This is a genomic window from Chryseobacterium sp. JM1, assembly GCF_000737715.1.
GTDB lineage: Bacteria > Bacteroidota > Bacteroidia > Flavobacteriales > Weeksellaceae > Chryseobacterium.
Map to the genome: position 1 here is coordinate 1 of NZ_JPRN01000024.1, position 57671 is coordinate 57671.

44 protein-coding genes and 1 tRNA gene (1 of these 45 running past the window's edge) are annotated in these 57671 nt (G+C 34.3%); 25 read left to right on the plus strand and 20 right to left on the minus strand.

Going from position 1 to position 57671, the window contains the following annotated elements:
* The 5 genes from IW22_RS22625 to IW22_RS23885 form a co-directional block, all read left to right on the plus strand.
* The coding region (locus IW22_RS22625; RefSeq protein WP_034731724.1) for a T9SS type A sorting domain-containing protein at positions 1–351 on the plus strand (351 nt) is incomplete at its 5' end.
* The gene (locus IW22_RS22630) at positions 348–3686 is read left to right on the plus strand and encodes a hypothetical protein (protein ID WP_034731726.1); all 3339 of its coding nucleotides are present in this window, start codon (positions 348–350) and stop codon (positions 3684–3686) included. The genes IW22_RS22625 and IW22_RS22630, both read left to right, overlap by 4 nt.
* Positions 3687–3694: 8 nt before the next feature.
* Positions 3695–4498: a DUF6443 domain-containing protein gene (locus tag IW22_RS23875; protein WP_051891362.1), complete on the plus strand. Its 804-nt coding sequence runs from the start codon at positions 3695–3697 to the stop codon at positions 4496–4498.
* Positions 4486–5661 carry a hypothetical protein gene (locus IW22_RS23880; protein WP_051891363.1) on the plus strand — a complete coding sequence of 392 codons (1176 nt, stop codon included), beginning with the start codon at positions 4486–4488 and terminating at the stop codon, positions 5659–5661. Before IW22_RS23875 ends, IW22_RS23880 begins: the two co-directional genes overlap by 13 nt.
* Entirely contained in the window at positions 5589–7022 is a 1434-nt protein-coding gene (locus tag IW22_RS23885; RefSeq protein WP_081874014.1) for an RHS repeat domain-containing protein, read from the plus strand. The genes IW22_RS23880 and IW22_RS23885 overlap by 73 nt, the downstream gene beginning before the upstream one ends.
* A 700-nt stretch (positions 7023–7722) precedes the next feature.
* Here the strand turns inward: IW22_RS23885 and IW22_RS22645 are convergent.
* From IW22_RS22645 to IW22_RS22655, 3 genes are all read right to left on the minus strand, one after another.
* Complete coding sequence (locus IW22_RS22645) at positions 7723–8757, minus strand: phytase (RefSeq protein WP_051891365.1); 1035 nt, start codon at positions 8755–8757, stop codon at positions 7723–7725.
* A gap of 4 nt (positions 8758–8761) precedes the next feature.
* A complete protein-coding gene (locus IW22_RS22650) occupies positions 8762–11572 on the minus strand; it encodes a TonB-dependent receptor (protein ID WP_051891366.1) in 2811 nt (936 codons plus the stop codon).
* Between the two features lie 402 nt (positions 11573–11974).
* On the minus strand, positions 11975–14575 hold the full coding sequence (locus IW22_RS22655) for a S8 family serine peptidase (RefSeq protein ID WP_034731730.1): 2601 nt from the start codon (positions 14573–14575) through the stop codon (positions 11975–11977).
* 421 nt (positions 14576–14996) lie between these two features.
* Here IW22_RS22655 and IW22_RS24750 point away from each other — a divergent pair, with 421 nt between their 5' ends.
* From IW22_RS24750 to IW22_RS22680, 6 genes are all read left to right on the plus strand, one after another.
* On the plus strand, positions 14997–15131 hold the full coding sequence (locus IW22_RS24750; protein WP_262483644.1) for a hypothetical protein: 135 nt from the start codon (positions 14997–14999) through the stop codon (positions 15129–15131).
* A 77-nt stretch (positions 15132–15208) separates the two neighbouring features.
* Positions 15209–15781, plus strand: a complete 573-nt coding sequence (locus IW22_RS22660; RefSeq protein ID WP_034731732.1) for a DUF6624 domain-containing protein — start codon at positions 15209–15211, stop codon at positions 15779–15781.
* An 81-nt stretch (positions 15782–15862) separates the two neighbouring features.
* Positions 15863–16219, plus strand: a complete 357-nt coding sequence (locus IW22_RS22665; RefSeq protein WP_034731733.1) for a DoxX family protein — start codon at positions 15863–15865, stop codon at positions 16217–16219.
* Positions 16216–16644 (plus strand): hypothetical protein, encoded by a 429-nt coding sequence (locus IW22_RS22670; RefSeq protein WP_051891367.1) that lies wholly within the window; start codon positions 16216–16218, stop codon positions 16642–16644. Before IW22_RS22665 ends, IW22_RS22670 begins: the two co-directional genes overlap by 4 nt.
* 189 nt (positions 16645–16833) lie before the next feature.
* Positions 16834–16921, plus strand: a tRNA-Ser gene (locus IW22_RS22675).
* Positions 16922–17172: 251 nt separating this feature from the next.
* Positions 17173–18390, plus strand: coding sequence for a site-specific integrase (locus IW22_RS22680; RefSeq protein WP_034731734.1), 1218 nt, complete (start codon positions 17173–17175; stop codon positions 18388–18390).
* A 124-nt stretch (positions 18391–18514) separates the two neighbouring features.
* On the opposite strand, the gene IW22_RS24520 is transcribed toward IW22_RS22680, so the two are convergent.
* From IW22_RS24520 to IW22_RS22745, 13 genes are all read right to left on the minus strand, one after another.
* A complete protein-coding gene (locus IW22_RS24520; RefSeq protein ID WP_165571919.1) occupies positions 18515–18664 on the minus strand; it encodes a hypothetical protein in 150 nt (49 codons plus the stop codon).
* Between the two features lie 129 nt (positions 18665–18793).
* Positions 18794–19054, minus strand: a complete 261-nt coding sequence (locus IW22_RS24565; RefSeq protein ID WP_185113588.1) for a hypothetical protein — start codon at positions 19052–19054, stop codon at positions 18794–18796.
* Between the two features lie 261 nt (positions 19055–19315).
* Complete coding sequence (gene hxsC / locus IW22_RS22690; RefSeq protein ID WP_034731736.1) at positions 19316–20458, minus strand: His-Xaa-Ser system radical SAM maturase HxsC; 1143 nt, start codon at positions 20456–20458, stop codon at positions 19316–19318.
* Positions 20455–21948: a His-Xaa-Ser system radical SAM maturase HxsB gene (hxsB, locus tag IW22_RS22695; RefSeq protein WP_051891368.1), complete on the minus strand. Its 1494-nt coding sequence runs from the start codon at positions 21946–21948 to the stop codon at positions 20455–20457. The genes hxsC and hxsB overlap by 4 nt, the downstream gene beginning before the upstream one ends.
* A 1-nt stretch (position 21949) precedes the next feature.
* A complete protein-coding gene (gene hxsD / locus IW22_RS23895; RefSeq protein ID WP_051891369.1) occupies positions 21950–22318 on the minus strand; it encodes a His-Xaa-Ser system protein HxsD in 369 nt (122 codons plus the stop codon).
* Positions 22315–23055: a peptidoglycan-binding domain-containing protein gene (locus IW22_RS24685; RefSeq protein WP_081874015.1), complete on the minus strand. Its 741-nt coding sequence runs from the start codon at positions 23053–23055 to the stop codon at positions 22315–22317. The genes hxsD and IW22_RS24685 overlap by 4 nt, the downstream gene beginning before the upstream one ends.
* A 157-nt stretch (positions 23056–23212) precedes the next feature.
* Entirely contained in the window at positions 23213–23446 is a 234-nt protein-coding gene (locus tag IW22_RS22715; protein WP_034731737.1) for a hypothetical protein, read from the minus strand.
* A gap of 119 nt (positions 23447–23565) precedes the next feature.
* Positions 23566–25908, minus strand: coding sequence for a DEAD/DEAH box helicase (locus tag IW22_RS22720; RefSeq protein WP_034731741.1), 2343 nt, complete (start codon positions 25906–25908; stop codon positions 23566–23568).
* Entirely contained in the window at positions 25902–26600 is a 699-nt protein-coding gene (locus IW22_RS22725; protein WP_051891370.1) for a hypothetical protein, read from the minus strand. Before IW22_RS22725 ends, IW22_RS22720 begins: the two co-directional genes overlap by 7 nt.
* A gap of 252 nt (positions 26601–26852) precedes the next feature.
* Positions 26853–27482, minus strand: a complete 630-nt coding sequence (locus IW22_RS22730) for a GIY-YIG nuclease family protein (RefSeq protein WP_034731744.1) — start codon at positions 27480–27482, stop codon at positions 26853–26855.
* A 295-nt stretch (positions 27483–27777) separates the two neighbouring features.
* Positions 27778–28617 carry a hypothetical protein gene (locus IW22_RS22735; RefSeq protein WP_034731746.1) on the minus strand — a complete coding sequence of 280 codons (840 nt, stop codon included), beginning with the start codon at positions 28615–28617 and terminating at the stop codon, positions 27778–27780.
* A 26-nt stretch (positions 28618–28643) separates the two neighbouring features.
* Entirely contained in the window at positions 28644–29846 is a 1203-nt protein-coding gene (locus IW22_RS22740; RefSeq protein WP_131401783.1) for a PIN domain-containing protein, read from the minus strand.
* A gap of 111 nt (positions 29847–29957) precedes the next feature.
* Positions 29958–30191 carry a helix-turn-helix domain-containing protein gene (locus IW22_RS22745; protein ID WP_034731752.1) on the minus strand — a complete coding sequence of 78 codons (234 nt, stop codon included), beginning with the start codon at positions 30189–30191 and terminating at the stop codon, positions 29958–29960.
* Between the two features lie 635 nt (positions 30192–30826).
* Between IW22_RS22745 and IW22_RS22750 the strand changes: the two genes are divergently transcribed.
* The 3 genes from IW22_RS22750 to IW22_RS22760 are packed head-to-tail and all read left to right on the plus strand — an operon-like array spanning position 30827 to position 36727.
* Positions 30827–32128 (plus strand): TlpA family protein disulfide reductase, encoded by a 1302-nt coding sequence (locus IW22_RS22750; protein ID WP_081874016.1) that lies wholly within the window; start codon positions 30827–30829, stop codon positions 32126–32128.
* A gap of 58 nt (positions 32129–32186) precedes the next feature.
* Positions 32187–35366 (plus strand): SusC/RagA family TonB-linked outer membrane protein, encoded by a 3180-nt coding sequence (locus tag IW22_RS22755; RefSeq protein ID WP_081874017.1) that lies wholly within the window; start codon positions 32187–32189, stop codon positions 35364–35366.
* A gap of 11 nt (positions 35367–35377) precedes the next feature.
* Positions 35378–36727: a RagB/SusD family nutrient uptake outer membrane protein gene (locus IW22_RS22760; protein WP_034731760.1), complete on the plus strand. Its 1350-nt coding sequence runs from the start codon at positions 35378–35380 to the stop codon at positions 36725–36727.
* A gap of 61 nt (positions 36728–36788) precedes the next feature.
* Here the strand turns inward: IW22_RS22760 and IW22_RS22765 are convergent, their stop codons facing one another.
* Together IW22_RS22765 and IW22_RS22770 are read right to left on the minus strand one after the other, a co-directional pair.
* Positions 36789–37103, minus strand: a complete 315-nt coding sequence (locus IW22_RS22765; RefSeq protein ID WP_131401784.1) for a hypothetical protein — start codon at positions 37101–37103, stop codon at positions 36789–36791.
* Between the two features lie 279 nt (positions 37104–37382).
* Positions 37383–37811 (minus strand): MauE/DoxX family redox-associated membrane protein, encoded by a 429-nt coding sequence (locus IW22_RS22770; RefSeq protein ID WP_051891372.1) that lies wholly within the window; start codon positions 37809–37811, stop codon positions 37383–37385.
* Between the two features lie 375 nt (positions 37812–38186).
* Between IW22_RS22770 and IW22_RS22775 the strand changes: the two genes are divergently transcribed.
* The 5 genes from IW22_RS22775 to IW22_RS24085 all read left to right on the plus strand — a co-directional run bounded on the left by IW22_RS22775 (position 38187) and on the right by IW22_RS24085 (position 44161).
* Positions 38187–39785, plus strand: coding sequence for a helix-turn-helix domain-containing protein (locus IW22_RS22775; protein WP_165571920.1), 1599 nt, complete (start codon positions 38187–38189; stop codon positions 39783–39785).
* Positions 39786–40599: 814 nt separating this feature from the next.
* Complete coding sequence (locus tag IW22_RS22785) at positions 40600–40860, plus strand: helix-turn-helix domain-containing protein (protein WP_034731777.1); 261 nt, start codon at positions 40600–40602, stop codon at positions 40858–40860.
* Between the two features lie 15 nt (positions 40861–40875).
* Positions 40876–41208 carry a hypothetical protein gene (locus IW22_RS22790; protein WP_228384094.1) on the plus strand — a complete coding sequence of 111 codons (333 nt, stop codon included), beginning with the start codon at positions 40876–40878 and terminating at the stop codon, positions 41206–41208.
* A gap of 174 nt (positions 41209–41382) precedes the next feature.
* Positions 41383–42951 carry a type I restriction-modification system subunit M gene (locus IW22_RS22795; RefSeq protein ID WP_034731780.1) on the plus strand — a complete coding sequence of 523 codons (1569 nt, stop codon included), beginning with the start codon at positions 41383–41385 and terminating at the stop codon, positions 42949–42951.
* 58 nt (positions 42952–43009) lie between these two features.
* Complete coding sequence (locus IW22_RS24085) at positions 43010–44161, plus strand: restriction endonuclease subunit S (protein ID WP_081874018.1); 1152 nt, start codon at positions 43010–43012, stop codon at positions 44159–44161.
* A 37-nt stretch (positions 44162–44198) separates the two neighbouring features.
* On the opposite strand, the gene IW22_RS22810 is transcribed toward IW22_RS24085, so the two are convergent.
* Positions 44199–45434 carry a restriction endonuclease subunit S gene (locus IW22_RS22810; RefSeq protein ID WP_034731782.1) on the minus strand — a complete coding sequence of 412 codons (1236 nt, stop codon included), beginning with the start codon at positions 45432–45434 and terminating at the stop codon, positions 44199–44201.
* Between the two features lie 118 nt (positions 45435–45552).
* On the opposite strand from IW22_RS22810, the gene IW22_RS22815 reads away from it, so the two are divergent.
* The 6 genes from IW22_RS22815 to IW22_RS22840 all read left to right on the plus strand — a co-directional run bounded on the left by IW22_RS22815 (position 45553) and on the right by IW22_RS22840 (position 55676).
* The gene (locus IW22_RS22815) at positions 45553–46479 is read left to right on the plus strand and encodes a tyrosine-type recombinase/integrase (RefSeq protein ID WP_034731785.1); all 927 of its coding nucleotides are present in this window, start codon (positions 45553–45555) and stop codon (positions 46477–46479) included.
* Positions 46480–46585: 106 nt separating this feature from the next.
* Entirely contained in the window at positions 46586–49444 is a 2859-nt protein-coding gene (locus IW22_RS22820; RefSeq protein ID WP_034731791.1) for a type I restriction endonuclease subunit R, read from the plus strand.
* A 75-nt stretch (positions 49445–49519) separates the two neighbouring features.
* Positions 49520–50575 (plus strand): hypothetical protein, encoded by a 1056-nt coding sequence (locus tag IW22_RS22825; protein ID WP_034731792.1) that lies wholly within the window; start codon positions 49520–49522, stop codon positions 50573–50575.
* A 144-nt stretch (positions 50576–50719) separates the two neighbouring features.
* Entirely contained in the window at positions 50720–52381 is a 1662-nt protein-coding gene (locus IW22_RS22830) for a DUF262 domain-containing protein (protein WP_034731796.1), read from the plus strand.
* A 32-nt stretch (positions 52382–52413) separates the two neighbouring features.
* Positions 52414–54435: an McrB family protein gene (locus IW22_RS23900; protein WP_051891373.1), complete on the plus strand. Its 2022-nt coding sequence runs from the start codon at positions 52414–52416 to the stop codon at positions 54433–54435.
* Positions 54436–54437: 2 nt separating this feature from the next.
* Positions 54438–55676, plus strand: a complete 1239-nt coding sequence (locus tag IW22_RS22840; protein ID WP_034731799.1) for an McrC family protein — start codon at positions 54438–54440, stop codon at positions 55674–55676.
* Between the two features lie 856 nt (positions 55677–56532).
* On the opposite strand, the gene IW22_RS22845 is transcribed toward IW22_RS22840, so the two are convergent.
* Positions 56533–57671 carry the 3' portion of a hypothetical protein gene (locus IW22_RS22845; protein ID WP_034731800.1) on the minus strand. It continues 571 nt past the right edge of the window, so 1139 of the gene's 1710 nt are visible here — the last part of the coding sequence; its start codon lies beyond the right edge, outside the window; its stop codon occupies positions 56533–56535.

Sequence of the window (57671 nt, forward strand, 5' to 3'; positions counted from 1 at the left end):
TTAAACAGAGATGGTTCAATTATCCTGGCAGGAACCAGTGCTGAAGAACTTGGAAAAGAGAACTGGAAGATCGTGAAGCTTGGAGATGGTCAGATCAACAAACTCATAGAAAAACAAGACATTAAGATCTATCCGAATCCGGTTTCAGATTATGCTTATGTAGAAATAGGTTTCGACTTTAATGAAGCAGATATTATCCTGTATGATATGGGTGGAAGACAGCTTCAGAGCTTGAAAACGAAGAATAAAGTAACGAAGATCAATACGCAGAATCTGATTCAGGGAGCTTATTTGGTGACGATTAAAACGGATACGAACAAAACAGCGAATGCTAAACTGATTAAGAAATGATAAAAATTACCCCCATTATATTCACTCTATTTATTTATCAGAGTGTAAATTCTCAGCGTCATTTAGGAAATGAAATGACCAACATTGTTCCGCCATCACCTCAGTCAGAACAAATGACGACTTACGGAAATCAACCGTTAAATGAGTACAAAGGAATGGCTCAGATCAGTATTCCGATTACAGGAATAAAGGAAAAAGACCTCTTCAACAATATTGAACTGAGATATTCAAAATTAGGAGTTAAAGTAAATGATGTCCCCAATAATGTGGGAGCCAGCTGGCTTCTTGATATGGGAGGAGTTATTACAAGGACAATATATGATTTCCCCGATGAGATGCGAATTCCTGCCAAAAGATTGATTTTTGAAAATTTATATGGAATCAATACCCTGACCCAATCACCCAACGGTTCGGCAAATGCAGCTTTGCTGAATTCATATGTTAAGGATGCCACTCTTGATAATGAAGTTGATGTATTTAATATTTCAGTTAATGGACTTACCGGCAGCTTTTATTTAGACAAAGATTTGAATCCCGTATTATTGGCAGATACTCATCAGTTCAAGATCCAGACGGTAGGAGATTTTAAAACTACCCATGCGTTTATACTGACGACAAACGAAGGAATAAAATATTATTTCGGGGGAAGTACTGCTATTGAAAGAACATTTGTAAGAGATTCTCCGGAACTTGGAGGATATACGAGTTTTTATCTGACAAAAATTCAAAATGTCCAGGGAAGTGAACTGAATTTTGAGTATAAAAATAACGGTCCGACGAGTACTCCTATATCAGAAACTGAATATAAGACGATCCGAACTCAGACTTTTCAGGATTGTGAAAATCCTACAAGATCGTTGGGATTTAACAAAACTTATTCCGGTTTTGTTTTAAAAGTAAATGATTCCAGAGTTTTAACTGCTATTAAAGGTGAGCAGTCCAGCATTAAAATCAATTATGATCCTGCGGATGTTGACAAAATATTATCAATAGAAGTTTTTAACAGAAATAAAAAAAATAAGGAATTTGAATTTATTTATATAGATTCAACACCTAAGAAAAGATTCTTTTTATCAAATATTAAGATATATGATGTTGTAAACGATGCCAGAATATATAATAATGAATATGCTTTTGAATATAATGATCCACTTCGGATACCGGCAAGAATGGCTCGTGCTACAGATCTGTACGGTTATTATAACGGAAATAGTGGGCCTACTTTAGTTCCCAATCTCAATTTACTGATTGGTGACGGAACTCAAACTGATTTTCCCGGGCTGGCAGGGCTGGCTGACAGAAGATCAAATTTTGAGTATGCTGTAAAAGGTACCCTGAAATCAATAACTTATCCTACCAAAGGAAAAACATTATATGAATATGAAGGATTAGGCCAGAAAAGTATTGTCTATGGCAGTCAGGGCGCAATGCTGGATGCCGACGAAATTCCTGCCAATATAGAGAATACTTCATTTCTTAATGGAAATGAGATCATGGATGATAAAATCAGTGTGACATTATATATCTCCCAACATATGGTAAGTGGTCCTCCGGCCAATTATACAGCCAACTTTAAAATACTGGATGCTGTTACCAATGAAGTCTTAAAAGATCAGAATTTGCTTTTACCTAAGCCTATTTTTGGACAGGAGGGACCGTCTCAAAAAACAGTTGTTTTTGATTTTGCCACTGTAAAAAACAGACAGTATAAATTTGTTATGAAACTGCTAAGAACCAACTATCATGATATAGGCGATTATCTGGTTGTTTATAAGAATAAATACAAAGAGGTAAACAATGTGGGGCTACGATTAAAAAGAATATCTGATTTTGATGGCGTTAATACGACGAATATTAAAAGATTGTATTACTCTTCATTTGATGATATTAATAAACCTGACCTTCTTCCTGACAATCTTTATCAGATAGGTGGATATACAACTTATATTTATGATATAGCCGGCTGTTCGAATGGGAATGGAACTCCTTTATTTTACCCTAAAGCTATTCAACAGTCTATTCTTTCATCACAAAACTCAAACGACTATTTTGATCAGTCACCTTCTTTTCCGGTAGTTACGATTAGTTATGGAGGAGATAATTTTGAAAAAGGCGGAGAAGAAAAAAGATTTATAAACGGAGTATTTGATGGGACGGATGGTTTTTATGCACCGCCACCTCCTGCTACGGGAACAACCTTCTTTGGAGATGCTTCTGATTTAAGTATAATTACGGGTTCTGCTGTAAAAGATTTTAATCGTAATGTTTTATACGAAGATTATAATGGTAAGCTAATAGAAAATAGGGTTTTTTCAAGTTTAAATAATGGAAAAGCCTATATGAAACAAAAAACTGTTTTTAACTATGATTTTATAGAGACTAAAACGGTTTACAATCTTATGGGGAAATCAGTGTATGAGCAGTTTTTCTTCGGAGCAGGAGAGGACCCGAATAACCTTGTGACCAATTTGGCTCTATTTTATCTTCCGAGAAAGTCTTATTCTGTTCCTCTGAATAATAAGACAGAAACCCTATATTTTGAAAATGTTCCGGTAGATACGGATGACGATTCTTCCTATAAAAAGTCTACCACGACTACGAATTATTTCTATAATAATCCGCTTCATTATCAGGTGACCCAGCAAAAAACAACCTATCCGGATAATACAGTGTCTACATCCGACTTTGCATACGCTCACGAAAAGGGAAATCAAAGACTAATCAATGCCAATATGATAGGTGTTCCATTGGAGACAGAGACTAAAGAAAACGGAAAATTAGTCAATAAATCAGAAACAAAATATGACAGCCCAATCCATTTACTGCCAACGTCTGCATTGTCATTTGATTTACAGAATCCAGCTACAGGTTCTACAGAACTTACTTATGACCAATATGATTCAAAAGGAAACCTGCAGCAGTATACGACAAAAAATGGTCTTTCCACAACCATCATTTGGGGCTACAACAAAACCCAGCCTATCGCTAAAATCGAAGGGGCAAAACTTTCAGATATCAGTCAATCGTTAATTGACAATGTAGTCAATGCCTCAGACAATGATGCTCAATTGGGTACAGATGCTTCCGAACTGTCACTGATAACAGCGTTAGATACGTTCAGAAATAATTCTGCATTATCGGGTTATCAGATAAGTACGTATACTTACAATCCACTAATTGGAGTTACCAGTATCACCTCTTCATCCGGCATCCGGGAAATTTATACTTATGACACTGCTAATCGACTGAAAGAAGTAAAACAACTGGATAAATATAATGATGGAGCACCTGTCTACAAAATCGTGAAAGAATACCAATACAATTATAAAAACTAAACACAGACATGAAAAAAATAATCATTCCCATCGGTTTTTTGTTGATGGCTCATTCGGCGCATGCTCAGCTTACCCAGGGAGAAAACTATGTGTATTCTAAATCTTATCTTGATTATAATGTGGGCGGACAACCGACAAAGACCTCAGAAACTGTACAGTATTTCGATGGTTTGGGAAGAGCCAAACAGGTGGTTAATGTAAAAGCTTCTCCCTTAGGAAGAGATGTCGTTACCCATATAGAATACGATGCATTTGGAAGACATGTTCTGGATTTTCTTCCTGTTCCTCAGGCTGGAACTCAAAACGGAGGAATTGTTCCTTCTTCATTAGCCAATGCGACCCAAGCCGATATTTACGGATCAGAAAAGATCTTTTCAGAGAAAATATTTGAAAACTCTCCATTAGACAGGATTTTAGCCCAGAAAAACCCAGGAACATCCTGGAATGATAAACCTGTCACATTCGGATATGATGCTGTTACAGTAGGAGATGGAGTAAGAAAATTCACCACCGTAACCACATGGGAAAATGGGGCGACTAAATCTGTTTTGGGAGAAAACTGGCTTTATACCGACAATCAGCTTTATAAAAATACCGTAACCGATGAAGATGGTAATAAAACCATAGAATTCAAAAACGGAAAAGGACAGACTATCCTGCTGAGAAAAGTTGTAAACAGTACCGACAATGCAGATACCTATTATGTGTATAACGAATATGATCAACTTGCATTTGTTCTCCCTCCAATCGCCTGCATGCGTGGCGATATTGTTTCTAATACAGTAAAGCATGACGAACTTTGTTATCAGTAAAAAAACGCTATGACGGGAGAGGCAGATTGGTTGAAAAGAAGCTTCCCGGAAAAGGCTGGGAGTTTATGGTGTATGATAAACAGGACAGATTAGTAGCTACTCAGGATGCGAATTTAAATGCAAAAGGGCATTGGCTGTACACCAAATATGACCAGTTCGGAAGAGTTGCCCTTACAGGAATAAGTACAGGCGGATCAAGATCTGCTGAACAGTCCCTGGCCAATCTTCAGAATTCAAATAATGTAGGCCGGATCAGTACAGTGCTATTTAACAGGCAGGGTATGGATGTCTATTATGACAATCCTGAAAACACATACCCCAAATCTCCGACCTGGGTTAAATTACTGTCTTTAAACTATTATGACAGCCTTCCGGGCTACAGTTTCAATCCTTCGGTTTCAGATGTTTTGGGAGAGCCTGTTCTTACAGGTACAGTATCTGCAGGCAGAAGCACCAAAGGCCTTCCGGTGATGAGTCTTGTCAAGAATATCGAAGATGATAACTGGACCAAGAATTATACCTATTACGACACCAAAGGCCGACCGGTTGGCACCCATTCCATCAACTACCTTGGAGGATATACTAAGACAGAATCCAAACTGGATTTTTCAGGCGTTCCCCAGACCGTTATTACAAGGCATAGAAGAGGAGCTAATGAAACAGAAAGAATCATCACTGAAAACTTCACTTATGACCATCAAAACAGAGTATTGGTTCACAAACATCAGGTAGACGGAAATCCTGAAGAAATTCTGTCTCAGAATAAATACAATGAGCTTTCCCAGCTCGAATCTAAAAAAATAGGGGGATCCGATGCCGTATCTCCACTTCAGACCGTAGATTACAAATACAATATCAGAGGCTGGATGACCCAGATCAATGATCCTGCGAGTTTAGGAAATGATTTGTTTGGATATAAAATCAAATACAATCAGGTAGAAGGTCTGGAAAGCCCCAATACAGATTATACAGATCTGAAAGTAAAACCCAGGTATAACGGGAATATTGCAGAAGTAGACTGGAGAACTTCCACAGCTCCCAACGATAAAAAAAACTTTGGGGAAATACCACAGCAGCTCTTATCAACAATATGGGGTATGCATATGAGGGTAACAGGCTTATTTCAGTTACGGATGCTATCCCCAATTTCGTTGGGTATGTAGGTGGTGAAATGAAGTATGACGAGAATGGGAATATGACAAAAAATCCGGACAAAGAGCAGGAGATTTCTTATAATTTTCTGAATCTGCCTTCTGTTATTTCTATAGGTACCGGAAGGAGAAGCTCTTTTGTAAATTATATGTATAGAGCAGATGGAGTTAAACTGCGAAAAGACCATAATACATCCATAGGTATAGTAACGACGGATTATCTGGATGGATTTCAGTATGCACCTGAACCGGCATGCTTATTATGTCCTCCTAATTTAGGTGTTCTTCAGTTTGTGCCCACTTCGGAAGGTTATTTTGATTTTATCAAAAATAAGTATATTTACAATTATGCGGATCATTTAGGAAATACAAGGGTAAGTTACATGAAAGGAAGTTCAGGAATAGAGGTCATTGCGGAGAATAACTACTATCCATTTGGATTACAGCATGAAGGGTACAATATTGTGGGTGCCAATCCTCAGTATCAGTATAAGTACAATGGAAAAGAGCTTCAAACCGAATCTGGTATGTATGATTATGGAGCGAGGTTCTATATGGCAGATTTGGGAAGATGGGGTGTTGTGGATCCGCTGGCGGAGAAGATGAGAAGATATAGCCCTTATAATTATGCGTTTAATAATCCTATTAGGTTTATTGATCCGGATGGAAGACAAGCAGATGATTTTGTTAAAAGAAAAGACGGATCTATCTATTGGGATAAAAATGCGAATAACCAAGCTACTACAAAATCAGAAGAAACTTACTTAGGGAAAGAATTAACATTCAAATTCAATAGTTATATTGATGCAAAAAGATGGGATGGTCCCAATAGTAAAGCTCCGGGAGATAAGCTTACAAGTACAGTTATTTTAACTGCTAGAGAAAATGATGCAGGGGAATTAACAAGGTTAGTTGGAGAAGCTTCTTATGAAGTTGGATCTACACCTATTGGAACTGCACGAGATTATTATCCTGGTGAAGGAGGAAATAATAATGTATTTAATTTAACAAGTACTTCAACTGGAATTAATGTTAATTATGAACAGCATGCAAGCGTTTCTTGGCAGGAAGAATCAGGAATGAACTTGATGGGGTTTAAAATTGTAGATGTTGCTCAAAAATTGGATATCAATTACAACAGTAGTAATGGTAATCTTTCCGTAGAAGCTTCAACAAATATATTTCCTTCCGCTAATTTAACTGTTTCTGGTAATGGAAATACTTCTACACTGATGCAATATAACCAACCTTCATTCCCAGGAACACATAGGGCGCCAGACTCAAAAACAGAAAGAAATTATGGAAGAGGCGGCGTATCTACTCCTAGAAAAGATTTTTCATACTACCCTTCAAGATTTTATAAGAGAAATTAATATGATAAAACCTGCTTTTTCAAATATTCTGTTTTATATATTCATAAAATATTTATTGTTTTATATTTTTATGATGTTTAAAAATAACGATTACTATCTTATAAATCCAGGGATTAGGGATAGTACTGATTTATTTTATTATTTATGGTCATTCTTGTCTTTTCCGGTCTTAATAAGTATTCTTTTTTCTATGCCTATTTATTTTTCGTTTAACATAAAAAGGTTAGTACATTTTATCCTCGTTAATATTTTGTTTTTAATAATAGAATATTTATTATACACTTATTTTATTTCCCAATTAGATTTAATGAATGGTATTTATAATGGTATAATCGGAATTATTTTATTTGGGGTATTTTTCTACAAAACAATCCGATCAAAATTTACAGAAGCATAATGAAATAGGAATCTCCATCAATAACAAAACCATTGTAAAAACAGTGGTTTTGTTATTTTAGCCTCAATTAAAGTAAGAAAAATCTTCGGTAGAGACACTCAGATTATTTAGAGGATTTCCAGTGTGAATTTGGGTTGAAAAAAATGGTATATGAGTTAATACAACTTTTGGAATTTGCATTAATCAATATGTTGGAACAAACGTTTTTTTAACAAATCCACTTAAAAACTTAATATTAAAAATGTTTAAAAATAATAATGTAAAACTCTTATTTTCTTTGATGGGGTTTATCATTTTATTTATCTATTTTAATTCAGAATTCTGTGCTGCCTGAATTCTCTCCTCAATAACTCTCCAGTCATAAAAATGGAAAACCCTTCCATTGCTCATCGCTACGAATACTCCTTTAGGAAATTTCGGTCCTAAATTCACATTCGTTACTTCTGAACCATCGCTTTCGCTGGTAGAAACCGGGATTTCTGCAATTTTTCCCTTTGCCGGATTTTCTCTCAGATATACGTTAAAAGTATCTTTCTGTTGGTTGGAGACCAGGATGTAGCCTGTTTTTACTGAAGTCGGGTAGATGGAAATGCCTTCCACATCAGATTTAAAATCACCCTTTCCGAAAACCAAAAGCTCCTTATTGCCTTTCGCCGGATCTGCGTAATACTGATGCACACCAAACTGCTCATCAGAATAATAAATGTAGCCCATTTCATCATCTACAGCGATGCTTTCGATCTCTTTTAGCCCGCTGTATTTTCCAAATTTACGGATTACTTCACCTGTTATTTTCCCCTCTTTTTCAGAAAGTTGATACTGCCACAGATAGCCGTCAGCCGGACCGGATTTTCTTCCTACTACAGTATAAATTTCTCCTGTTACCGGATTTTTGTACATCGAAATTCCCATCGGATCACGTTCTGTTTCACCATCAAATACGGTAAACTGACCAACTTCCTTCAGATCAGGAAGACTGTAGATTTTTACGGTATTCGTTTCCCTTTCGGTTACGGCGGCAATGTCTGTTTTTTTTCCGTTTAGCATGAATCCATATTCAAGATCTACGTTGTTCGGACGCTTTAATCCCGGAACCTTATGGATGATTTTTCCATTCAGATCGAAGGCATAAAGTCCGCCATCCGTATCTTTATCGGTCCCTATGACGATACTTTTTGTGGCATCTTCAGGATTGATCCAGATCGCCGGATCATCCGTATCATGCATAACGGTTTCTGTGATAACGGAAGGTTGTATTTTTTTTCCTAAATGTTGAGTGCTGCAGCTTACCACAAAAGGCAGAACTGAAACAGCGAATATAAATGGTATCTTTTTCATGCGTTTAAAAATCAAATTTCACCCCTAAAGTGAATCTAGGTCTGTAATATTCAACCTGTGCGGTTCTGCTCTGAATTCCCTGATAATAACGTAACGGCTGATTAGTCAGATTATTGGCTTCTGCGAAAACCCTCAACTGGCTTGTGATCTTGTAGGAAGCATTCGCATCAAGGAAAACCTGCTTATCATAATAACGGTCTTCAAATGATTTACCACCCAGTTCATCAATATAATGAGAAGCATAATTCATAGAAACCCTTGCTGAAAAACGCTTGTTTTCCCATGAAAGCGATCCGTTGAACATATGCGGCGCAGCGCCCGGAAGGCCTACATCTGTTCTCTCAACGCCATCTTCATTCGTAATCCCTTTGGCTTTGGATTTTGTATAGGTATAGTTCACATAGACTCCAAGACCTTTCCAGAAGGCTCCCGGAATAAAGTCCAGCTGTCTCTGAAGTGCCACCTCGAAACCATAAATATCTACATTGTCACCGTTACGCTGCTGGGTAAATCTCCAGTTATTTTCTCCCGAAGGAATAGGGTTGGACTGTCCTGCAAAATCATTCGCGAAATCTTCGGTTGTATAATTTCTTCTTGAATACGTGTAAATAAAGTCTTTAAGATTCTTGTAAAATAAACCTCCGGAAAGTATCCCCACCGATTTAAAGTATTTCTCCGCCATAAAATCAAAATTATAAGCATATGTTGCCTTTAAATCCGGATTTCCGGCTGCGATGGTTTCATCTGCGGAAATAACATTAAGGTAAGGAACCAGTGAGTAGTAATTCGGACGGGCCAAAGCCGTTGTAAATGCTGCACGAAGTACCAGATCCTGAACCGGAACATATTTAAATGACAAATTCGGAAGTACATTGGTGTACGTATTGGTCCGGTTAATTTTTCCTGCCAGATCCTCTTCATTCAACACATAATTTCCTGTATAGTCAATTTTCGTTGTTTCAAAACGCGCTCCCAAAATCATTGAGAATTTGTCGCTGAAATCCTGATCCCATCTGATGTATCCTGCATAAATATTCTCCTTTGCGGTATAATTACTGGAAAGGAATTCTTCAGGTTTTGATTCTCCTTTAAATAAATTAGGATTAAACAGATCCAAACCACCGATGTAAGAAGGGTTCACGAAAGTTCCCGGAACATAATTCCCCGGTTGGAAATTTTGCCCGTCAAAATGAACCGTTGGAACAGACAGCAGACTTCCCATAGTATCTAAAGGTTCAAAAGCATAATAATCATTGTTTCGCTCTTTTTCCTTTAAACGCAGACGTAAACCTGCACGTAGCCTGCCTTTCTGATTCTCAATGACAGAAAACGGAAAACGCACATTCACCTTGGCACCAAACTCTTTTTCCTGCGTAAAGCTATTCGAATCCGAAAGGTCACTTAGCTGGTAAACGCCCAGATTATCTACAGAAAGGGGCGTGATCATTGGTCTTCCCGGATCACTCAGGTCCGAAGAAAAATTCATCTTTCCATTTTCAAACTCTATATATAGTTCGTGAGGTTTCTTTTCACTTGCCATAGCATAGTTCATAGACCAGTCAAGATCAATTTTTGAACCCAGAAGATGCTCTCCTCGTAAAGCATAATTCTGTACTTTCTGCCTTTCAAGACGTGTATTGTCATTATCAGAATCTCCACCCTTATTTTGTCTGGTAATGCTGCCTTTCCAGCCTGTGATCTCTGTTTCGTCACTGTTATAGACAGGTTTTACTTTATACCCTAATGCAAACCTGTTTTCCTTATCCGTTCTGAAATTGTACATCGCCGAAGCGTAGATCTTGTTTTTGGAATTAAATTCATAATCCATATTCAGATCAAAACTATGCCTGATACGATGTTCATTATAATAACGGACTCCCATTTTGCTCACGTAAGCGGTTTGTGCAGCATCGTTGGCAAGGCTCCACGTCGGTTCAATATTGTCTGATCCGAAATTATTATTGTTATAGGAGAAACTGAAAACAGCGCCCAGTTTCTTATTTAAAAAACGGTTTCCATAAACGAATCCTGCCGTATAATTTCCTTTTTCACGGATCGGATTATAACCTCCGGCTACCGTTGCTGAAATTCTCTGTCCGTTAGGGGAAGCTCTTGTGATCAGGTTTACAGAACCACCGATGGCATCGGCATCCATATCAGGTGTCAGGGTTTTATTTACCTCAATAGTAGAAATCATGTCCGACGGGATAAGGTCCATCTGAACATTCCGGTTATCTCCTTCTGCGGATGGAATTCTGTCACCGTTCAAGGTCACCGAATTCAGATTCGGGGCCAGACCACGGATAATCAGGTTTCTGGCTTCACCCTGGTCATTTTGTATCGTGATTCCCGGAACACGTTTTAAAGCATCCCCGATATTGGCATCAGGAAAACGACCGATCTGGTCGGATGAAATCACGTTGGTGATATTGGCATTGTTTTTTTGCTTATTCAGTGCTCTTGCCTGGTTTTTAAGAGTGGCCCCGGTAACAACCACTTCTGCAATAGTAGTTTCTTTTCTGGTGAAAATAATGTTTTGCTTTGTATTCTTTTCAGCTTCTACACTTACATTGTATTCACTGGTTCCGTAGCCCAGATAATCTACCTTCATCGTATAGTTTCCGGGAGGAACGTTTAGAAAGACGAAGTTTCCATGATCATCCGAGGTGGTATAAATATTTCCCGGTACCAGAGAAATTTTTGCGCCCGGCAGGGATAACTTTGAATCATCATTGAGAGTTCCGGAGACAGTCCCGGTCTGTGCATAGAAAAACAGAGATGCACAAAATAAAACAGAGGTAAAAATTTTCTTCACTTTATACAGTATATTAAATCTGAACAAAATTAAACGTCTGTTTGGAGAGCGGCCTGAAATATAGATTACGATTGTTTTAAGGATTTGTGAACAGATTGCAGGAATTTAGCTTTAAACCTAGAAAAACCGGCCTTGGTATAAATTAAATCTTATACCCGGCCGGCTGAAAAAATACTTTAAAAAATTACTAGAATCTATTTTGGGGTGTAGTGTTTTTTTAATTAATTTTTAGACAACTTAAAATTCAGTATCTGCTGATATCAAATAGTACTTTATCTTTATTGTGATTGCAGTTTTGATACGTTGAGAAAAGAACCGGCCATGATGTAACTAAGCATTAACATTAAATCTGGCCGGTTAAAAAAATATATTAAAATTTGCTAAAATGAAGCATGTTAAAGGTTACTGTTTAATGAATTTCTGACTAAGCTTTTGGCTGTCACTATCTACCGAAAGAATATAAGCTCCCGCCGGAATACGGGAAATATTAATGATATTCTCACCATTTACAGCGCTTTGTATAAGAACCTGTTTTCCGGAAGCGTCATAAATTCTGATGACAGATGCTTTCTCTCCCTTCACAGTAAGACGTACATTGATTTGATCTTGAGCAGGATTAGGATATACTTTGAGCTGATCTGTATGACCTGAAGATAATTCCGGGTGGACAACAGCAAAAACTGAATTGGTTGAATTACCTGTCACTCGAAGTTTATAACAGCTGTTAGCATTAAAACTCTGATAACCATATATTTTTAAATAATAAGTTCCAGCGCCTAACGTTTTTGATATCTGTTCATTGCTTGTGCCTCCTTGTTCAGATAAGGCTAGTCTGGTACCAGTGCTGTTTTGTACTTCAATATCTATATCATGGGAAAGCTCTGTAAGACTAAAGGTGTATGTTCCCTGTGGTACTGTTATTTTATAGTAATCCAGATCACCGTTGGTTCCGATAGCAGCTTTATAGTCCGTATTTGAACTGATAGTGTAAGCTGAAGCTAGAGTATTATTATTTTCGTAAGCCTGTGCACAAGATGTAGCCGGATTGGCTGCTGTTGTAAACCCTGCCGATGCATATGCGCTGGATACCGTTGCACTGCAGTTGGCCTTTATTCTCCAGTCATAGCTGGCTGCTGAAGTGAGTCCTGATATGGTAGTGGTAGTAGCAGTACCTGTATAACCTGTTGTCCAGTTGCTGGCAGAACTTGATTTGTATTCTACAGTGTATCCTGTGTTAGCAGATGTAGAAGCTGTCCATGAAAGCGTTACTCCGCTGGCTGAAATATTGCTGCTGGCCAGATTGGTAGGTACGCTGCATGTTGGGGTTACAGGAGTAGTCCCCGGGGTTGAAGTTTTACCTGTTACGATCAGGGTGTAATTTTGAGAGCCTCCGGCTAAAGTACCTTTATGACTTACAATTACTGAATACTGTCCTGCAGGAAGAACTCCGGCATCTACACGTTCAAAATTATCACTGTTATTGTCCTGTTTATTATTAGTAGATCTGGAAGTAAGTGCCCAAGGATAATAAGTTTGTCCGTTTGCGCTTACAATGCGGAGATCGAGGTCATTCACAAGCCTTTTGGTAGTGCTGTTCAGATCACTGCTTGAGGTTTGTGTGGTACCGCGACGATCATACCATGAAATTGAAGCAGTTACCGGATTGATCCCGTCTGCATTGATGGATAGGGTTTGCGTACCTCCGGCTGATAATGTTTTGTCGGAAATAAGAGCTGTGGTATTGCGGTTGGTGATGGTTTGTGCCATTTTTTTGGCGTTAAGTAATCCCCATCCGAAATTCACATCAGGTCCTGCTGCTCCTGCATCATCGGCAGTATGCAGTGCTAAACCTTTCAATGCGGCCCCCAACATAAAGTTTCCAGTCTGATTTTTGAAATGTTCATTGACTAACACCAGCGTTCCCGTCACATTAGGGGATGCCATTGAAGTACCGCTAAATGAATTATAAGCACTATTGGAAGAAGAAACGGTTGAATATACATCTGTGCCGTTTCCGGTGATATCCGGTTTGATTCGAAGATCATCTGTAGGACCCTCGCTGCTTGTGGAATTAATGGACACAGAAACCAAGTCACCTGCACTATCGATATTAGCGTCGTTGGCATTGGCTACTACAATTACATTTTTTGAAGTAGAACGATCACTGAGGTTATCGAAAACACTTGAGGAACCACCCCCTATAGGATTGGGATTATAGCCACTTCCTCCACTATTTCCAGCTGCTTTACACAGAACATAATAAGGAGCATTAAACAGAATGTCATCATATTGGGCAGACTCTTCGATATAAGCTCCATAAATCCATTCCAAATTGTGTTGTCTTATTAATCTAGGATCAGCTCCATAAGAATGATTAGAAATAATAAGAGCCTGTGCTGCTTCACTGGCCATTTCACCAGTATCATTATTCCATTCAAATGATTTGAGTTTAGCCTTAGGAGCCATACCTTTAGCAGCAGCATTCACACCTGCAGCAGCAATAGTTCCACCTACATGCGTAGCATGTTTATTGCCATCTGTATCTCCAGCTGGATTTCCATTATCTCCAGCGGTTACACGGTTTCCAAATTCCTGATGAGTTGCACGGATCCCATCACCATCCCAGACATTTACCTGAATGTTTTCTCCATCCAGATTCAATCCTAAAGAGCCTCCTGAATTTAAGTGGTTAGCTCTTGTGGATTTCGCTGCTGCTACATTGTTATTGGTATAGTAGAAAGGTTTTCCACCAATGATCTTCATTAATTCCTGCATAGAACCATCTCTGTTATTGATAATTACAGGAATATTATTTTTCTTAGCGAATTCCAATGCTTCTTTTTTTTCACGGGTGAATTGTTCCGTGTATTTCTTGGATAGATTTTGAAGTGCAGAAACATTGGTTTCCTTAATGATTTCAGCTCTCTCTTTCTGAGTCTGAGCATGGGTGATTGTGAGGCCGGTTACAAGTAGAGCACCCAGCAGAATGGATTTTTTTTTCATACAAATTGTCTTTTTAAAGTAGATTAGTCAGAGTTTAAATAATGATAAACATCTTCTGATCCAAATCTAATGTTTAGTACATGAGGTTTTTACATCCGGGCGACTGAGCTAATAATAAATATTTATTAAATTATTGTTTTTTAGTACTTTAGGTATTTTTGAGTTAACAATAAAATATCTTATTTATAGGCTTTTTGTAGATTAAAACACTTATTGAAGATAATAATGACCTGCCCATATCACTATAAAGTGAAGGATTTGTTTTAAAACTGGATTGAAATATTCAATTTTAGGATAAATCCGATCTTTTATTTCCAAAACAGGAGAACTTATAATTAAAATCAGCCAGTATAGCAAGGATATTTGAAAATTTTTTGGCAATTTTCAATTAAAAAAAATAATAACCCTAAAATAGATAAGTATGAAGGATAAGCCAGTGGAAGCCCTATTGAATAAGAAATACTCTCTTTGGCTTTCATCAAAAGAATATAAGTCCAAACAATACCTCCATACTAATGGAGATGAAATCGCTGCACTGCGAAATGATAATATTTAAAAAGGACGAATTCAGTAAATTAACCACTTTGAAATTTTTAGATTATTCAGTTAGAATTATTAAACTTAAAAAGAAGAATGAACCAAGTATTGTCAAAAGAATTAATTGAACTGGCCGAAAAAGATCTGTCAGTAAGAGAGAAACTGGCTTCTGAAGGTACGCTTTTCGGAAGGTATCACCCTGAAATGGAGGAGGTTCACAGCCATAATGCAAAACGGCTTCGTGAGATTATCAGAGAAATTGGATTTCCAACCATTTCAAAAGTAGGAGAGAAGGCAAGTGATGCCGCGTGGCTGGTTATTCAACATGCTATTGGTGAGCCTGAATTCCTTCAAACGTGTTATGATCTGATGATTGAAAATAATGGTGATATTAATCCTTCCAATATCGCTCTTCTGTATGACAGAATCCAGGTTTTTCAGAGCAAACCGCAACGGTATGGTACACAGCTGACCGCAGAAGGAACTATTTATCCTGTAGAAGATAAGAGTACTCTGAATAATGGACGAACACAGATGAATTTGCGCCTTTTATCTCAGGAAGAAATCGACAGAATTCCTTTAATAGAAGATATTCCGGAGATAGACGCAAAAGACCCGGATTATACGGTATGGAGAATAAAAACCGGATGGATTTCCCAGATAAGATAAGGCATGAAATTTAAATAATTTCCGAAAAATTCACCATAGATCAGTCATTTATTTACTGCATATTTGTATAAAAGCAAATAAATGATTTTAAAAATTATCAATTCTCTACTTATTCTGACTGCTGTTTTTATGGGAATAAAACAGGGAACAGCTATGGTGATGGGCAAGCCTGAAATGACGGCTATGTTTGGAAAATGGGGCTTTAGCAAAACCGGACTGATGATCAATGGAGCAATAACCATTCTCGCTGCGATACTGATTCTATTTCCCAAAACATTTGTCTGGGGAAATTTTCTGATGGCCGCCGGAATATTATTGATTATGTGTTTTCAGCTTCAGGACAGAGATTTTAAAGGAGCGATGATTGAAATTCCGTTTCTTATGCTGAATCTGCTCATTATTTATCTCCAGCATCCTTTAAAACAAGAGGTCTTATGATCAGAAACTTTGCTATTGTAGCTGTTATTTCCCTGTCATGTATGGCATGTGGACAAACGAAGAAGAAAGAGTATCAAAAAACAATTACAACACAAAAACAAAACAATATGGATCTATCAAAAATAACAGATGACACAGTGAAACAGGCCATTCAGGCATTGCAGGATGGAAATCAGAGCTGGTACACCTTCTTCACTGAGAATCCTGTGATGACCGATGACGGCAATACCATAGATTTTAAATCATTTTTTTCCAATGCTTTGGGAAAAGAAAAATTTCTCAGTATAGACAAAGTGGAAAATGATAGCAAAGATATTTATGGAAATTTCGAAGCAGGGAAGTGGGGTACATTTCACACGTTCTTTAAATTTCACAAAAATAATGAAGGAAAATTTGACAGATTGGATATCGGCCAGGCAAAATAAACCGAATCTTTGAATTTTATTCATTATCAGATCGTTGTAAATGCCTGCTGTGTATGGGAATTCTTATAAATAGAAGCATGTATGATTTCGTGAATCAATGTTTTTTCAGAAAGTGTAAAAAATATTTTGTCAGTTTCAAAAAACGTTATATATTTGCACCACTGAAAACAACGGTATAACCGTGATTCAGGAGAGATGGCAGAGTGGTCGATTGCGATAGTCTTGAAAACTATTGACTGTAACAGGTCCGGGGGTTCGAATCCCTCTCTCTCCGCCAATTGGGGAACCAAAATAAGCTAAAACGCTGTAAACATCAATGTTTACAGCGTTTTTTGTTTTTACGCTAGAGTCAAAAAAAATCAAAATAGGTCACGATTTATATGACCTTTTTAGTGACCCATCCTGAAAATTTCAAAATAGGTCACGAAAAATTCAGGGAAGCCCGACCAATAGGCAGTCTAACGATTGTACATCTTGCAAAAAGTGGTAACAAAAACTAAATTATTAAACAATTAAAGTTACCACACAATGAACAAAACATTCAACCTGTTATTCTTTATAAAAAAGAATAAAATCCGAACAAACGGAACAGCACCTATCTACTTACGAATCACGATAGATGGCAAGGCAGCGGACATTGCCGCTAAAAGGTACATCGACCCACAGAAATGGGATGGTAAAGCACACAAGGCACTAGGTAATACCCAAGAAGCCAAAACACTGAACCTCTATCTTAAAACTTTGGAACAGCGAGTTTACGATTCTCATTACCTGATGCTGAAAGAAGAAGACTTTGTAACATCAGAGAGTTTAAAATCTAAACTACTTGGAACCGATATTTCCACAAGAATGCTCATTCCTATTTTTCAGGATCACAATGATAAAGTAGAAGCCCTGGTTGGTCAGGATTTTGCGCCTGGAACATTGGAGCGCTATAAAACATCGTTAAAGCATACGCAGGAATTTCTAATCTGGAAATATCAAACTTCTGATATTGACATTACAAAGATTGATCACGCTTTTATTATGGATTATGACTTCTGGCTTCGAAGTGTGCGTAAATGCGCAAACAATACTGCGGTAAAGTATATCAAGAATTTCAAAAAGATCATTCGGTTATGTATGGCAAATGGATGGCTCTCAAAAGATCCTTTTCTAAGCTACAAAGCAAAGCTTAAAGCTATTGAACGACCATATCTTACTAAAGAAGAAATTCAGACGATTTATGAAAAGGAATTTGCGTCAGACAGATTAAACCAAGTACGTGATATTTTTCTTTTTAGTTGTTATACAGGTTTCGCATATATTGATGTAAAGAAATTGTCTAAATCTAACGTCAATATTGGGATAGATGGTGACAAATGGATATTCACGCATCGTCAGAAAACGGATACCTCAACCAGAGTTCCGTTATTACCTTTAGCACAGGAGCTGATTTTAAAATATGAAGACCACCCAGAATGTGTAAATTCAAATGTCTTGTTTCCCGTTCTCAGTAATCAGAAAATGAATTCCTATCTCAAAGAAATTGTGAACGTCTGTGGAATTAATAAAGAGTTGACATTTCATATCGCAAGACATACATTTGCGACTACTGTTACATTATCTAATGGTGTTCCGATTGAAAGCGTAAGCAAAATGCTCGGTCATACGAATATAAAAACTACTCAGCATTATGCGAAGATCTTGGATAAGAAAGTGAGTGATGATATGTCAGTTTTAAGGGGGAAACTTCAAAGTAGATAGGAAATAAAATGTTTAGGATAAGAACTGGTAGTTAAAGATGAGCTTTAAAGTATTTTTCTAATCAATATCCAAAAAAAATAAAAATCCCAACGAAAGTTGGGATTTAAAATAAAATAGACAAAACTTATTTCGATTCCCCTGGTTTGTGAACATGAGGTTTCAAAGCCGGATGTTTAGGTTTTGTTTCTGGCGTTACTCGTTGTCTTCTGTCTGGTGTTCCATCTGCTTTATCAGGTTTTGGGCCAGGCTTGATCGCTTCAACTGTTGTACTCATAATAAATAATTTATTGGTTAATATGAGTAAAAGTAATTTGGTTTTTCCTAATTAGATTACGGGAATCCGTATTCCACAAAAATATTTTTAAATACAACTTAATTACTGTTGCTGTAAATGGTCAGCTTATCATTTACTTTCCCTTGGCGAGCTTATAGGTAAAAAAGTTTTCTTGTCTTCAAGATTCCAGGTGGCAAGTTCTTCAGACACTTCTGCCGGATGTTTTTTACTAATATTGCGAAGCGCATTTCCAACAGACTTTCTGAGATATTCGCTGTCTTCTGATTTGTGTGGGCTGATAAGATGGATAGCCACTTTAGGATGTTCCTTAAAATAGGGTCTTCCTGTCAAAATCCGAAGTCCCTCGATCGTGGGGGATCGGCGAGCCATATTTTAATCTTGGGAAGACTTTTCTCGTAGCCTCTCATACTGCACTAATAGTCAAACGCCTAGTAAGCATTTCCTGAACGTGCCAGTCGGGGTCTTCTGCCACGCTTGTTGCAAGTAGATTCAGTGCTTCGAATGCAAAACGGAAACCTGTCCGGGTATATAGGTTGCAAGCATCCTGATCTGATAGCTTTTATCCCCTAAAATATTGATAAAGAGAGTTATATGGTTTGTGATTAATCTTTCAAGATGGAATCTCCAGCTTTAGTTTAAAGCTTTTATATATGCACTGCTTTTTTTTGTATTAGATTTAAAAAATCCACCGCAATTTGATAGTACATTACATTTTGAACACTCATCCATGTAGATGTTTTTCCAGTCGGATATGGACTTTCTAGAAAAAGGCCATAGTTCTTTGGGCAGCAAACAAAGTGGAATATTATAAATTGAAACTTTCATCCCGAAGGTATGTAAATAAAATACAGTATCTTTTAATATTTCCTGATAGTCATAGGGGTCAATCCATAGCTTATCAATATTATGAGGTGTGTATCCTTCGATCTCTAGTCCCATAAGGGCAATGTGTTCAACAAAAGGCATGTTCTTGTATATAAACTCTGCTAACCTTACCAATCTAGGGATTGTTATCTTATGCAAAACGACTCTCAATTCAATTCGAATATTATAACGAGCAAGATTGTAAATACCCCTTACAGTTTGGTGAAAAGCGTCCTTTGCCTGTACTACATAATCGTGGATTTCAGCTATATCTGAGTAGATTGGTATACACAATATTAAATTTTCATTTTCTATTTCAGCAGTCTTTTTCGTTATATTTTCCCAAGCAAATGAACGCCCATTTGTAAGACAAGGCACATTTGTATCAGGTAAATGTTTTTTCAATAATTTTAATAAAGAAAAAAAATAGTTTCCTAACAGTGTTGGTTCACCACCTGTGATTCCTAACTCCAAACAATCGTTAGGGATTAATGGTATTAATCTGGAATTCACTTCAAAAAAATATCTTGAGTCATCTCTGTTTTTTGGAGGTTGTGAACACATTAAACAATTGCTATTGCATCTTTCTGTGAAAAACATGAAATTGTTCGGAGAATTAATACGATATAATGTATTTATTACGCCATCGGTATTTAGAAGGACGATGTCACCTTCTTGCAGGTGTGTAAGAGTTTTGATGGAATGAATTATTGGGCCTCGAGTATTAGTATGTGTCTTGTTGGTGTTTTCAGTTATAACAGCAAGAAAATTGGATTCAATTGCAATATCTACAACTAAATCTTCCTGTAATAGCAGAATTGAATTTTCATCTGCAGATCCAGATCTATTTATTGTTCCAACTACAATATCGTCAAAATTTTCTGCGTTACCTTTTGTTTTAAGTATCATAAGTTATATCCAGTGATCCAGCTTTTAAAAATTTTCTCATTGTTTTTGTCCTGTATCATCAAATCAAATAAGTATCGGATGATTTCCATATTTTTTTTGCAGAAGATATTCGTAGGACGGAAACCGTACATGTCGCCCTGAGTCGCATGATTAAGAACAGGGTCGGCGCCGCAGTAGGTCTGAAAAGCACATTCACTGCAGCCCGCAAGAGATTCATTTGTGAAAATATCCGAAATTTCAAGGGATTTGTCACCATAAAATATCTCATTATAGCTGTTGGAACCCAATTTCCCTAATTGAAATGTATAATCCTTGTTTTCAGCCAGCATTCTTGCTTCGTCAGTTGCATACACATATCCGTCATAATTAAAAACAATCACACTATTGATCAAACCGGCAGGGGATTGCAGGTCGACATAGCCGACTGGAAAGGGTGTGAAGATTTTTTTTAATATGATTAATGCATAGTCCTCAACAATGTATTGACCATTTTTATTTAATTCTAAGATATAGTTTAATCCCTGTTTATAAAACTCTAAAAATTCTTCAATGAAATAATGGTTCTTCTTCGGGTTGTATTTAGCAAAGCCGTATGGGCTGATTGGACGCAAGAAAATATTACTGAAACCTTGCTTGATATATTCGTCGATAATTTCTTTTGGGTAATGTAAAGAAAGTGATGTAGTTGTCATCAAGGCAGAAACTCGGTCTTGTCCTAGTTGATTCTTACATTTGTTTATGCCTTCGATTGTAACTTCGTAGCTGTTATTCCCTGGTCTGCGTCTGTTTTTATTATGGATGAATTCCGGACCATCGAGCGAAGTTGAAACCAGAATATTATTAATTTTTATAAATTCTATTATCTCATCAGTAATGGGTGCTAAATTTGTGCAGACGACAAACGTTATGTTTTTATTAAATTTTTTCGCTTGGTCATTTGCGGAATTTACGGCATATACAATTTTATCAAATGCTAATAATGCTTCTCCACCTTGAAATTCCATTGTGACGTTAGGATTGGGGGATTGCATCATTAGTTTTATACCCTCATCAATATCTGAGAATGACATATCGAATGCTCCTTTATTTTCAGTAACACGTGAGACCTGGCAATAATGGCAAGTGTGTTCACATCTCAGAGTAATTACAAAAATATGAAGAGAGGTAAAATTGTCTAGAAAAGATTTTTTTGTGCGATATCTGGCTTCAATAACAGGTAAAAGTTCTGGTTTTTCAGATTCAGATATAATGAAATTTGAAATAAGGTCATAATATAATTCTGTATTTTCATTTTTAGAAAATGTGCGGTTTACAATTTGTTTTACCGTTCCTATCGGTGTGATCATAAAATCTCCAATATCGTTAACTATAAGTTCATGGGATTCGTTGATTTTCAAAAACCGGAATGGTAGCAGAAAATAGGTGCTAATTTCATTAACGTAGAAATTTTCGTCGTTAAATTTTCTTGTCGACTTTTCAGTAATAATCATATCAATGAATAGCGTTAGGGTCAAATCCAACAGGATCACTAACAATTGATGACATTATCGTTTCTTCCTCATAGTTTGATAATGCCTTTGCAATGATCAGTTCTCTAATGTTTTGAGTTTCATGATTAATAATTGCCCTTAATTTGTAATCTGCCAAGTCATTTTTAATTCTGAAAATTAATTCTTCTTCATCAAACGGTCTAGCAGCCTTGCTCTTTAAGGTAATTCTAAAATGATTTACATTGTCAAGAAGGTCAAAGCTGTAGTCACCCAGGTACCAATAGAAACATTTGTAAATAACCGATTCATTATATAAACTTTTATCCAGAGAAAAAGCTAATGTTGTATCTATAAACTTTATTTCTCTCATAATTTACTATCAATAATTTCCATGGTTTTAGAACCAACTCTCCCGTCTGGTTTCAATTCATTATTTTTTTGGAATCTGATGACCGCCTGTTCTGTCTTTTCTCCAAAGTAGGCGGAAGTGGGCACGTCATAGCCAAGTCTTTTTAACTTTTTTTGTAATTCCTCGACATCATTTCCTTCCAATCCCTTATACAGAACACGACCTTCCATCAGAGAAAGACTATTAGTAGAATAGTCATTATTATAAGATGGATAGATGCTTGGGTTGCTATATCCCGTTGTTTTTTTATTCTTAGTCTTGATACTACTACTACTACTACTACTACTACTACTACTTTTGTATGATGAACTAGGTGTGTAAGAACGGGTAGAACTTGGTGCAGGCGTATAGTAAGTGCTAGGTGGCGGTGTATATGATGGAGTGTAAGAAGAGCCGCTAGAGCCGCTATAACTAGAGGAATAATGAGATGAGTGCGATGAGTGAGAACTGTGTGATGAGTGTGACCTATGGGAGGTATGCATAGATGCGGTATGTTCACCGTTTGGAGAAAAATTTAATTTTAAAACCAGCTTAGGTTTTAGAAGTTTTTTGTTTTCTTCATTGGTTTTATCAACATCATTATCTATCTCAAATATTTTAACATCCTTTGCGTCCATATGAGAAATACCAGCTAACGAAGTGATCATTATAGCTAGTGTTTTTTCTTTTAAAGCTTGAATTCGTTTAAGTAATGTCATGGTTATTTAGTTAAGATTCAAATATATAAATATTAGATTAATAACAACTATTCTAATATTTATTTAAGTTAAAGTTTTCAATTTTGGATGAAATTATTTAACAATAATTTATTTATTCTTCTAAACAGACATTATATAGTTATTTATTTGATTTCAGCTAATAAAGTTTAAAAGTTGTCATCCAACTTTCATGATTTCCATTGCCGTTTTTATAATCTACATATCTTTTCAAAACTTCAATCGTAAATTGTGAACAATCATAACCAGATTTAATTCCACATAAATCACAACCTTCATTACAATAATGACTTTCTCCTAAAATTAATAATTTAATTCCATTTTCATATTTGCTTCCAACTATTGGGTGATAAAATGTATAATTTAAATCCATATTTATTAGAGATATATTAGAGAATCTTGAACATAATCTTACTAGAACTATTGATGTGGGATTTTTTAGTTTTATCTAGTTTATATTTGCTAAAAATAATCTCAGCCATAACAAGTTAACTATAAGTATCTTTCAATTAATTTTAAATTATCTGGAATTTCAATATATTTACTGACACTTTTTTTGAAAACTATCTCTGTTTCATCTATTTTTTGTACATATTCAATAAGTTCTTCAATCTCATCGAAACTGAAACCATACTTGATTAACCAAATTTCAGTTTCATCGTTCGTTCCATACTTTACGAAATTACTTAATATCTTGGCTCTAATATCATTTGTTTTTTGATAATAAATAAGAAAAGCACTTGAGATAGGATCTTTTATTGATAGTGACAGAACTTTATCAATGTAGTCGTATGTATCATAGATTATTTTGTCAAAATCAATATCTATAATACTAGTATCTGCAGAGAATAGAGGGACAGGTCTTTTAAAAGACTTATTGGGTAAAGATTCTGCAATGCATGAAAATCTAACTTTTTTCTTTGACAATAATAATCTGAATTCCCCAATATTTATTTCTTTCCTAAGCAACTGTCTTCTAAGTTTTCTTCTATAATCCTTTTCCGATAGAAAAGCATGTCTCAATGAAATAATTTCGGCAAATGATTTACCTTGAATTTGCCAAAGGAGAATAGGTACCGAAGTACTTAAAACATTCTTTTCACCACTAGATAATTCTGTACGTCTAAGATGAGATTTATATATGGTTTCAAATGATAATTTGATTTTTTTCCTTTGATCATTTTTTAATTTGTAATATTCTTTTACAGTTAAAGGCTCCAATTGTTTATTTAAGAAATTATCTAGTATGAAAGATAATTCGTCATCAAGATTAGCGTTTGATATTCTTTCTATTTGACTATCTGTAAGCTGCAGATCTACGTTGAAAGTATCATTTTTAATGGCATCTACAATATCAGCAAAATCCTCATTATTCGGATCTGTTTGATTATCTAAATTTGAAGTTATTGATAACGAAGATTCTTTATTTAGCCTTTCTGTAAAAAGTCTTTTATTCTTCTTTTCAATTATTACATATCCATAATCAAAATGATCATTATCTACTGTTGTTCGACCTGCTCTACCAATTAAATTTTTAAGGTTAAGAGTTTTTTGGTCTTCATTGCCCGTAAATGAAAAGTTATTAATCCAAACAATATCAAAAGGCATATTTATACCTTGGATTAATGTAGATGTTGAAAAGCATATTTTTGCATGATGCTCATTTACAAACTCCTCAAGTATCAGACGGGCTTTGAGAGGAATTGATCCGTGATGAATAACAATTCCTCTTTTCATTAAGTAAATGAGTATTGAACTTTTTTCTCTATCATTTTTTGTTCCTAAGAATTCCTCAAGTTTATTTATGTAAAATAAACTTTTTTGATCTTTTAGCTCTGGACACAATTCTATGTAGCTTGCAAATGTTTCTAAAAAACTACCATCATATATTTTTGATTTTGATATATATATTAAAGCTGTTCCATTATCTTTAATAACATCTGTAACAATGTTACCGTCAATTGTCTTTCCTTTTATTTTGTCCTCAAATGGAGAAAAATATTTGAACTTATTTTCAAAGTGCTCAATATAAATTTTACCAACTGTCTTTTGATTATATGCTTCAGAATCTATATCATTTGTTATATTATGCTTTTTAAATTGCGCATCGGGGTTTAAAACAAAAGGATGAGTAAAAACTTTTTTTACATTTTTTAATTTTTTATCGATTCTTCTTACTAAAGAGTCAAATTTCATCCCTCTAATTCCCTCTTCTGATATTTGAGCCTCGTCTAGTAATATCAGCTCTAAATTTAAATTTTCAATATTTCTAAAAATCTCTTCACCACGTTCAGGAGTGATTATGTATATTCTGTTTTTTGTTCGTTTAGTATTAATAATTTCAATGAATTGTAATACTAAAGTTTCATTTGCAACTAATTTTTTGACCTTTATTAAATACTCAGAGAGTAATGCTCTCGATGGCAAAATAATAATGATATCGCCTTTTGTTTCTTTTATTAGTTCCTGAAAAAGATAGGATTTACCTGCACTAGTAGGTGCAGAAAAAGAAAAGTTCGTATATTTTTTTATTGAATTATATGCATCTGCTTGTACAGGTGTAAAATTGTGTCCGGTTTCCTCAAGTATTGTTTGTGCGTATACATTATAGATGGTCTCAATAAAAGTTTTCGGTGTACTTGTTTTATAAAATAAACCCATCAAAAACATTAGCTTTCCTTCATATTTTTGGAAGTCTTCTCTATTGTATTTTTTTAGATATGATAAAGATTCAAGATGGCTATTATTAACAGGACCATCTTTATGAAAGTCAAAAAGAATTTCCTTGATTAGATCTAGGTTAATTTCTTGTTGGAATAGGATATCACTTAACATAATTCGACAGCTATTAGATATAATTCTTTATGTTTGATAATTTCTGCAATTGGGGTAGAATCAAGAGCATTATTTAAAATTGTAATTATGTTGGCACCATTAAAAGAGAATGCTGCTGCATAACCCTTCTCATCATTAATGATATTTGTTTTAGTTGTGTCATCTAAAAAAGGTTGTAACCATAATAGTTCTCCATTATCTTTATTATTTATGAATTTCTCAATTTGAGTTAATGCTTCGGATCTCGGAGTGGAATCAATACTAAATTTTGCTTCTCCAAAAATTAAATAATTAGTTGAACTAATACTATGGAAATCGAAACCGGGATTTCCGGAAATCTTTTCTTTCAATAATTCTGCAAGGGGTATCTTTTTATGAGAAAAATTTACTTCAAGTGAATGTTGTGCGGCATATGAAACAATGTATTCACCAATATCTGTATTTACATCTGATGAAACTTTTGCAATTATATCATTCACAATCTTATTGATTGTTTTTTCGGCGTTTGCTTTAAAAACTTTTTTAGAAATTTCATCTAAATTGTTAATCCAGCTTGTATCAGAAATGTTAATTTCAATTTCCTTAACGATGGGTTTAAAATCATTAATTTTAATATGAAGACAGTTTATGTTACAACTTAAACCAACAGGATGTTTCTCAAGTAATTTATTGTCAATTTGGTAAATATTCACGGCTATTAGTTTTTCTGTTAATCATGGTAATTTAACAAAGCTATGAACTTTAACCACAATATTTTACGGATTCCCATAAATAACAAAAATAAAAATCCGCACAAAATTTTCAAACAGTACTTATACTGAATTTTCCAAATAATTTATAGTAATATCTTTGATAGTTTATAGCAAAAAATCTTAACGAGAGGTAAGATTTTCAGTTTGGATTTTTTTACCCACATTTTGATAATATAATGTTTTATGAGGGATTTAAAAATATTTAGGATTAGCTAAATTTCTAAAGTTATTATACTTTTCTGGATTAACTAAATATGATTTATTATCTTTTCTAATTACTTCTTTTTCTTCTAAGTATGATTCGAATATGTCATTTGCTTTATCATACTTACATCTATAAATTTCACTTGATTCAGTATCGCCGTCATAAATATCTCCGTCAACTTTGTATTTTAACAGTTGTTGTTGTATTCCAATTTCTACTTGATTTGCATAATCACATTTGACAGCTTTAATTACCACCCAATCATTAGTATTTCCAACTTTTCTTGAGTTTAGTTTTCCAATTCTTTTTTCAGGATCTTCAGTTGTCATCCCAACTTTGATGTAATTTTTTATAATACTTCCTGCAATATAAACATAACCAGTTTCTTTAGTTCTTTTCATAAAAGCAATATGTGCAGTATTACAAACAATACAATGGGAATGTCGATCTCTTATTGTATGGCCTGCATTTCCACAAGGTGTTGTATTATAGGCAAATAATATATCGTTCTTTTTCATATCATCTTTTATATCAGAAATACTTTGACCATTTGCATCTATAATGTCATATTTATCAATTTTGTGATATTCAATAAATTCTAATAATTTTTTTTCCATATTGATTTTGAATAATGTTGTTATTAAATCTTATAATTCTATGAAAACTCCCTATTTTATAATATTTCAATACAGATTAAAACACCTTCAGTGTAACTATATCCAAACCTATAGCTTCCACCAACACTTACTTTTTCTGTTTCAGAAAAAAAACTTCTTGAACTTGATATTTCTTCTGAACGATATTGGTAATTGTAGCGACCTGACGTAATAGGCGAAACTGAAAAGAACATAATTAAATATTTCCAATTTTTTAATTTTGAATTGTACAATATTGTTTATTTATCAACTCTATCTAAATATTTACCTTAAGAATAGTAGATTTAGGAATATTTAAATTATACTGCTTTCTTATAACTTCTGTGAAAACATCTATTCGTGTTGAAATCCAAATATTTTTTTTGCTTGACCATTCTGTCAAGATAGAAACTAGCTTTTTATCTACATTTTCATCATCAGACTTTATTTGTGTAGGAATAAACCACAAACCACCTCCGCTCATTCCATATGCATCAGGGCCAGTTACTTTCATTTTAGTTTCATTATCAATTACATTTTTTTTGCTATATGTCACAATAATATTTGAACTTTCCTCAAAACACAAGTCTTTATAATTTTTTTTTTCTACTGGAATTGTATTGTATATAAATGGTTTGCTATGTAATGCATTTTTGTGCTTATTGTGTTTATTTTGTGTGGCTGGGAAGCCTATTGCAGTATAATATGGTAGTTCTACTGTTTCATGATTTATTCCTAACTGATTTTCACTAAGAAAAAGGTAATTTTCTTGCACTTTTTTTATACTTTCCAGATCTAATTTTAAAATAGCAATATCAATCTTGTCGTACTCTCTTTTCTGATCTTTTTCTAATTTATTAAATGTCCATATTCCTCCAAGCGTTAGCGCTGTTTTTGCATCAATTCCTATAGAAATTTTATTCTCTAATTTTTCGGCCACGTGTGCAGCAGTTAATAAAAAATATGTTTCACCAATTTTCACAAATACTCCAGTTGCATGAGGATCTGGTATTCCATCTTCAATTATTAAAAAATGACACGTACTTTTATAAGCATCTTGACTTGCTCTCAATTGTAAGCCTATGTGATATTCTACAGGATCTATAATATTTGGCATATTGATTAGTATTTAATTAGCAATAACTAAAGAATTTTCACTCGGTCAAATTTATCTAACGCAAAAGGTACAAAACCTAATTCTTCGTTTTCATTAATTGTCACATCTTCTAAATTTATGACTACATTTTGCTCGAGTTTTAGTTGAACAGAATCTTCAATTAAGTAATAATGTCTATTAATTTCTTCACTGTATTTAGGCAAATCGTCGTATGACCAATAGTCAGCTTTGAAAACCGCATATTCAATATTTGAATTACATATAACTGAAATAGGTACAAACGCCTCCTTTCCTACGATTTCAATATCATCATAGTATATTTGAAAAATAGGGTCAGTTAAATCTTGTATAGTTGCAGCTTTATCATCTGACTTTAATTTGTCATCAAAAAATTCCAAATAACTTATTCCATTAATAAATTCTAAAACCTCTTCTTCAATTTCGGGTTGAAATTTAAGAAGATAGCGGTTTATGAATTTAAGTTTTTCCTCATTATCTATTAAGTCATTGTATTTTTCCAATGTTACCTTAAAATTTTCATCTCCAAAAAATTCATCTAAATTTTTGAATGTATGGACATTTGATGATAATGTTTTTACAGCCTTCCTAAAATCACCATCATTGGATATTACAAACAGTTCAACTTGATTACATAACTCCTTTATGTCTTGAAAAATAAATGCGTCAGGGATATCATTCCTGCTTTTTAAAGTTTTAAAAGGTTTATTTCCTTTGAAATAATCTTCAAAAATAAGTGTTGAATATTTTTCTTTAAATTCGTACAACTTGGAGTTTGATGCACTTATATAATCTTTCCACCTACTTATTACTGATGAACTAATCTTTTGTTCTAAAGATTGTAATTCGTCAATTATAAGTTCAGAACTATCAATTTCATTTTTAATAACTCCTAACCTTGGAAGTGACCTCAAGGCAGATATTGCATCTTTTATTTTTTGTATAGATTCACTTATACCTGTAGTCGTATATTCTTTGTAAACAAACCACGGTAGATGATTTGTCAGAAGACCACGTTTTCCTAAGTCTCTGATAAGCGAGAAATTTTTGCTGTTAAGATTTCTGTCTTTTTTATATTCTGTGCTATCTATAATTATATGCATAAATACTGCTACATTAAAAATATTTGTTATGCGTTTCGAGCTAATTTTATTTGATAATAAAATAATATTGCGTGTATGTAAAGATGGAAAATATCTTAAAATTTTCAATCAGTATTTTTACTGAATTTCAAAATACTAAACACTGATCAAATAACAAGTATCTTTCTAAATATTTCTCGACTTTCTACATAAGAAAAAATCCTAACTTTCGTTAGGATTCTAATCTGTTTTAAAGTTCAGCAAATCTTTAGGAGATACATTTAAGCCTTTAGCTAAGTCTATCAATGTAGTAAACGCAAAATTTCTTTTTCCATTCTCTATATCGCTTACTGTGCCTTTAGTGATTTTGCTGCTATTCAGTACGACTTCATCTTGAGTTAGTCCAGATTTAATTCTTAAATCTTTAACGTGTTCTCCAAATTTTCTTAGTATTTCATCTTTTAAAATGTCCATTTATTAGCACTTTATACAAAGTGCGGAAATTTTCCCACATATTTTGTTACAAGTACTTGTAACAAATTTAAAAATTCTTATATTTGGAAATAATTACTTATTAAAGTAATTTTGCGATACTTCAAAGAATAATAGAAGCTATTGCTTAGAATCTCAAATTCGAAAACTGGTAATTTTTAACATACGAGATGATAAGCAGAAAGCTCACGACCTAGGCGTGGGCTCTCTTATCTGTATGTAAGGTATACCAGTGCCCCGAATTGGATAATGTAGAGTTCCATGCCGTTTTATTTTCCAATGCAGTCCTCATTTTCTACACTCTAAGCACCTTCAAAAACATAGTATCAGATTAAACGATACAATGAGGTGTACAACTCATTGCGGCTTTACAGCTTTCACGGGACACAATTTTCATTCATATTAATTTTTTTATGATTGTTTGGGCAGGAGATTTTTCTCTACTAAGGAAGTCTCCTCCCAAGCATATCATTTTCAAACAGCAACTAAAAACAAATATCAAAACACAGATAATTTAAAGCAACCATTAGAAAAAGAAAAAGCCCTTTCCTCAGTTTGCAGACCACAGGAAAGAGCATAATCAGTAATTAATAATCATTAAAAATCTATTCAAAAATATGAAAAATATTTTTTGCAGGGGATTTATGTCCTTTGCTTTTACCATAGTGTCAGCAACCACATCCTTTGCCCAGAACAAGTCTCTTAAAATTGGAGATTCCCTTCCTGAAATTTTTTGGACAACACCTTTACAGGTTGTCAATCATCCTCAGAAAACGATTGATCTTTCAGAGGATAAGAATAAATTAATCCTAATCGATTTTTGGAGTACGTGGTGCAGTGCCTGCCTGATCAATCTTCCTAAAATTGAATCATTGCAACAAAAGTTCGGAAATAAAATAAAAATACTTCCGGTAAGCAGCCAGGATAAAGCCGCTCTGGAAAAATTCTTCACTTCTTCAAATGGAAAGAAATATAAAAGCATGATGTCCACCTATGAAGACAAAAAGCTTCACAACCTTTTTCCACACGCAGGTGTTCCGTTTATCATATGGATAAAGGATGGAAAATTATTTAATACCACCGATGCAGGACAGCTCAGTGAACAGACCATCAATGAAGTTCTAAGTGGTGATAAATCATCTTTGCAAACCATTATCCAAATTGATAGGGCAAGACCATTTATGCTTTCCGAAGATTACGACCGTCAAAGAAATGTTCAACTCCTCAATTATTCATTCTTTGCAAAAGGACAAATTCCTGACATTGGTGCAGGAGGAACCTACCGTAAAACAGCATCCGGAAAAATTCAAGGCAGACAGTTTACCAATCTGCCATTATGGGATATGTATTATGCCATAGGATTTGAACTTTTCAGACAACAGGATAAAACATCTTTCACCGAAAAAAGAATGATTATCGAGGTCAATCAACCTGAACAGCTAATGCCGATGGAAAGAACAGATGGTTCGAATGTTGGAGCAAATCTTTACAACTACGAATTCATCATCCCAGAACAGAAATCTGATTCTCTATACAATTATATGTTGGGAGATTTAAATCGTTATTCAGGCTATACCGTAACCCTTGAGAAAAGACCTGTAAAATGTTTTGTGTTAGTAAGAACAAGCAAGAAAGACAAACTGGCGACCAAAGGAGGAGAAAAGCGTTCCACCTTTCCACGAACCCCATCCATTCTGAGAAATGTACCTCTTAAAAATATGGTCAATATGCTGAATGGTGAGATTCCCATCAAGGAATTGTTTATCGATGAGACAGAATACACAGGCAATGTAGATCTGGAAGTTTCAGGAGTCAAAGATATTGCCACCTTAAAAAAAGAGCTTCAGAAATACGATCTTGACCTGATACCAGAAGAACGTCAGATTTTGATGATGATTATCAAAGACCAGCGGAATTAAACATTCCCGCCGTTCGAAAAACTATTGAATTTACATTAACGCAAAACTATCTCAAACTATGAAGAAATTATTAGTGCTTCCCGTCATATGCTATTGTGTGCCAGTTATGGCACAGCAAATGTTTACGGGAAGCGTTATCGACGAAACAACCCGATTACCTGTAAGAGGAGCAGCAATCGCCATACAGAACTCAAAAACCGTAACTACTACGGACAGATATGGAAACTTCAGTCTTAGTACCAATGACAAAAAAATCAATCTTGTTATCCTTGGTAAAGGTTATGAAGAACAGGTGATTGTTTTGGAACTTCCTTTGAAAGAACCATTAAAAATTAATTTATCCGAAAAGATAGCCCAAATTGATGAGGTAGTACTCACGACAGGTTATCAGAAAATCCCTAAAGAACGTTCCACAGGTTCTTTCTCTTCAGTAAGTAATTCAGCTCTGAACACACAGGTGTCCACCAATATCCTTGACCGTTTAGCTGCTACAGCCAATGGAATTGTTATCAATAAAGGAACATCCCAAGGAGGGTCACAAATTATGGTCAGAGGACTAAGCACCATTCAAGGACCTAAATCGCCTTTGATTGTAGTAGACAATTTTCCTTACGATGGTGATATCAGCAACATCGACCCCAACATTGTTGAAAGCATTACTGTTCTCAAAGATGCCGCCGCATCGAGTATCTGGGGAGCAAGGGCAGCCAACGGTGTGATTGTCATTACGACCAAAACGGCAAAGTACAACCAACCTGTGACGGTCAATTTCAACACTTATTTAATGACCAGCCCTAAGCCTGATTCCAATTATCTGAAAACAATGTCCAGTTCAGACTTTATCGATGTGGAACAGGAATTATTTAAGAAGAATTTTTATAACACAGATATTAATTCGACCAGCCATCCAGTATTATCTCCTGTAGTTGACTTACTGAACAAGGAAAAGAAAGGATTGCTTTCATCCGAATATGTACGAAATGAAATAGATCGTTTGAAGACCATTGACTCCCGTGACCAATATCGAAAATATATGTATCAGCCTTTGGAAAACAGACAGTATTCTTTAAGTATGGCGGGCGGAGCTCCTCAATTTTCTTGGACATCATCTTTGGGGTATGATGACAATACCGGAAATCTCGGAGAAAAATATGAACGTGTGAACCTACGCTTCCAGAATACCTGGCAACCGTTGAAAAACCTGACTTTGAACACCGGAATCTTCTTTACCCATTCCGCAACCCAAAGCGGTCGAAGTGCTTATGGAAGTATTATTATGAAAACTAATGCTGTTCCCTATATGGAGATGGCGGACACATTCGGAAACGCATTGGCAGTTTCAAAATCGTATGAGCAGGGATATAAATCAACATTAGGCAACGGAAAATTATTAGATTGGAATTATTATCCGCTTACCGATTGGCAGCATAATTCAGCCAAAAGCAAAAGCTCAGAGATCATTCTCAATGCAGGATTGAACTACAAAATATTAAAAGGATTGGATGTTGATATAAAATATCAGTACCAGAGAACCACAGGACTTTCCACTACGCTGTATGATGAGGAAAGTTACTTTGTAAGGGATTATGTGAACAGGTTCACAGTTATCAACAGTAATGGCAGTGTGACCTACAATGTTCCCAAAGGAGCGATAATAGATAAGACCAACTCGCAATTACTGATCAATAATTTCCGAGGACAGCTCAACTTTAATAGAGGTTTTGGCAAACATCAGATTTCAGCTATTTTGGGAAGCGAGGTAAGAGATGCAAATTCACAGTCGGGCAATAACCGTTATTATGGCTATGACCCCAACAACCTTTCGTTTGGAATGGTAGACCTCAGCAAGAGATTCCCGATTATTGCAGGAGGTACAGGATTTATCGATAATCTGAACTCTTTAAGGGAATCCACCAATCGTTTTGTATCGGTCTATGCGAATGCAGCCTACACATTTGACAATAGTTATACTATATCTGGAAGTGCCCGTCGTGATGCCAGCAATCTGTTTGGGCTGAAAACCAATGACCAATGGAATCCTTTCTGGTCAACAGGGATTTCGTGGAATCTAGCCAATGAAAAGTTTTATACTGTAAGCTGGCTTCCGAATCTGAAGCTAAGAGGTTCATACGGTTTCAATGGGAATATCAATCCTGCAATGGTTGCCGTAACCACGATGGCATTACTCGGTGTTTCAACATACACGCAGGAGCAGATGGCAAGATTTGACAATTACTACAATCCGCAGCTTCGTTGGGAAACGGTCAGAATGATCAATGCAGGATTGGATTTTGCAACCCGTACTAATAGGATCTCAGGTTCTGTGGAGTATTTCCAGAAAAAAGGAGAAAACCTTTTCGGGCAGGTTCCGCTGGATTATACCATCGGATTGAGCAGTCTTGTATGGAATGTTGCAGGAATTGAAGGAAAAGGCGTTGATGTGGAACTCAAGACCATCAATATCAATAAATCTTTCAGATGGCTCACCACTCTTAATTTAAGTACTTACAAAGATAAAGTGACGAAGTATTATCCGAGCAGTACCATTGCAAGGAACTTTGTAATTGCCTCTGTTCCGATATCCGGAATTGAAGGTTTACCTGTGTATTCGATGTTTGGATATCAATGGGCAGGACTAGATCCCCAGACAGGTGATCCAAGAGGTTATCTTAATGGAGAGATCAGTAAAGATTACGCCAAGATAATGGGAGCCGATGTTAAAGACCTGCAGTATTTTGGTTCTGCAATACCTACTGTTTATGGTTCTTTAACCAATACATTTGTTTACAAACAATTATGCCTTGATGTCGGAATTACCTATAAGATGGGTTATTATTTCAGAAAACCATCCATTAATTACACCAGCTTATTCAGGGAATGGAACGGTCACAGGGATTACGAACAAAGATGGCAGAAACCCGGTGATGAAGTTTTCACCAATGTTCCTTCCAACCAATACCAGACTAATTCCAACAGGGATGCCTTCTATGCAGGTTCGGCTGCATTGATTGAAAAAGGCGACCATATCCGTCTGCAGTACATCAATCTTGGATATGAGATCAGTAAAAGGCAATGGCGTGGTTTACCGCTTAAAAGTCTTCAGCTGTATACTAATGTCAGTAATCTCGGAATACTCTGGCAAGAGAGTAAAAGCGGGATCGACCCCGATTTTAATTTGGGAAACAACACCTTAAAACCTCCTATGACCTTTACATTAGGATTAAAAGCTAAATTTTAAAATTGATAGAAATGAGAAAAACTAAAATACTATTGATATCATTATCATTAATTCTGACCTCGTTTGGATGCAGTGATTTTTTAGACGAAAAGTCTGACCTGAAGCTGGCGACTCCCGATAGATTGGAAGACAACCAGATCCTTCTCAATAATTATGGTTTCCTTAATGTGGATTTTGCTTCGAGTGGAGAAACGAGTTCGGATGACTATTATCTTACGGATGCCGATTACAACGGTTTGAGCTTTGAGGCGACAAAACGTCTTCATATATGGATGCCGGATAATGTGGCGAGTCCCATTTCATCAGGAAATGACTGGTCTACCTGCTACAGAAGTATTTATATCTGTAATGCCGTTTTATTCAATATGCAGGATAAAAACTTCACAGGCGAGCAGGCAGATAATATCAGAGGTCAAGCGTTGGCGCTTCGTGCATTCAGATATCTGGATGCTGCACAAATCTGGTGTCCCGCTTATAATCCTCAAACTGCGGGAATAGATTTGGGGCTTCCGTTAAGATTAGACCCTGATATGAATATCCCATCGGTACGCTCAACAGTCAAGCAGACCTATGACCAGATCATCAGTGACCTGCAAACTGCAATACCGCTACTTTTGCCTAAACAGATTTCCGGAATGAGGATATCGAGAGCAGCAGCTTACGGTCTATTGGCTCGTACCTATCTATTTATGGGAGATTATAATAATGCGCTTCAGAATACTCTGCAGGCATTAAGTATCAATAATGACCTGATGGATTTTAATACCCTCAATCCCAATGCTGATTATCCCATTGAGGAAATGAATAAAGAAATTCTTTTATGGACAGCTCTAACATATGAATCTCATTTGATGCCCGCAAAGATTCCTGACCACATTTACCAGATGTATGATAACAATGATTTACGAAAAACAATATTTTTTAGAAAAAATACGGTTAATGAAGTTTTATTCAAGGGCTATTACAATAATGTCAATGGACCGATTGTAAGTGTTGCAACCGATGAACTTTATTTGATAGCTGCCGAGTGTAATGTTAGACTGAACAAGATTCAGGAAGGTATGGGTTATCTCAATAACCTGCTTGTCAAAAGATGGAAAACAGGAACTTATATCCCACTGACTGCCAATTCACAGGCAGAGGCTTTGAATATTATTTTAAAAGAAAGAAGAAAAGAACTCTTGATTCGAGGACTAAGATGGTCTGATCTAAAAAGGTACAATCGTGATGGTGCGAATATTACGCTTACCAGAACTGTTAATGGGCAAACCTACACTTTGCCACCTAATGATCTGAGATATGCCATCGCTATTCCCGAAGATATTATTACGCTTACAGAAATGCCACAGAATCCAAGATAAAAAATAATAGGGTTGGCAAATTATTGCCAACCCTACTTTTAAATCCTGATTGAAAGGACTATTACTGTCTTCTCTCACTCGGATGAATAGCAAGAACTTGAGAGTTAGTCATTCCTCCGATCACATCAACCAGATCCTGCCCTTCCGGAACTGTGATTGTACAAGGTTTATTTCCTGTGGTCAGACAAGATGCACCTGCTCCTACTGCCCAGTTAGACTCTTGAGAGAAAGCACCTGCAGAAGTGTCTGTACTATTGTAATAGAACTGTTGGTCAGCTGTCTTTTTTTCGACGATTTTAAATGACATCACTGAGCCCGTAAACATAACAGCTGCAATAGCAACTGCATTGATTTTCAAAAATTGATTGAATTTCATTTTATTGGTCTTTTTATACATCAAAAAAGATTACCATAAAAACTTTTAGAATCTGCCTGAGAAGTACGATTGAAAAGGTAAAATAATTAGCTATACCCATAGATTCACGAATCTTGTCGTACCAAATACCCTATTCTACATATTCTCAAACAAATTGTTGTTAATAAATTCATTTTAGAGTTTCGGATTGTTAGACAGCTTTCGACCGTCTAATTCTAAGGTTAAACTTTAATATCAAATTCCAATCATAATCGTCCGTAAGTAACTACGGTAACATTCTTATCTAGCAGGCCTGCTGTATTTTATATTCATTACTAAATCTATTGCAGCGAGTAGGACGCATCCTATATTAAAAATCAGGTGCTGATTCCAGCTCATTTTCTCTAAAATTCCTCCGCAGGAACAAGGAAGCTTTTCGGTTGTACTTAATATTAGTGCAATATATCCTGTGAAGACGAGCATCAAAATGAAACTTCCTATCATTCCTACATTTCTGGTCTTCCGATAACACAATAATCCTGCAATGATCAATTCCAGAATAATGATTGCAAAAGGTATGAATCCGGCGTATGCACTTAATAAAGGTGATTCCGAAATCTGAATCTGAAAATTTTCAAAATCCATTATTTTACTGATGCTGGCATAACAAAACAACAGTATAAAGAAATAGCTGATGAATTCTACGACTCTTGTTTTGACTTTTTTCATAATATTTTATGATTTATTTAAAATTGATTTGCTGATTGATTCACTTGGAATTCTGAAGTCTAAATTACACTGACTGTGAGGTTGAGAAAAACAATAGTGGGAAAGAAATATGTTTTCTACGTAATGAAATATACATCCTTCCCACTATATTTATTTTTAACTAATTGAAAATTAATCATTTATAAGGCTAGTGGAAATAGAACCGAACTCGAAGCTTGTTCAAGTACATTTTGTAATAGATTTTTCCGGTAAATTTGAATATATCATAATGTTATGCATTATCATCATAAGATTTCATTTCTGATTTTTAATTTGTTCTTCTTTTTTCTTAACGCCCAGGAATTACAAAGTTTATCATACAAGACGATTTCAGACTTGTATGAAAACTATCCTGAAAACGATTCAAGGGCAATGGTTTTTGTAAATAAGTATATAGGAAAAGCAAAAAAAGAAAATAATTGGAAAAAGCAGATTATAGGTTATGAAGATGCCATATACTACACCGAAGACATAAACCGCAAATTGTCTTATGCAGATAGTGCTATTGTGGGAGCATTCAAATCTGGTGACCGTGATATCATTTCAAGGGCATACCTCGGAAAAGGCATTATCTACTATTATAACAAGAGACAATATAAGTATGCTTTGGAGCAATACCTTAAGGCGTATCAATTCTCTCGGAATTCAAGCAACGATTATCTAATAAATAAAATAGACTATCATCTTGGGATGGTAAAAAGTTATCTGGGCTACTACGAAGAAGCTGCAGTTCACTTTAGAAATACTACGAAATATTTTGAGGAACATATGAAAGAAAACCTTCACCCAAACATAAGGTTGAATAATGAGGCGGGTTATTTTAATAGTATTTACCGCCTGAGTACTTGTTATGAAAATCTTCTTTTATACAACAAGGAAGATTCATTGATTAGTATCGGGTTAAAAAAATTGAAAAACATCAATGAGCATTTACTTGAATATGGTTACTTTCAAAAAGGGAAAGGTGTACAACTTTTAAGAAAAGGGAACACCGATGAAGCACTTAAACATTTGGAACTTTCACGCGATATTTTGGTCAATAATCAGGATTATAACTCATTAACCGCTGTTTATTTTTACTTAGGGAAACTATATTGGCTCAAAGGAAACAGAGTAGAATCACTGGTTTATCTGAATAAAGTGGACTCTATGATTAACAAGGTTCAATTTACTACTCCCGAGATCCGGTCAAGTTATAAGTACCTCATTACGGATGCAACAGAGAACGGTAGTTTGGGTAAGCGACTGTATTATAGTGACCAGTTTTTACTAACGAATTCAACCTTGAATGTTGATTTTGCAATGTTGTCTTCAAAAATCCACGAAGAATATGATACGGAAAGATTACTAGAAGAAAAACAAATATGGGAGAATAAACTGCATAATGATTTTTACTTTCTAATTGCTACGCCAGTTGTGATTTTTCTTCTATTTTTTTTAGTAATCAGACTGCGTAATAGAGAAATTAAATTTCCTGGAAAATTTATTAAACTATTGAAAAAGTTCAGGAAGTATTATTCTTTTCTAATTGCAAACAAAAAAACTTCTGAAAAGAAAAAAACACACAGTCCCGAAATCATTGAAGATATTAAAGAAAAACTCAAAAAGTTTGAAGAAGACAAACGATTTCTTGACAAAAACCTGACCTTACCAATGGTTGCAAAAATGTTTGGAAGAACACACTCCCAACTATCTTATGTACTGAATGAACATCTGAATGTTTCTTTCACGCAGTATCTAAAGGTTTTACGAATCGGATATATTACCAATCTTCTTGTGGAAAATAAAATGTATCTGCAGTACAAAGTTGAAAACCTGGCTCAGGAATGTGGAATGTCTAGCCGACAATTATTCTCAACCCATTTTTTCGAAATTAACGGAATAAGACCTATAGATTTTATAAAGAATAGAATGAAGGAAATCGATGAGAATTGATTTCTATATAAATGCAGTGTTACTCTTTTGGATGTCCCAAAGTACATTCTGCAATATGAAAAAACCAGTGCATTTATTGAAATATGGAAAACTCATCCCGGCTTTTCCCACGGAGTTTCCCACATTCCAACAAAGTTTTCACAACAACAGCAGACCTTTTAAAAATTCATAGATGTGTAAAATAGATATGGGTATTCAATCAACCTGCGTAAAAAAGATACAGGTTCTTAGCTGACCTGTGTAAAAAAGATATAGGTTGGTATTTTTCCTGTACAATAGCAACCTGAGTAAAAGAGATACAGGTATTCGATTGACCTGCGTAAATTAGACACAGGTTCTTGGCTGACGTGTGTAAAATAATACAAGGTCAACCTGCGTAAAAAGAGGCTAGGTGTTATTTTCATCATTTGTCATCTTCCAAAACAGATTTATAAAAAATAGATGTTGGTTTTCAGTTAATTACATAATAATTATGATTCTATTTTTCTGTTTTAGTGCTCTGAAATAACATTCGTTGATTTTAGCGGCAAGATGTGTCTTTGTATATACAAACTTTTCAAGTTTTATATCCAAAGACGCTCTTGCCTTTTTTGCAAAAAGGGAAAAAAACTGCGGAACTTGTTTTTTGTTTTTCTTAAAATTGGTTTAAAGATTCCAAATCATTCTTATTTATTCTTTTTTAATCTCCACCTATTTCCAAATTATTCCAGATTGTTCTTATTCAATCCAACTCCCTTTAACACTCTTGTTTTAACGATTTTGATGTTCCAATTTTGCAAAAGAAATTTTAATCAAAAACAAAAATGAAGAAATTATGAGAGTAAACCTTGTTACCAAAGAAGACCTTCAGGAGTTCAAAACCGAATTGCTTGAAGACATTAAAAATCTTTTTAATATCAAAATTTCAGAGCAGAAATTATGGCTGCGTTCATCAGAGGTCAAAGAACTTCTGAAAATTTCTACCGGAACATTACAAAATCTTCGTGTCAGTGGAACTTTATCCTACACTCGTGTTGGAGGCACAATATATTACAATTACAAAGACATCGAGAAAATGTTAAATGGCAAAGGATAATTTATTAGTAACAAAATGAATTACATAAAACATCTCACAGGTTTCTATGAAAAGGTGGCTCAAGATAGTACACTTAATCCCACACACATCAGCCTCTACTTAGCATTATTCCAATTCTGGAATTTCAACCGTTTCCGAAATCCGGTCAGTATTTCACGGGATGAAGTGATGCGAATCAGTAAAATACACTCAAAAGCCACCTATCACAAATGCCTTAAGAATCTTCATTCTTCGGGCTATATTGATTATCAACCGTCTTATAATCCATTCAAAGGAAGTCAGGTTTTTATGCTTGATTTTGCGGGGGAATTGAAGCCCACTCCTAAGCAAATAAGAATCAAAAATTAAATTTCTTCTGAATTTCCCAAGTGCTAGTTAATAGCAGACGTTATTTGGCGACATTTTATGGACTTATGCATTATGACAATTATTTTTCAATATCAATTTTATTATTTTTAGCTATTTTAGCATTGTATGCATCTAACATTTTTTATCTTTGAGGATTAACATTAATGATACTAAATGTCAGAAGAACAAAGACGTCAGTTGCAACAGCAACTTTGGAATATAGCCAATACTTTAAGAGGGAAAATGGACGCCGACGAATTTCGGGATTATATTTTAGGATTTATTTTCTATAAATATCTGTCCGAAAAGATTCATTTTACAGCCAATAAAATTTTATTAGATTCAGGAGAAGACATCGACTATAATGACGTTGATGAAAATACTGAAGAAGGAAAAGAAATCGTTCAGGCAATTTATGAAGAGGTTGTTGAAGATTTAGGATATTTCTTAAAACCATCAGAACTTTTCAGTAATATTGCTAAAAAAGGTCATCAAAAAGAGGAAGGTAAATCAAATTTTATCCTTGCAGAACTTTCAAAGATTCTTACTAATATTGAGCAGTCCACTTTAGGTACTGATAGTGAAGACGATTTTGACAATCTTTTTGAAGATTTGGATTTAACATCTTCCAAATTAGGAAAAACTGAAGACGAGAAAAATACTCTTATTTCCAAAGTGTTGTATCATCTGGATGATATTGATTTCAATCTTTCTGATACCAATGCCGATGTTTTAGGCGACGCTTATGAATATCTCATTTCACAATTTGCCAGTGGTGCAGGTAAGAAAGCAGGCGAATTCTACACACCTCAACAAGTTTCTACCATTTTGGCTAGAATCGTTACCAGCAGAAAATCCCAGTTGAAATCCGTTTATGATCCGACTTGCGGAAGTGGTTCTTTGCTCCTTCGTGTTGCCCGTGAAGCAAAAGTAAGTGATTTCTATGGTCAGGAAATGAACCGAACCACTTATAACTTGGCGCGAATGAATATGATTCTACACGGTGTCAATTACAGTAATTTCGATATCAAGCAGGAAGATACGCTTGAAAAACCTCAACACCTTGATAAAACGTTTGATGCTATTGTTGCCAATCCGCCCTTTTCTGCGAATTGGAGTAGCAATGAACTTTTATTGTTAGATGAGCGTTTCTCACAATATGGAAAATTAGCTCCGGCTTCCAAAGCTGATTTTGCTTTTATCCAGCATATGATTCATCATTTGGATGAGAACGGAATTATGGCAGTTGTAATGCCTCACGGAGTTTTGTTCCGTGGTGCAGCGGAATTGGTTATTCGTAAATATCTTATTAAAGAGAAAAATTATCTGGATGCTGTAATCGGTTTACCTGCCAATATTTTCTTTGGTACCAGCATTCCTACTTGTATATTGGTTTTCAAGAAATGCCGAGAGCAAGATGAAGATGTTCTGTTCGTGGATGCCAGCAAAGAATTTGAAAAGCAAAAAAATCAAAATATCTTGCTTCCAAAACATATCAATAAAATTGTTGATATGTACCAAGAAAGAAAAACGGAAGATAAATTCTCTCATCTCGCTACTTTGCAGGAGATTGCCGAAAATGATTACAACCTGAATATCCCTCGTTATGTAGATACTTTTGAGGAAGAAGAAGAAATTGACATCCAAGCGGTAATGGCAGAAATCAAAGTTTTGGAAGCCAAACGTGTCGAACTCGATAGTGAAATTGAAGTTTATTTAAAAGAATTAGGATTAGTAAGTTAAATTTTTTTTGACTTTAGAATATCCTTAATTTTTATAGCAGTAACAATAAATTATCAAGATGACAGAAAAAAATAAAAGTATCAGAAATTTTCCAACTTTGCGATTTCCAGAGTTTAAAGAAGAGTGGGAAAGGAAGAAGTTGGGGGGAATTGCTAAATTTTCAAAAGGAAAAGGAATTTCAAAAATTGACATTGATGAAAATGGAGAAACAGAATGTGTCAGATATGGAGAACTATATACTCATTACGGAGAAGTTATCACGGATATAAAATCAAAAACAAATATTGACAAATCAAGTTTGGTACTCAGTGAGGGAAATGATGTAATTATTCCCGCTTCTGGAGAAACTCAAATAGATATTGCAACAGCATCTTGCGTATTGAAATCTGGTGTTGCTCTAGGTGGAGATTTGAATATTATAAAAACCTCAAATGACGGGGTATTTCTTTCATATTATTTGAACAGTAAAAAGAAAATGGATATAGCGAGACTATCGCAAGGAATTTCTGTTGTTCACCTATATTCAAGCCAATTAGCTTTATTGACGTTAAATCTACCTAAATTAGATGAACAAAGAAAAATTGCTTCTTTTTTGTCCCTTTTAGATGAGAGAATAAGATTATCAATGAAAATAATTGAGGTTTTAAGAACACTAAAGATTGAAACACGCAAAAGGCTGATTACCAAAATTATTAAAGATGAGTATGAACCTTTATTGATCAAAGAAATTTTAAATTATGAACAGCCAACAAAATATATCGTTACAAGTACAGATTATTCATCTGATAAGACATTAATTCCTGTTTTAACTGCAAATAAAGCCTTTGTTTTGGGATATACTGATGAAAATTTTGGAATTTACGATAAAGGGAATTGTATAATTTTAGACGATTTTACAATGGATTTGAAATATGTAGACTTTTCATTTAAGGTAAAATCTTCTGCAATTAAACTTTTGACAGCAAAAGAAGGAGTTAATTTGAAATATGTTTTTGAATATTTTTCTTTTCTAAATTTTTCATCTAGCGAACATAAACGACATTATATTTCTGAAATCGAACAAATTTCTATTATTTTACCACCTTTAGAAATACAAAATAAAATAGCGAACTATTTTTCAAAAATTGATGAAAAACTAAAGACTGAAAGGGATATTTACGATTTACTTGTTCAACAAAAAACGTATTTGCTTGCCAATTTATTCGTCTAAAACGTAGCCTGTCAAGGTTCAAACCTTGACAGGCTGGTTAAATAAAAAGATTTGCCAAAAGGTATTTCTTTTGAGTTTCGTATTGAGCTAAAATTTTCTTTTCTGTTTCGATTTTCTTTTCAATTAAAGAAAAAAAATCTCCTATAACTTTTTGTTCTGACAAGGTTGGGAGAACAATTTCAACATTAGAAAACGACTTAACTGATATTGTAAATCTTGTACTTCCTGTCGCAAATTTTGATAACTGGCTTAAAACGATTGGAACATTACAGAAGTAATTAGAATACAATATGTTAATTTCAATCTTTGGTCTAAAACGCATCAAATGATAACTAAACACAGCATTTTCAAGATTTTCAGAAATAACGACAGAATGACCAATATCATCAGGTGTTTCTGATGATGGAGTAAAAAGAATATCTCCTTTTCTTAGATTGCAACTAATAATTTGCTGTTCTTTTGCAGTTACTTTTTGAAATGATTTTATTGTATTAGAGTTTATATCTTCGTGTCTATAAACGTTCATATAATTCACTAAATAAACCTCATTTTCGTTTTCTCTCGAAAGCTTATCAATACTACTTGTTTGAAAACTTCCAATTTCGCCGAGTTTTAATTTTTTCCAATCAGGGAAATCATATCCTTGCTCATCTTTAAATCTTAATTTTTGAGAAAAAATATTTACACGGCTTACCCTCATTGAGGTTTCTAATTTCTCAATTATTTTCCTTTGGGTTGAAATTCTATTATCTATAAGAGATAAAAAGCCAGCTATCATATCTTGCTCGATAAGTGAAGGAAAATATAAAACTATTGAGCTCAGGATCTCTTGTCCAACATTAAATCTTGTACTTCCTCCGGATTTTGATGTAATACTATCTCTCGCAGAACTAGTTTTTAAAAGTTTGTTAAAAAAAATGGGATTATAATTACCAATCTTTTTTCCCCTAATTACAAATCCACCGAATGTTGCATTATTTTCTTTATCAAGATAAACATTTGCTGTTCCCACTTCTTCCCTTGTTTCTGAACTTCTTTGAAAAAGTACATCTCCATATTGAACAGAAAATTTTTCTATTATATTTTTATCAACATCAACTTTTCCAACAATATTTTCATAGATAATAAAGTCATTATTTAAAATATCTAAAACATTAATAAACTTAACTCCTTTTCCATATTGTTCTTTTGATGCATTAATTCCATTCTTAAATTCTAATAAATTCCCTAATTTATTTGGTTTCCACTCTTCTTTAAACTCTGGAAATCGCAAAGTTGGAAACCTAAAGATTAATGATTTCCAATCTTAAATTTTACAGAGTTTTCTTCTCAAATCCTTTATTCATACCTTTTTTGATTTTTAATAATAATTTAAAATCAAAAAGAAAATTATGACGACACAAAAAACATTTGCTCAAATCGTGGAATTATGGAAAAAAGACAAACAACTTTATGTGAAAAAATCAAGTTTTTCGGCTTATGTGCTTTTGCTGGAGAACCATTTGTTACCCAAATTTGCTGAAGTAAGTAGCATAGAAGAAGAGGAAGTTCAGCAATTTGTTTTTCAAAAATTGGAACAGGGATTGAGCCAGAAAAGCATCAAAGATGTTCTTATCGTTTTGAAAATGGTAATGAAATTTGGGGCAAAGTATAAGTGGATTCAATACACACCATTTGACATCCAATATCCAACAGTTCGGGAAAATCAGAGTATTGAAGTTCTGACCAGAACCCATCAGAAAAAAGTAATGAATTATATTCAGGAGCATTTTACATTCCGGAATCTTGGGGTTTATATTTGTCTTTGTTCGGGAATGAGAATTGGAGAAATCTGCGCACTCACTTGGGAAGATATTGATACGGATAACGGGATTATCAACATCAAAAAAACCATTCAGCGAATCTACATTATCGAAGATGGAAAACGCAGAACAGAATTGCTTCTCGATACACCAAAAACCAAGAACTCAATTCGAGAAGTTCCAATGAGCAGAGACCTTTTGCGAATGTTGAAGCCCTTTAAAAAAATTGTGAATCCTTTATTTTTTGTTCTAACAAATGATGCCAAACCAACTGAGCCAAGAACTTACCGGAGCTATTATAAAAATCTGATGAAACAACTGGAAATCCCGGAAATTAAATTCCACGGATTGCGTCATAGTTTTGCAACCCGATGTATTGAAAGCAAATGTGATTATAAAACTGTGAGTGTCCTGCTGGGTCATTCCAATATCAGTACAACATTGAATCTTTATGTCCATCCAAATCTAGAACAGAAGAAAAAAGCAATAGATCAAATGTTTAAAGCACTTAAATAGTTTTAGTTATGATATTTTTTGTTAGATTTGATAAAACTATTAACAACATTGTCAGAGTTTCAAACTCTGACAATGTTTTTTTAACCATAAAACTCGTAAACGCAAAATGTCCAGCCAGCCCGAATATATTCTTGAACAGAAATTAGTAGAACAATTACAGCAGTTAGGTCATAAGCCAGTCAGGATTTGCAATGAAGCAGATTTGATTATCAACCTAAAAACTCAGCTCGAAATTCATAATAAAAAACAATTTTCTAATAAAGAATTTGAGAAGATTCTAAATCATCTTGCCAAAGGAAATGTTTTTGAAAAAGCTAAAATATTGCGTGACCGATTTCAGTTTACCAGAGATGACGGGAATTCGGAATGGATTGAATTCATCAATCAGGAAAGCTGGTGTCAGAATCAATTCCAGGTCACAAATCAAATTGCTCAGGAAGGAGATTATAAAAACCGTTACGATGTCACGATTCTTGTCAACGGTTTACCTTTGGTTCAGATAGAGCTCAAACGCCGTGGTTTGGAAATGAAAGAGGCTTTCAATCAAATCAACCGTTATCATCATCAGTCATTTAATTCGGGAAAAGGTTTATTCAACTACGTTCAGTTGTTTGTCATTAGTAACGGGGTCAATACAAAGTATTATTCCAATAACGCCAAGCAGAGTTTTAAACAAACTTTCTTCTGGTTAGACGAGCACAATAATAATATCACACAACTTGAAGATTTTGCACAGGCATTTTTAGAGCCTTGTCACATTGCCAAGATGATTACGAAATATATCGTGCTTAATCAAACGTATAAAATTTTAATGGTTCTTCGACCGTACCAATATTATGCGGTAGAAAAAATCGTTGACAGAGTAAGGAATACCGATAATAACGGATTTATCTGGCATACAACGGGTTCGGGTAAAACATTGACTTCTTTCAAGGCAAGTCAGATTCTCAAAGAAATTCCTAAAGTTGAAAAGGTTGTTTTTGTGGTGGATAGGAAAGATTTGGATTATCAAACGCAAAAAGAATTTGATGCTTTTGAAAAAGACAGCGTAGATGCTACAGAAAATACGGCACATCTTGTAAAGCAACTTTCTGACAATACAAAACTCATTGTAACAACTTTACAAAAGCTGAATACCGCAATTACCAAAGAAAAGCACGGTAGAAAAATAGACCGTTTAAAAGACAAAAAAGTTGTATTCATTTTTGATGAATGCCATAGAAGTCAGTTCGGAGAAACGCATCAAAATATTAAGAAATATTTCCAAAAAGCGCAAATGATTGGCTTTACCGGAACGCCAATTTCGGAAGTGAATTCAGTTGGTAAAATAGATGGAATTGCTGCAACGACCAATATGCTTTTCAAAGAATGTCTGCATAAATACGTGATTACAGATGCTATCAGAGATGAAAATGTTCTAAAATTCTCAGTCGAATACGTTGGCAGATACAAAGAAAAAGAAGGTAGTAATACTTACATAGATATGGAAGTTGAAGCTATTGATACTCAAGAGTTATTAGCAAGTCCAAAGCGTCTGGAGAAAATCGTGGATTACATTATAACGGAACACGATAGAAAAACCCATCAGAAAACATTCAATGCTATGTTCTGTGTGAGTAGCATAGATGTTTTGCAGAAATATTATGACCTCTTTCAAAAGAAAAAAGAAGAGGGAAAACACAATTTGAAAATTGCAACCATCTTCAGTTATGGAACTAATGAAGAAAATAATGATGCAGACGGAAATTATCAGGAAGAAGATGTTTTGTCAATGGTTGCGGAGCCACCTGCAAAATATGGTGATTCACATAGCAGGACTGTTTTAGATCGATATATTGGTCATTATAATGAAATGTTTGGGATGAACTTTTCTACTAAAGATAGCCAGACTTTTTATAATTATTACAATGACATTGCAAAAAGAGTCAGAAACAAAGAAGTTGATTTGATTATTGTGGTCAATATGTTTTTGACAGGATTTGACAGTCCGCAATTGAATACTTTATTTGTAGATAAAAACCTGAAATATCACGGATTGATTCAGGCGTTTTCAAGAACTAATAGAATTATCGGAGAGAAGAAGTCGCAGGGAAATATTGTTTGTTTCCGCAATTTAAAATCTGCTACAGATGATGCTGTTACTTTATTTTCTAATAAAGAAGCTATACAGGAAATTATCATTCAACCCATTGAAGATTACATTGAACTTTTCAAAAATTCTTTAGAAAAATTAAAGTTGGTTGCGCCAGAAATTCAAAGTGTAGACACTTATCAAACCGAGCAGGAAAAATTTGAATTCGTTACAGCATTCCGAGAATTGATGCGTATTCTAAATGTTTTAAAATCCTTTACAGATTTTAGTTTTGAGCAATTAGAGATGACAGAATTTGAATTTGATGGATATAAAAGTAAATATCTTGATATCTGGACTGCAACACATCCCAAAATTTCAGGAGACGGAAAAGTCAGCATTTTAGATGATGTTGATTTTGAATTAGAGCTCATCCACCGTGATGAAATCAATGTGAGCTATATACTTTCACTATTAGCAAATATTGCAGATATAAAAGGAATTAAACGAGAAGCGAAAATAAAAGAAATTCGTGAAATCCTATCCGGCGACGCCCAATTAAGAAGCAAAAAAGAATTAATTGAAAAATTCATAGACGAGAACTTGCCACATATTCCGGACGGCGATGCTGTAAGTGATGAATTTGATAATTTCTGGAACAAAGAAAGAACTGATGCTTTTGAGAAAATTGCAGAAGAAGAATCCCTTAATAAAGAGAAATTCCAGGAAACTATTGACAGCTTTCTTTTCACTTCTAAAATACCTAAAATGAGCGATGCTCTAAAACTTTTAGAAATAAAACCAAAACTTACGGAACGAAATAATATTGGAAAAAGAATTATCCAAAAAGTTCAGGATTTTGTGGATGTGTTTATTGATGGAGTGGCTTCGTAATCTTATTACGGTTTTCCGTAATTTATAAACTTGTTAAATTAAGAACGAATTAATATTAAAAACTTCGATGAACATATGGATCAATCAGAATTTATTGAGCAACAAAAAGCAATTAATAAGCTAACTGCGTTGGTTAGAAAAGGAGCAACCATTAAAGATTGCTCACATCCTAGCAAAGAAGAATGTAAACCACCTATCAAAAGTGCACATAGTTTACAACGTCAAGGCTCTTTAAAACATTTGGAGAAAACGATAAATAATAATGCATTTATTTATTCACATACGGATAGACAAATTAATAAAAAATACGGTTTCTTAGATTTGAAGCCTATTGGTAGAAAAGACGCATCAACGTTTTTTGGTTTTTGTGAATTTCACGATACTGAATTATTTAAGGAAGTTGAAAACGACCCTGAAGCGACAGATATTGAAAATGATATGCATTGTTTTCTCCATACCTATAGATCTTTTTCTCATTCGTATCATAGAAAATATGAGGAATATAAACTATTCACTTCAGAGGAAAAGGAAGTTGTAGAACATTTTAACAAAACGTATGGGAAAGATAAAGAGGATATTGTCAAAGGAGTAAAGCTAGCTTTAGAAGACTTGGAAATTCCTAAAAAACGTATTGATGATTTATTACTTAATAAAAAATACGATGGTCTTAGATACTATTGTTATGAATATTCCTATCGTTGTCCTGTCGCTTGCTCTGGAGTAACAACACCTGGTCATTTTAAAAATGGAGAACCATTTAATTTAAGTGAAAATTCAAATAATAAATATTCTGACATTTTTACAACGGTACTGCCATTAAAAGACAGAACAGTAATTATATTAGCTGCTTTTCCTGAGGACGAATTGGCAATAAAATATTTAGACGAATTAGATACAGTTTCAGATGATTTAGAATTTGAAAAGTATTTATCATTCCATATTATCAATAATTTAGAAAATGTTTATATCTCTCCATATTTTTATGATAGAAAAGATTATAAATGGAGGCAAAGTTATTGTGAATTAATTAATATTATTTCGAATAAATATACTCCTTATATTAGATTCAATAAAAGATTTCCTATAAACTATTTTGCAAAAACGGAAAGTATTCGTTCTGAGTTAACTTAATAAATATAGAATCCACATTGTTACTTATAGTTGGAAATTTGAACTTAAAAAATTTTAACCTCGGAAAAAAATATTCATTGCCAATTTATAACAATTGTTTTTAAAAAAATGAACAAAATAAAGAACTTATAGTCCAAAAAACTAATGGAAACCACAAAAGAAATACAGAATAAATCAGGAGAAAGCATTAAATCTCTTTTTATTAACACGGATCATATCAGAATACCAGCCTATCAGAGAGCATACAGTTGGGAAAATAAACAATGCTCACAATTTCTTGAAGACCTTTTAGAGCAGAAAGGAAAGCGATATTACTTAGGGCAGTTTTTGTTTGAAAAAGAGGGTGGGACATTGTTTATAATTGACGGACAACAGCGTTTGACAACAACAATTTTAATCCTTTCCGCACTTGCAAAAATCCTAGAAAAACAAGGACAAAATGTTGAGCAAATCAGAAGTGCTTATCTAAATGATGTTTTTAGAACTATTGAGGATGATCAGATTATTTTTAAAAAAGTTAGTCAAAAACATTTAGTATCTACAATCGACGATACTGAAACAATTTCTCAAAAAAGAATTATAGCAGCATTTAGTTTTTTTGAAACAGAATTGGAAAAAATTGATAGTGATAGTTTATATCTTTTACTAAAAACATTAGAGAATGCTATAATAAGTACTTTCTATATAGCTAATAAAGTAGAGGAGACACAAGTATTTGAATATCAAAATAACAGGGGAAAAGAATTATCAAGATTTGAAATTATTAAAGCATATTTAATGCATCAAATCTATATACACAGTGAAAATAATATCAAAGCTAATAATGATATAGCGGACATTCAAAGAGAAATATCCCAAACTTATAGATATATTGAAGCTGTTGAAGGTTATTTTACGGAAAATGAGCTATTAGACAATTACTGCAATTTATATTTTAATACAAACGGATATATAGAAGAAATTAAAGAGAAATTAAGTAAAGAACTAAATAAAACCAATTGGATAAAACTGTTTTTTGAAAACTTTGTTGAATTAACTCACAGTGCCAAAAGTATTGTTAGTAATAAACATATTCCCGAAATATCAAATCTATTTTTTGTAGGTAATGAGGCTAATTGGAAATTAGTTTTATTGACGATATTTAATAAAGGGGAAGTATCAGGGAGTACTTTCAAGTATATATTAAAACTTCTTGAAATTCTATGCTTCAAATTAAAATTAGGCGATTTCAGAAGCGATAGTTTACCATCTTTTGCAAAAAAATATTTCAAATCTACGGATGGTTATGATATTGAAAGTTTATATTCTGATATAAAGTATGCAACCGAATATGGATTCCAATGGTATTGGAATAATAATGATTATTTTCAAAATATAATCTCAAACTATTTTGATACAGAACAGAATCATTATTATAAATCTCATCGAATCAAATTTGTTCTTTGGCAGTATGAAAATAGCTTAAGAATAAAAAATAAGTCGGGTGCGCTCTTGGATAAAGATTTATACAATAGTTATACAATAGAACATATTACACCGCAAACTCCAGAAGAAGGAGAATATACAGATAAATTTAGAAATAATTTTTTACAAATTGTAGGGAATTTAGCTTTATTAACCCAAAGTCAAAATAGTAAGTTTAGTAATAAATCATTTGAAGATAAAAAAATACTTTTTCAAGATACCGCTCTCTCTAGCTACACAGAAATTCGTGAGCAGCCTATCTGGACAGAAAATGAAATTTCAGATCGACATACTAGAATTTCAGATTTTGCGAAACGATATTTTGATACAAGCAATTTATAGTTTTTTTATTAAGTAATATTAACTTTTTGAATATGTATCAAGAATTACAAGCTCAAGTCTTTAATTGGCTTAAAAATAAATATAACCAAGACAATAATTTCACTTTTTCAGTTCGTCAGAAAGCTAACAAAGGAGCTGAACTCAATTATTTCATTGGCACTGAAAAATCAAAATACTTTTCAACAACCTTTTGGTATGTACCTGTAGCATACCCAGGCTCTTCAAGTGATTTGATTAATTTAGTTATCACGATAAGAAGAAATAAAAAAATTGAATTTCATCTTCAGTTTAATCAGACAAAGACTCCACACGATGATCAGAATAATTATGCTTTAGAGTTGATTCAAAGTATTAAACCTTTATTCAAACAGGTTTTCCCCGATGGTCTTTACGCACCAGATACCAATAAAATGGAGTTTTTTGCGGCATACTCAAAAGCAGTATATAGCAATTTCGAAGAGTTGCAAAATGATTTAGATGTATTTTTAGGTAAGATAATTCCCATCGTGGACAGACAAATTGCTGTTTTAAAAACAAAATATCCAACATTTATAGCACATCGATATTCCCCAGACGATCAGGATAAAATGTTAAAAAAAATGCAGGAGCGATTTGACAAGTATAAAGTGATTGAAAATCTCACGGAGGAACTAGAAGAAGAAGAGGAGCTATTAATAGTTGATCCTAAACTTGATTACGATTATCCTGTTAACCAAATACTTTACGGTCCGCCAGGAACAGGAAAAACATACAATACCATCAATAGAGCAATTAGCATTGCCAATCCAGAATTCAATTTGCATCAGCCGCGAGATATTGTTAAAAAAGAATATAATCGGCTGGTTCAAAATGGTCAGATTGTATTTTCTACTTTTCACCAAAGTATGAGTTATGAAGATTTTATTGAAGGTATAAAACCTCAGATTGAAGAGGATTCTGATGGTAATAAAACAGTCATTTATGAGATTAAAAATGGAGTTTTTAAACTAATCTCAGAAAAAGCGCTGGAAAAAAGGATAAAAGAACAAACGATAAATCATCAATTTGACTTTGATGATGCTTGGGATGCTATTATTAGTGAAGCAAATTTAGGATTGGAAAATAACAATGCATTGAAATTATCAATCCAGACACCGAATTTAGGACTTAAAATAGTGGATGTTACTGAAAAAGGGAATCTTAAACTAAAACCCATCTATTCAGAAGAAGCCAAAGAATATATTGTTTCGTATTCCAGAACGAAAACACTTCAGGAAGCTTTTCCTGATTTATCTGTAATTAAAAATATAGATAAAGAATTTAGGGCAGTAATAGGAGGTTCCAATTCTACTGCGTATTGGGCAGTGATTAATTATATCAATAATAAAATTAACTCAGAAAAAAAATTAACTACTAAGGAGGTTGAACTTCCTCCATTACCACACGTTCTAATCATCGACGAAGTCAACCGTGGAAATGTCTCACAGATTTTCGGTGAACTCATTACGCTGATAGAAGAGGGCAAGCGTATCGGGAATCCGGAAGAACTGTATGTGACTTTACCTTACAGCAAAACTAAATTTGGAGTGTCATCCAATCTTTACATTATTGGCACAATGAACACAGCAGATCGCAGTGTTGAAGCTTTAGATACTGCGTTAAGAAGACGATTCAGTTTTGTTGAGATGATGCCAGATTTGAGTGTGGTTGAAAAAGAAGAGTTTTCAGATTTTCCAAGAGTGCAAGTAATGCAGAAAATTAATGAAAGGATAGAACTACTGCTAGACAAGAACTATACTTTAGGACATTCGTATTTTATGAAAGACAATTTCCAGGCTTCTTTTAAAAATGAGATTATTCCATTATTGCAGGAATATTTCTATAACGACTGTGGTAAGATAGGTTTGGTTTTAGGAAGAGGTTTTGTGAGGGAAAAGGAAATCTCAAAAACTAATCAGCAAAATGTATTTGCAGATTTTGACATAAGAAACGAAATTGAAATCATAAAATCCTACGAGCTGATTCCGTTTGAAGAAATTGATTTTAATTCCGCAATAGAATTCTTATTAGCATAGAGATGTTTAGAAAAGATTCTATTCAGGTTTTTGAACACAGCTTTTTACCAATTGGCGAAAAAGGATTTGATAAACGTCATTTTGTCGCGTTATCAAAACTTAATGCCCTACATAATTATCAATATTTTGATTTAAAACACAATGGAATTGTATTTAAACAATTTGTTGGTGTAATTCAGGTGGATGGTTTGACAATAGAAATTCTTCCCAAGATTGACCGTTACGAAACGGAGAATACGACAAACAAGATTAAATGGCAAAAGGTTTTGATAGAAATGCTTCGGGTAACCCGAAAGGTGAAAATTCAACAGATTGGTCAGGCAAACGTTTCTAAGCAGTCGATTCATCTGTTGGATATTTATTTTGAATGGTTCCTGAAAGAAGTGCAATTGCTGATTCATCAAGGTTTAATCAAACAATATTACAAGGAAACTGGAAATATAAAAGCTCTAAAAGGAAAGCTCAAATTTGCTGAAAATATCAATAAAAACCTTATTCATAAAGAAAGATTTTATACTACACATCAAGTATATGAAAAAGACCATTTGATTCATCAGATTTTAGGTCAGGCTCTAGATATTATTTCACATTTATCAAAAGGAACTTATTTGTATAGTAAATGTAAAACAGTGCAGCTTGATTTCCCTGAAGTAAAAGTCATCAAAGTTAATGAACAAACGTTTACTAAAATTCCTCAATCGAGAAAAATTGCACCATACGAAATGGCTTTATCGATTGCCAGATTAATTATTCTAAGTTATGCACCTAGTATCTCTAGTGGTTCAGAAAATATGATAGCCTTGCTTTTTGATATGAATGGTCTATGGGAGGAGTATGTTTTGGTTAAATTAAAGCAAGCTGCTCAAGATAGTGGTATTGTAGTCTTTGGACAGGATTTAAAGCTATTTTGGAATAAAACTAATATTCGCCCAGATATTGTTCTGAAAAGAAATGATGAAGTGGTATTGATTATTGATACGAAATGGAAGAATATTGATCAGTCTCAACCTTCAACGCACGACCTAAGGCAGATGTATGTTTATAACGAGTATTGGAAAAGTAAAAAAGCTCTTTTGCTTTATCCTTCAAATGATAATAGTTTAGAGAGTTTTTTAAGTTTTGAAAAAATTACAGAAAATGAACATCATCAATGTGGTTCGGGGAAAATTTCTGTTTTAAACTCTTTCGGACAATTAGATGATTCTATTGGAATTAAATTATTAAATATAATTAAGAATTAGAAATTTGCTATATCTCAATTCCAGAAAAAAATCGATGATAAGTAATAAAAACAAAAGCCAAAGATAGTTCGATCCCTAGTCCAGCTGCTAAATTCTGTCAAGGTTTTTTGGTTTTTTCTTCGTTTTCTTTTAGAAATATTTCATCTGAAAAATATCCCAAGAGTAGAAAGAACATTGAATTCCAATTATCAATTCAAAAAAAAGTGTTCAAAATTCAGCAATCTTTACTTGCAAATTCCAACGAAAATTTTTACTTTTACTACGTAAAATTTTTATAATGGATTTTACCGCTTTTTGCAAATGCCCTATTTAAGGCCTTTCACAAGATGCTACAGCGAAACGCTTATAAATAAAAGGACGAGAAGAAGTTACAAAAACCCTCTCTCTCCGCAAGATAGATATGCTGACGGGATTTTTTGAAAGCATATAAAGAACGTAAAAAGCCTGCAATTTATAAATTGCAGGCTTTATTTTTGTGGTCTCAGTCTTAAAACTTAGAGATTAAAATAGGAATCTCTAAGTGGTTTGAATTTTTGCTCTCGCAGATGATATGGATAAAGCATATGAGCGAAAATTCAAACCGGCATCATGTGATCTTTGTCCATTCCCTCTATCAGAATCAATACTAATGATTCCTCCTTTGCTTACCTTTATAAATAGTATAATCATTTTCTTTGCATTAAAAAAGCTTTATCTGCTCACCAAGTTTTACAGATGATCCAATAAACCGCATCAATTATAGATCTATTTTTATATCGCTATTTCGAGACCAATAAATTTTAAAGATAAAGATACAGCCTCGCTTTTGAGACTGTATCTAACATTAATCATATAATCGCTGACTATTAAAAGCTAATTACTGAGCATTTTTTAAAGCTTTGGCAATAATATTCATCAACATAACAGAATTGGATACATTAGTCCTTAACGGGCTTCCCCATTGACCCAAAACAGGTCTCTTATTACCATCTAATAGCCACGGATAACTGTTGCTGTTTACCGGAGGTGCACTGTTTATATAAACCGACATTCCACCATCTCCGAACCAATAGAACTCATTCGCTTTAGATTTGAATGCCACCGGGTTATTAGAGGATGCGCTTCTGGATAAGATATCAATTAAGTTTGCATTATAACTTCCTCTCAGATCTCTGGCGATACAGGCGTCATTGCCGAAAATTTTTCCTCTTGCATCTCCAAAATCTCCAAGCAGTGTCCCGTCAGTACTTGAGTTGACAGCCGTACAGTCACTCCAATCTCCAAGACTTACTGACCCTGCCACAATACTATTAAGTAACTGCACAGTATATGTTCCCCTGGTCTCGGTAAACCAGAGAACTGTCCCGCCATTGTTAATAAAGTTAAGAATAAGATTGGCATCACTACTGCTGGACACATCATAAGCATAACCTACGATCAGCATTTTATATCCCGCTGTATTTAAATCCGAAACATTACCGCTAGTCACATTACGTCTTGTAACATCCCAACTACCTATTGTTTTAACGGTTCCAGAGGGTCCAAAATTATTAGTACTGTACATCGCAGTTCCCAATCCTCCATTGCCTCCGTTATCTACTGAATAAGGACTTGCGCCTAAGGCTAATATTTTCAGCTTTGATAAACTAAATCCGGCAATAACAGGAAAGTTTACAGTGCAGGCGGATCCACCAATATTCACTATAAAACTCGCTGTTCCTGCTGAGGCTGGTGTCCCGCTTACTGTATAGGTAATGCTTCCTGAGCCGGTATTAAAGCTTCCGGCAGCGATATTGGCTGTCAGGCCACTAACTCCCGTTGATGTAATGTTTTGGCCTGCATAAGGGCCACCATTACCTGCGGTGTATGGTATTGTAAACGATACTCCATTAGCGGTGGAGTTCATAACCAATGTGCCTGTCGTAGTGGCGCTTCCGCAGTTTAATGTGGCCTGTCCTGGATTTATATTGACATTCACATTCACAGAACAGGAAGATCCACCCATATTAATGGTGA

Bases quoted from the DNA above. Each gene is read 5' to 3' on its own strand.
- IW22_RS22630 (WP_034731726.1), top strand. From the start codon at position 348: ATGATAAAAATTACCCCCATTATATTCACTCTATTTATTTATCAGAGT.
- IW22_RS23875 (WP_051891362.1), top strand. From the start codon at position 3,695: ATGAAAAAAATAATCATTCCCATCGGTTTTTTGTTGATGGCTCATTCG.
- IW22_RS23885 (WP_081874014.1), top strand. From the start codon at position 5,589: ATGGGGTATGCATATGAGGGTAACAGGCTTATTTCAGTTACGGATGCT.
- IW22_RS22645 (WP_051891365.1), bottom strand. From the start codon at position 8,757: ATGAAAAAGATACCATTTATATTCGCTGTTTCAGTTCTGCCTTTTGTG.
- IW22_RS22655 (WP_034731730.1), bottom strand. From the start codon at position 14,575: ATGAAAAAAAAATCCATTCTGCTGGGTGCTCTACTTGTAACCGGCCTC.
- IW22_RS24750 (WP_262483644.1), top strand. From the start codon at position 14,997: ATGAAGGATAAGCCAGTGGAAGCCCTATTGAATAAGAAATACTCTCTT.
- IW22_RS22660 (WP_034731732.1), top strand. From the start codon at position 15,209: ATGAACCAAGTATTGTCAAAAGAATTAATTGAACTGGCCGAAAAAGAT.
- IW22_RS22665 (WP_034731733.1), top strand. From the start codon at position 15,863: ATGATTTTAAAAATTATCAATTCTCTACTTATTCTGACTGCTGTTTTT.
- IW22_RS22670 (WP_051891367.1), top strand. From the start codon at position 16,216: ATGATCAGAAACTTTGCTATTGTAGCTGTTATTTCCCTGTCATGTATG.
- IW22_RS22680 (WP_034731734.1), top strand. From the start codon at position 17,173: ATGAACAAAACATTCAACCTGTTATTCTTTATAAAAAAGAATAAAATC.
- IW22_RS24520 (WP_165571919.1), bottom strand. From the start codon at position 18,664: ATGAGTACAACAGTTGAAGCGATCAAGCCTGGCCCAAAACCTGATAAA.
- IW22_RS24565 (WP_185113588.1), bottom strand. From the start codon at position 19,054: ATGGCTCGCCGATCCCCCACGATCGAGGGACTTCGGATTTTGACAGGA.
- hxsC (WP_034731736.1), bottom strand. From the start codon at position 20,458: ATGATACTTAAAACAAAAGGTAACGCAGAAAATTTTGACGATATTGTA.
- hxsB (WP_051891368.1), bottom strand. From the start codon at position 21,948: ATGATTATTACTGAAAAGTCGACAAGAAAATTTAACGACGAAAATTTC.
- hxsD (WP_051891369.1), bottom strand. From the start codon at position 22,318: ATGAGAGAAATAAAGTTTATAGATACAACATTAGCTTTTTCTCTGGAT.
- IW22_RS24685 (WP_081874015.1), bottom strand. From the start codon at position 23,055: ATGACATTACTTAAACGAATTCAAGCTTTAAAAGAAAAAACACTAGCT.
- IW22_RS22715 (WP_034731737.1), bottom strand. From the start codon at position 23,446: ATGGATTTAAATTATACATTTTATCACCCAATAGTTGGAAGCAAATAT.
- IW22_RS22720 (WP_034731741.1), bottom strand. From the start codon at position 25,908: ATGTTAAGTGATATCCTATTCCAACAAGAAATTAACCTAGATCTAATC.
- IW22_RS22730 (WP_034731744.1), bottom strand. From the start codon at position 27,482: ATGGAAAAAAAATTATTAGAATTTATTGAATATCACAAAATTGATAAA.
- IW22_RS22735 (WP_034731746.1), bottom strand. From the start codon at position 28,617: ATGCCAAATATTATAGATCCTGTAGAATATCACATAGGCTTACAATTG.
- IW22_RS22745 (WP_034731752.1), bottom strand. From the start codon at position 30,191: ATGGACATTTTAAAAGATGAAATACTAAGAAAATTTGGAGAACACGTT.
- IW22_RS22750 (WP_081874016.1), top strand. From the start codon at position 30,827: ATGAAAAATATTTTTTGCAGGGGATTTATGTCCTTTGCTTTTACCATA.
- IW22_RS22755 (WP_081874017.1), top strand. From the start codon at position 32,187: ATGAAGAAATTATTAGTGCTTCCCGTCATATGCTATTGTGTGCCAGTT.
- IW22_RS22760 (WP_034731760.1), top strand. From the start codon at position 35,378: ATGAGAAAAACTAAAATACTATTGATATCATTATCATTAATTCTGACC.
- IW22_RS22765 (WP_131401784.1), bottom strand. From the start codon at position 37,103: ATGAAATTCAATCAATTTTTGAAAATCAATGCAGTTGCTATTGCAGCT.
- IW22_RS22770 (WP_051891372.1), bottom strand. From the start codon at position 37,811: ATGAAAAAAGTCAAAACAAGAGTCGTAGAATTCATCAGCTATTTCTTT.
- IW22_RS22785 (WP_034731777.1), top strand. From the start codon at position 40,600: ATGAGAGTAAACCTTGTTACCAAAGAAGACCTTCAGGAGTTCAAAACC.
- IW22_RS22790 (WP_228384094.1), top strand. From the start codon at position 40,876: ATGAATTACATAAAACATCTCACAGGTTTCTATGAAAAGGTGGCTCAA.
- IW22_RS22795 (WP_034731780.1), top strand. From the start codon at position 41,383: ATGTCAGAAGAACAAAGACGTCAGTTGCAACAGCAACTTTGGAATATA.
- IW22_RS24085 (WP_081874018.1), top strand. From the start codon at position 43,010: ATGACAGAAAAAAATAAAAGTATCAGAAATTTTCCAACTTTGCGATTT.
- IW22_RS22815 (WP_034731785.1), top strand. From the start codon at position 45,553: ATGACGACACAAAAAACATTTGCTCAAATCGTGGAATTATGGAAAAAA.
- IW22_RS22820 (WP_034731791.1), top strand. From the start codon at position 46,586: ATGTCCAGCCAGCCCGAATATATTCTTGAACAGAAATTAGTAGAACAA.
- IW22_RS22825 (WP_034731792.1), top strand. From the start codon at position 49,520: ATGGATCAATCAGAATTTATTGAGCAACAAAAAGCAATTAATAAGCTA.
- IW22_RS22830 (WP_034731796.1), top strand. From the start codon at position 50,720: ATGGAAACCACAAAAGAAATACAGAATAAATCAGGAGAAAGCATTAAA.
- IW22_RS23900 (WP_051891373.1), top strand. From the start codon at position 52,414: ATGTATCAAGAATTACAAGCTCAAGTCTTTAATTGGCTTAAAAATAAA.
- IW22_RS22840 (WP_034731799.1), top strand. From the start codon at position 54,438: ATGTTTAGAAAAGATTCTATTCAGGTTTTTGAACACAGCTTTTTACCA.